Here is a 55,232-nt window from a genome sequence, read left to right on the forward strand (position 1 = left end):
TGGCGCGCTTTTTCTGATCGAATCCGCCGACTGCCCCCAAATCCAAAACCTGCGGTTTGATAACCACATCCGCCTGCCCCAACTCATTTTGCAGTGCGGAAACGCTCATTACGTTCAGCGTCTGATCGAGATAAGAGAAGAAACCTTGACCGACATTTTTACTCGGACGTGCGGAAATATCGACAGCGATGACAAAATTCGCCCCCTGCCGCCTGGCCGAACTGACAGGGACGGGCTGCGATAGGCCGCCGTCAACATATTTGTGCCTGCCGATGATGACTGGCTGGAACACATTGGGAATGGCTGCGGAAGCACGAACCGCCTGTCCGACATTCCCCTGATTGAAAGCGGCGGCCTTGCCGGTTTCAAAATCAGTAGCAACGGCGGCAAATTTGATGGGAAACTGCTGAATCTGCCTGCCGCCGACTTTTCGGTTGATGTAATTTTGCAGCTTTTCACCTTTGATAAAACCACTGGTGGACAAGGTTAAATCGACCAAATCGGTTTTACCTAAAATTTCGGCTTCCAATTCGAGGCGGTCGGGCGACATACCCGATGCAAAAAGGCTGCCGACTATCGAACCTGCCGATGTGCCGGTTACTACTTTTACAGGAATACCGTTTTCTTTCAAAACCTTAATAATTCCTATATGGGCAAATCCTTTAGATGCTCCGCCACCGAGTGCCAAACCGACCACTGCGGCGGTTTTGGCGGTTTGCACCGGTTTGTGGGCGGCATTGTTTCCCGCCGTACCGCAGGCGGCAAGCAACGCGGCGGCGGCGATTGCCAAAAGTGGTCTGATTTTTGAAAACATTACCATATTTTCCATTCCTTTATATATCGCATCCCGTCAAAGGGGGATTGCTTTTCTTAACAATCTCCTTTGACAGCCAAGCGAAAGGGGCTTTGTTAAGTCATCATCAAAATTAATATTTTCTTTTTTTCCTTTACGGAAATTGTATTTGAAAGCATACCGTCCAAGGCGGGAATTATCTCACAACACCGCCGTTATCCAAATATCCCGCCTTTTTTCCCTTTCTTTCCGTCAAAATACTTTCTTTTTATATTCATTAACTTGTTAAATTATTGGCTGCCGGGTGTCAGTTTTTCCGACAAAATCCGTCTAATGGGGTATCAACAGAACCAAAAACAGGAACACTTATGAAAATCGGAACAACTTGGCAGACGGCATCCGCTATGCTGGTTTTGCGTCTGTTTGCCGCATATGAATTTTTGGAATCGGGTTTGCAAAAATGGAACGGGGAGAATTGGTTTTCCGAAATCAACGATCAATTCCCATTCCCGTTCAACTTGCTGCCGGATGCGTTAAACTGGAATCTCGCTATGTATGCGGAGCTTTTGCTGCCCGTACTGTTGCTTTTGGGTTTGGCAACGCGCCTGTCGGCATTGGGGCTGATGGTCGTTACCGCCGTCGCTTGGGCTGCGGTTCACGCCGGTTCGGGTTACAATGTCTGCGACAACGGTTATAAAATGGCTTTAATTTATATCGTGGTATTAATCCCGTTGCTTTTGCAGGGTGCGGGCGGATGGTCGCTGGATACGCTGCTGAAAAAACGGTTTTGCCCCCGATGCCGTCTGAAACAAGATTGATTCAGTCGTGGAATCTGACTTTAAACATTCCAACCTTATCTCGTTAACTTGATATTCTGAAAAGGAAATAGAAATGAACAAAAACATTGCTGCCGCACTCGCCGGTGCTTTATCCCTGTCTTTGGCCGCCGGCGCCGTTGCCGCCGACAAACCGGCAAGCAACGCGACAGGCGTTCAAAAATCCGCCCAAGGCTCTTGCGGCGCGTCCAAATCTGCCGAAGGTTCGTGCGGCGCGGCTGCTTCTAAAGCAGGCGAAGGCAAATGCGGCGAGGGCAAATGCGGTGCGACCGTAAAAAAAGCCCACAAACACACCAAAGCATCTAAAGCCAAAGCCAAATCTGCCGAAGGCAAATGCGGCGAAGGCAAATGCGGTTCTAAATAATCCTACCCCTTCAAACCAAGCCGCGTTTTTCAGTAAAATGCGGCTTTTTTAACGGCAAACAAAGATTTTTTAAACAAGCACATTATTCTTTTGTGCCATCCGAACCGGGTAAAAATATGATTCAACACGCAGGCTTAGGCTACCGCCGCGACTTGGCGGAAGACTTTCTCTCGCTTTCCGAAAACAGCCCGATATGCTTTATCGAAGCCGCACCGGAAAACTGGCTGAAAATGGGCGGCAGGGCGCGCAAACAGTTTGACCGCGTAGCGGAACAGCTACCGCTGGCGTTGCACGGATTGTCTATGTCGCTGGGCGGGCAAGCCCCGCTGGATACCGATTTGATAGACGGCATCAGAGAAATGATGCGCCGTTACGATTGCACGTTTTTCTCCGACCATTTGAGCTACTGCCACGACGGCGGTCATCTTTACGATTTGTTGCCGCTGCCCTTTACCGAGGAAATGGTGCATCATACGGCGCGGCGTATTCGCGAAGTGCAAGACCGTTTGGGCTGCCGCATCGCCGTGGAAAACACGTCCTACTACCTGCATTCTCCGCTTGCCGAGATGAACGAGGTCGAGTTCCTCAACGCGGTTGCACGTGAGGCCGATTGCGGCATTCATCTGGACGTGAACAATATCTACGTCAACGCCGTCAATCACGGCCTGTTGTCGCCTGAAGCCTTTTTAGAAAATGTGGATGCAGAGCGCGTGTGCTATATCCATATTGCCGGACATGACGTGGAAACGCCCGAATTGTTAATTGATACCCACGGCGCGGCGGTTTTGCCGACTGTTTGGGATTTACTCGAGCTCGCCTACACCAAGCTTCCCACCATCCCTCCCACCCTGTTGGAACGCGATTTCAATTTCCCACCTTTTGCCGAACTCGAAGCCGAAGTCGCCAAAATTGCCGACTATCAAACGCGTGCAGGAAAGGAATACCGCCGTGCAGCCTGAAACCTCCGCCCAATACCAGCACCGTTTCGCCCAAGCTATACGCGGGGGCGAAGCCGCAGACGGCCTGCCGCAAGACCGCCTGAACGTCTATATCCGCCTGATACGCAACAATATCCACAGCTTTATCGACCGCTGCTATACCGAAACGCTGCAATACTTTGACAGCGAAGAATGGGGCCGTCTGAAAGAAGGTTTCGTCCGCGACGCGCGTGCCCAAACGCCCTATTTTCAAGAAATCCCCGGCGAGTTCCTACAATATTGCCAAAGCCTGCCGCTTTCAGGCGGCATTTTGGCACTGATGGATTTTGAATATACCCAATTGCTGGCAGAAGTTGCACAAATTCCGGATATTCCCGACATTCATTATTCAAATCACAGCAAATACACACCCTCCCCTGCGGCCTTTATCCGGCAATATCGATACGATGTTACCGATGATTTGCAGGAAGCGGAAACAGCCTTGTTAATATGGCGAAATGCCGAAGATGATGTGATGTACCAAACATTGGACGGCTTCGATATGATGCTGCTGGAGATAATGGTTTCCTCCGCGCTTTCGTTTGACACCCTCGCCCAAACCCTTGTCGAATTTATGTCTGAGGACGATAATTGGAAAAATATTTTGCTTGGGAAATGGTCAGGCTGGATTGAACAAAGGATTATCATCCCCTCCTTCGCAAACAGGAGTAATTAAATATGAATAATAAAAAATTGAAAGATAAAGAATTGGAAAAGCAAAAGCTAGAAGATTTTGAATGTTGGCTATGGGATATGCCCAATACCATAGATAGTTTTATGCATAGGATGCCGAGAGAGATTGCTGAAAATCTGGATTTTTCAATAAAATCACTTGATATTATTGAAAAATATTTATTAGATACTTATCAAAATAGTAAGCAAATTATGGATGATCCATCATATGTTTTGGATGGATATGCCGTTTATGTTGGGGAAACATTTATAAAGATTCTTAATGATCCAAGTTTACATTGGGAATTAATGCTTGATGAGGAAAATGTATATTATAATCTACCTGTTATAAAAGGAAGAAATTTAATAGACTGCCCATTAACAATGATTACTACATGCTTGCATAGGAGAAAAGGAGTATTTCTATCTTCATTATTAACAAAATTTATAAATTCCAACTAAATTTTTTAAATATGTTAAATATGGTTAAGAAAAAAAATTGAAGGATAAAGAATTTGGAAAAGCAAAAGCTGGGATATTTTGAATGTTAGGCTATGGGATAAACCCAATACCATAGATAGTATTCCCAATACCAGGGAGATTGCTGAAAATCTGGATTTCTAAACGGACTTATCTAGTATCCCCTGAAGATAAACAAATTTTACGAAAAGGATACTAATTATGATATTTGGATGTAAGAAATTTTTTGCTATTGAAGTAACCAAGCTACCAATAAAATCCTATTATTCCACAATACCATTGAGAATTTGGATAAATTCTATACCACTAGGAAGATTTAATGATGAGACCTATATTCCCGTAATCCGCCATATCCGAAAATATGGAAGACAATTCCCCGGGCCAAAACCATCTATCCGCATAAAATTACCTTGTTCCCGATACTATGCCGCTACCCGACCTGACCGATGCCGAATTAATGGAGTCGCGCAAACTGCTTCTGCATTTTGCGCGGCTCCAATTGCCCGACCATCCTGATTTGGCTGAAGATTTAGTACAGGAAACATTGCTGTCCGCATACAGCGCAGGCGACAGTTTTCAAGGCAGGGCGCTTGTCAACAGCTGGCTTTTTGCCATATTGAAAAACAAAATTATTGACGCATTACGTCAAATCGGGAGGCAGAGGAAAGTCTTTACCGCACTGGATGACGAGCTGCTGGATGAAGCATTTGAAAGTCATTTTTCCAAAAACGGGCATTGGACGCCGGAAGGGCAGCCGCAACATTGGAATACTCCGGAAAAATCATTAAATAACAACGAATTTCAAAAAATTCTGCAAAGCTGCCTATACAACCTTCCTGAAAACACCGCACGGGTATTCACCCTGAAGGAAATACTCGGTTTTTCATCTAACGAAATACAACAAATGTGCGGTATCAGCACGGCCAACTACCACACCATTATGCACCGCGCCCGAGAATCATTGCGCCAATGCCTGCAAATTAAATGGTTCAACCAAGAAAACCCGAAGTAACCGTTATGAAAAAATGCCGCGATATTACCCTGCTTCTTTCCAAACATCAGGAACGGGAAACCACCCCGGGCGAGAAGATTTCCATATACACACACCTGCTGTTCTGCCCGCATTGCCGGGAATATAAAAGACAGCTTCAAACCATCAAAATATCGCTGGCAAAAACAACCCGAACTTCAAAATAAATGCCGTCTGAAAGGGCTTCAGACGGCATAAGCTGACGGAAACAAATCAAACCAATTTACTGTTATCGGCAGTTCATCCATAATACACACTTCAAAAGCAGCATATTCCCCATACGGAATATATAAATACGTAAAACACAAAGGCTACATCAATTTGCTATATTTGCCTTATTTCACAGACGGCATTATCCCTCCCACCCAACCCGTTCTTTCTGAATGAGCGGATTCCAATGATTAAGGAAACCCTAATGCGCCCAATCTTCCTATCTTTCGTTTTACTCCCTATATTGCTAACCGCCTGCAGCACACCGGACAAGTCTGCCCGATGGGAAAATATCGGCACAATCTCAAACGGCAATATTCATACATATATCAACAAAGACAGCGTGAGAAAAAACGGAAATCTGATGATTTTCCAAGATAAAAAAGTTGTTACCAATCTAAAACAAGAACGTTTTGCCAACACCCCCGCATACAAGACTGCCATTGCCGAGTGGGAAATCCACTGCAACAACAAAACATACCGCTTAAGTTCGCTACAGTTGTTTGATACAAAAAACACAGAAATTTCCACACAAAGCTACACAGCCTCTTCCCTCCGCCCGATGAGCATCCTGTCTGGGACATTAACTGAAAAACAATATGAAACCGTATGTGGGAAAAAACTCTAATTACAACTTATGCACAAACTTATCCATAAGCCTTATTATAAAAATGCCGTCTGAAATACTGAAATATCAGCATTTCGGACGACATTTTGCCATTCCCTGAAAAGTTACCCCGAAGTTATCCACATTATTTTTTTAAAACCGGCTTCCATCCGAAATATAAACCTGCTATATAATTTCACTATCCAAACGTAAATTGTTCCATTGATACACAAAACTGCTTGCCCCTATAATTTTGATAAAGCATTTTTTGCATTCTCGGTTCCGTCCCGTAACCAATACAGCCTCTAAAAAATAATCGCTTGTTTTGACACCAATACACTCATACAAATACAGAAATTCAAGAAAATAACCTTGTGTATTTACCATCTCAAGCAATTCGGAAAGATCAAGAAATTTTCTGACCGTAAACAAACGTTTCCCTAAAAAAACGATGTCTTCAAAAATATCAACCAAATAATCGTCTTCGGCGTTTTCATTTTCATGGGTTAAAACAACACGGGAAAAATCTGTTTTCAGATGCTTGCCCGCTTGATTGTTTGGATTGTTGTCCAGAACGATAAAACCGTCCTCAAAATCAAAGCAGACGTTGCGTCCTTCTACCTTTATCTCTGTGCAATAACAATCATGTAGAGAAATACCATCCGAAAAATTTTTTCTTTGTGTATGCAAAAAAGTTTTCATTCAAGTACCCATATCTAACGCAAACGTTTACCTGTTTCCCCATCAATAATCTGACTCGGCGATTTCTGCCTGCCGATTCTCCCGCCGACAATCCACACATCGCGTCCGAACTGCCTTCTGACTTCCCTCTCCGTCCGACACGCGCGTTTACCTGCACGATTGCACGAAGTGGAAACCAAAGGCATACCCAATGCCTGACACAAACGCCTTGCACCTGTATGATCGGGCACTCTGACCGCAAGCTTGCTACGCCTCTTCCCGCGTAACTCAGGTAATACGCAGGATTTGGCGGATAATAGGAACGTTTTAGGGGCGGGCCATTCTTTTCTAAGCATATTCTGAAGATTTTCAGACGGCATTTGAAGTAAAGGCTGCAATTGTTCAAATTGATTCCCGATGACAATCATACCCTTGTGTTGCGGCCTTTTTTTCAAATGCGCCAACTTACCGAGTGCTTTGGCTAATGTCGGAAGACACCCCAAACCATAACAAGATTCGGTCGGATAAGCGACCAAACCACCTTTTTTCAAATAAACGCTTAACTTACGTTGCGCTGATGCTGCGATAATTCTCGGAAATAACATAATATAAAATGCCGTCTGAAGCGTATCAGTTATACTTGGCTTCAGACGGCATCATCCTCTTTCTAATTAACGGTTAATCGCTTTATCGGCAATGTCTTTACGGTATTGCATCCCGTCGAAGCTGATTTTTCCCAACACACCATATGCCTTGGCTTTCGCTTGCGCCACATCGTCGCCCAATCCTACAACACACAATACGCGGCCGCCGTTGGTCAATACGTCGCCTTTATCGTTTGCCATTGTGCCAGCATGGAAAACTTTGCCTACTTGGTTGGCAGCATCCAGACCGGAAATAACATCGCCTTTTTTGGGCGTTTCGGGGTAATTTTGTGCCGCCAGCACCACGCCTACGGCAGTTTGCGGGTTCCATTCTGCGGTTACACTATCGAGTTTGCCGTCTATTGCTGCTTCGACCAAATCCACCAAGTCGCTGTTCAGACGACTCATAATCGGCTGAGTTTCGGGATCGCCGAAACGGCAGTTAAACTCAATCGTATAGGGTGCGCCGCTTTGATCAATCATCAAACCTGCGTACAGGAAGCCGGTGAACTCGTGCCCTTCCGCTTTCATCCCCGCTACGGTCGGCAAAATAATTTCATTCATCGCACGCTTGTACACAGCAGGCGTTACCACGGGCGCGGGACTGTACGCGCCCATACCACCCGTATTCGGACCTTTGTCGCCGTCTAAAAGACGCTTGTGATCTTGACTGGTTGCCATAGGCAATACATGATTGCCATCAACCATAACGATAAAGCTCGCTTCTTCGCCTTGCAGGAAATCTTCAATTACAACACGCGCGCCCGCATTACCCATTTTGTTGCCCAGCAGCATATCGTCAATCGCAGCATGCGCTTCATCCAAAGTCATTGCCACAATCACGCCTTTACCTGCCGCCAAACCATCGGCTTTGATGACGATGGGCGCACCTTTCTGATTGACGTAATCGTGTGCAGCATCGGCGTTTTCAAAGGTTTGATATTGCGCGGTTGGAATGTTGTATTTCGCCATAAATGCTTTGGCAAAATCTTTAGAACTTTCCATCTGCGCCGCATATTGTGTCGGGCCAAATATTTTCAGTCCTTCGGTACGGAAATCATCCACAATACCCGCTGCCAAAGGTGCTTCAGGACCGACGACGGTAAAAGCAATATTTTCTTTACGGCAGAATTCAATCAAATCCTGATGCGCAGTCAAGGCGATGTTTTGCAACTTGGGTTCAATCGCCGTACCGGCATTACCGGGCGCAACAAATACTGTTTCCACTTTGGGCGACTGCGCCAATTTCCAAGCCAGCGCGTGTTCGCGACCGCCATTACCGATAACCAGCAGTTTCATGCCATCTCCTTGACAAATATGTACTTTTAACGAAAACTCGATACAAGGGGACTTTTGTCCCATTTGAAGAAATTTTAGTGGAATCAAACAAAAGACAGCTTCATTCCACTCTGCAACCTATTTGACTTATCCACAAAATTAAAAAAGGACAAGCAACCATGCAAAAACGTATTGATGAAATCCAAAACAAATACCGCGAATGGTGTCATCTACTACCGCAATTGGAAGAAGACATCCGGCGTTGGAAACATGCTGTCGCTTTGATTCGCGATATGGACAATTTTTATACCCACGAGTATCAGGCGTGCCATCAGGCTATTGAAGACGGGGCAGAACTGGATTTGAGTACGGAAGGCGAATACAGCATTATGAGTGAAGATGCGCTATGGAACGCGCTGGGCGAATTCCATCAATTGGCTTGGCTATATTTGCGCTCCAGCGTCGATGCCTTGGACAGATATACACAAGAAGATTAATCAGCGAAGAGGTCGTCTAAAAACCCTAAGATGTGGATTTTCAGACGACCTTTCATTCAAAAGGCTTTTCCGTATTTACTTTAATCTGCCGTGTATTCTTCCAAGCCGCAACACAGACCTCATAATTTGCTAACGACAAACTTACCGTCAATCGGCAATCCAACTGCAAATCCTGCTCCAATATATCCGCCTGATATTGTTTGGCAATGCGTATCACTTCATTCAAAAACGGATATTCACATTTCAGCCAAACGGTTTTTTCAATATTCTTTTCAATCACTTCCGCAACCGCCAACGCCTGAGCCGTCGCCTCTTTGTACGCATGTATCAGACCTGGAACGCCCAATAAAGTACCACCGAAATAGCGGACGACCACGACCAAAACATCGGTAATACCCACCGAATCAATCTGTCCCAAAATTGGTCGTCCAGCACTTCCTGATGGCTCTCCATCATCATTGGCACGAAATTGCATACCATCTACACCCAAACGATAGGCATAGCACCAATGCCGCGCCTTATGGTGTTCTTCCTTTAACGGATCGAGATATTTTTTCACATCAGCCAATGCTCGAATCGGATAGGCAAATGCAATAAAACAGCTGCCTTTATCTTTAAATTCAGCCTGCGTCGGGGAAGTAATGGTTTTATAAGTCGTAATCATGCTGAAATGTTTTCAGACGACCTCATTAATAACAAGGTCGTCTGAACGTTTCACGTGAAACATCAATTTTTTAATGCTTCTGTTAATTGCGGGACGATTTCAAATAAATCACCTACCAATCCGTAATCGGCTACATTGAAAATCGGCGCATCGGCATCTTTGTTGATTGCGACAATCACTTTGCTGTCTTGCATACCAGCAACATGTTGAATCGCACCTGAAATACCGATTGCAAAATAGAGCTGAGGTGCAACCACTTTACCGGTTTGTCCGACTTGTACATCATTCGGCGCATATTCGGCATCAACTGCTGCACGGGATGCACCAATTGCCGCACCTAAAACATCTGCCAGCGGTGTCAGCACTTCATTGAATTTTTCCGCACTACCCAACGCACGGCCACCGGAGACAATGACTTTTGCCTGAGTCAACTCAGGACGATCGGAATGGGAAAGCTGACGGTTCACAAAACGACTCAGGTTTTGGGCAGGGGTTGTTTCAACATTAATTACCTCAGTATTGCCACCTTGCGCCGCCACTGCGTCAAAAGCCGTTGCACGGAAGGTCAGCACCAATTTTTCTGCATCGGCTTGCACAGTTTCAAATGCATTACCTGCATAAATCGGGCGCACAAAAGTCGTGTTATCCACAATCTCGGTCAAGTCAGAAATTTGCGGTACGTCTAATAAGGCGGCTACGCGGGGCAGAAGGTTTTTACCAAATGTGGTTGCCGTTGCTGCAACATAGCGGTAATCCACCGCCAATTTGACAACCAGCGGAGCCAGTTCTTCAGCCAAACCTTCGGCATAATGGGCAGCATCCGCAACCAAAACTTTTTCCACACCCGCTACTTGTTTCGCGGATTCCACTACGGCCGATGCGCCGTTTCCGGCAACCAATAAATCGACTTTGCCCAGTTTGGCGGCAGCGGTAACGGCATGCAAAGTGGCAGGATTCAACTGTTTGTTGTCGTGTTCAGCAATAATCAATACGCTCATTTCAGTCTCCTCAAATCACTTTGGCTTCGTTTTTCAATTTTTCAACCAATTCGGCAACGCTTGCTACTTTTACGCCTGCCTGACGCGCTTTAGGTTCGGCAAATTTCACCGTTTTCAGACGAGGTGAAATATCCGCAACCAAATCAGCAGGAGCCAGTTTTTCCAAAGGTTTTTTCTTTGCCGTCATAATATTGGGGAGTTTGACAAAGCGCGGCTCGTTCAAACGCAAATCCGCACTGATAACAGCAGGCAGTTTCAATGCTAGGGTTTCTTCGCCGCCATCAATTTCGCGCACAATCTGCACTTCGTCGCCTTCAATTTGTACTTTGGACGCGAACGTACCTTGCGCCGCATTCAGCAAAGCAGCCAGCATTTGCGCCACTTGGTTGGCATCGTCATCAATCGCTTGTTTGCCCAAAAAGAAAATTTGTGGATTTTCTTTGTCCGCAACGGCTTTCAGCAGCTTGGCAATTGCCAGCGGCTCCAATTTCGCATCGGTTTCAACATGAATTGCACGGTCGGCACCCATCGCCAAAGCTGTACGCAACGTTTCTTCGCATTTCTTTTCGCCCAAAGAAACCGCTACGATCTCGCTTACTTTTCCGGCTTCTTTCAAACGGACGGCTTCTTCCACAGCGATTTCGTCAAATGGGTTCATCGACATTTTGACATTGCCGATATCCACATCCGAACCATCGGCTTTTACACGAACTTTGACGTTGTAGTCCACTACGCGCTTTACTGCGACCAGTGCTTTCATTGAATTCTCCTAAAAAGAACGCTGCTTTCACTATCAAGCGAAACCAAACCTTCTTCTCTATAAAATCAAATCCGTTTTCCTTAAAAACGAATTCATTCAGAAATCTTTCGGATAATACTTGCCGATTATACCATTTTAAAGCATTTACTCAGGCTGGTGGATATACATTCCTACACTCAACGAACTGTAAATACCATGCCGTTATATCAGTTTCAGACGACACTTTAGCCTTTGTCTGCTGCAACACAATCTATCAGCGTTTGATAAACCAAATCTGCGATCGGAATCTGCCCGATATTGCCCAAATTTTTTGCAACAGCCGAAACTTGAACGCCTGTTTTAATCGGATCGGTATCGGTATAAATACCGACCACAGGTTTTTCCAAAGCATTTGCCAAATGCAGCAAACCAGTATCCACACCAACAATTCCGACCGCGTGTTTCAGCAGATACGCCGCCTGCAATAAATTCATTTTGTTGCACACAATGGCAAATGGCAGTCCGTCTGCAATTTGTTCGGCACGCGTTTTTTCAGTTTCATTTCCCCATGGCAGGTAAACGTTGCATTGTTGTTCTTCATTCAGCTTTTGCAGCAACGCCCGCCAGTTTTCCATAGGCCATAATTTACTGTCCCGGCTGGTCGCGTGCAAAGCCGCATAATACGGCTGCTCCAAATTTTTCAGACGACCTGCTTCAGGAACGGTCAAACCGAATACCTGCGTTTCCGGTATTGCATATCCAAATACTTGAGCGAACAGCTCACGGTTGCACCAAACGGCATTTTTCCCTTTCGGTACAGCGTATGTTTTCGCATACGCCAACGCAGCCAACCCCTCGCGCGCGCTGTTTTTATCTAAACCACAAATAGGGGATTTTGCCATTTTGGCGAAACACGCGCTTTTAATCAGACCTTGACTGTCCAATACAAAATCAAATGCTTCCTGCCGCAAGGCCTGTTTCAGACGACCTATTTCCTGCCAAGTTTCTGCTTGAAAAAGATGTTTGCGCCATTGCCGCCATTTCATCACATGGATTTTTTTTACGAACGGATGCAGGCGCGCAATATCCGCAAACCCGGCTTCACACAGCCAATGAAGTTCCACATCAGGGCATTGCCGCGCCAAATCTTCGATTGCGGGCAAAGTGTGAATTAAATCGCCCATACTGGACAAGCGGACAAGCAAAATTTTCATATTTAGGAAGGGTGTTTCACGTGAAACAATTTTAACTTATTAATTATTAATATATTTTTTAATTTCTTCAGCGTTTTTTAAAATCATTGCACCGGCAGAACGCATTTCCTGCCATGCCGTTTCGATGGTGTCCGGCGCAATACCCCGACAAGCCGCTTTATTGATGATAACCTGCCAACGACCGCCTTTGAGTAACTGCAAAACCGTTGTTTTAACACAATAATCCGTAGCCAAGCCGCCGACAATGACCGTATCCGTATTTTGGCAACACAGCCATTCAATCAGCCCTGTGCTCAGTTTTTCCTCAATATCGTGAAAACACGCACCATAAGGATGCAATTCAGGATCAACGCCTTTCCAAACGCAATAATCGTATTCCTTGGCAGAAGGCAGTCCGTCCAACAATTCATAGCCGCGAGTACCGACCATCGCATGAGCCACCCAAGTCAAATCCGCATCGGGCAAACCTGTCGGCTTTAACATATCAACAGGGTTATCCACAAGCCATTTTGCTGCCGCATGATGCGCATCTTTCGTCATCACGCGCAAATCCGCCAAAGCGGCTTGGGCATTCAACTCTTCGACAATCAAATGCCCCTCGTTTACAGGCAGCTCTTTAGGACACAAAGGCGTAAACGTTTTTTGTGCATCAACATCAATAGAAACAATCATCTCATTACTTCTTCACTTAAGATCGTCATTCTCTATTTTACGAATAACAAAACTCTTACCTTCTTTATTTAAGGAGTACAATTCATCTAGGTGGATATGATATGTCATATCCACCTCCTCCATTTTAGCTATACCTAAGATGCTCCTTGCTAGAAGCTGTAATCCGATTTTATTACCCAAAATTTCAATCTCACCCCCTATAGGTGAGATCTGAAAGGAAAGATAACAACCTGACTTGGGTGTAATATATGGGATTCCCTCTTCGTTATAGCGAACCGTTATGCTTCTTTTTTTTTATCAACACTCCAATGCCTTTTTTAAGAGCGTCTTGGACACGAGGATTCTGTGCTACTTTATTTCAACACGATTAAAATGCCCTGTATTATAACAAATTACTGCCCGAAAGCGGTAAAACCGGCTGTGATAAGATAAGGTTTTTCCAAAAAACTTATCCACAATCTTATGACTTATACCCTTACCCCCATCGGCACCGCCCGCTCGCCCTACAAACAGAAATTCGGCATCGCCCGCCAGCCCGGTTTGGTCTCCGCCGCAGAAGCCTGCATCGAGCTGAATCCCGAATTTACCGCAGACAGCGTGCGCGGGCTGGAAGATTTCGATTATGTGTGGATAAGTTTTATCTTCCACGGCGTATTGAATGAAAGCTGGGCGCAAATGGTGCGCCCGCCACGGCTCGGCGGCAAACAAAAAATGGGCGTATTCGCCACGCGCAGCCCCCACCGTCCCAACCATCTCGGACTCTCGCTCCTGAAACTCGAACGCGTCGAAACCGACAAACCCGTCCGCCTCTATTGCAGCGGTGCAGACCTGCTGGACGGTACGCCGATTGTGGACATCAAACCCTACATCCCCTTTGTCGAATCCAAACCCGATGCCGCATCCGGTTTCGTCAGCGGCAAACCCGTAGAGTTGGAAGTCGTTTGGCAGGAAAACATCGGCGCGGAAAATTTATCTGCAAACACCAAAAACCTTATCAGCCAAAGCATTGCCCAAGACCCGCGCCCCGCCTATCAGGATATTCCCGAACGGATTTATGTGATGAATATTGCGGATTACGAAGTTAGGTTTCAAATCAAAGGAAGCCGCGCGACGGTTATTGGGATAAGTTTTGTGTGAAATTTTATTCACAATTCTATTAAAAAAGGTCGTCTGAAAAATTTTCAGACGACCTTTTTTAAATTATCAACTCTTTTTTGATTGCTACCGCAATCTCATAAGCTAAATTAACAGGTACAGCATTACCTATCATTTTGTACGCATCATTAATATTTTGATAGATAAATTTAAAATCATCAGGAAAGCCTTGAACCCTCGCTACTTCACGCACAGTCATCCTACGATAAAGAGCTTCTTTTCCAACTACAAAACGGTAGTCATTTAGTCCATGTTTCTCCATTTTTGGAGCTTGTGGATGAAGCTGGCATTGCCGCCCCGAAGCCTGAACTGTAAATGCTTGTTCATGCCATGCTTTCACACGGTTCCTGCTCATAAAAATTGGGGAAAAACTACCTATAAAATATTCGTTGTTATTAATAGCATTAGGATTAGCTTTATTTTGAAAAGCCGCAGGAACGGCTGTATCTTGTAAATCCCAAATAGTATCCTTCAATGTTATCTTATCTTCATCTTTAACTGTCGAACCTGTTGGAAATGAGAATTTGATTTTCAAATCTTTACGAAAACCAATATAGAAGACTCTCTTACGTTCTTGAGCCACACCATAATCTTTGGCATTTACCATAGTCAGGCTTACATCGTACCCACATTCATCAAACATTTTCAGTAAATTTTGTACCGCTTCATTATGGCGGTTTGCAAGCATACCGCTAACGTTCTCAGCTAAAAAGAACTTAGGCTGCTTACTTTTCAAAATACGGATATAGTCGAAAAACAATTGACCCCGCTCATCATCAATACCTCGCAAAGCCCCTGCTTCCGACCATGACTGACAAGGAGGACCTCCGATAATACCATCGATTTCATCAGGAAAATCTTCTTCCTTAATACTACGTATATCGCCTTCAATTAAATGTGTTTTAGGATGATTAGCCTTAAATGTTGACCAAATAGTTTTATCATATTCGTTTGCAACAGGCACTTCAAATCCTGCTTTTTCAAAACCTAAATCTAAACCACCACAACCGCTAAATAAACTAATTATCTTCATCTGTTCCTTTCATTGAAAAATATTACAATCTTGCGTGTTTTTATCATTTAAATCATCTGTATTTTGAACACCTAAGTTAATTAGGCATTGTTTTAATTGTTTCGCAACTTTATTCCCATTACATTGAAATGGTTTATCAAAAATCAATTCATGAGTCAGTTTTCCATTAACAACTTCCCATTTTACTTGAACTGCAAGTGGTCTATCTCCATCAAATTTATCTTCGAAACTTCGATAATTAAGTGCTTTACAGGCAAAATAAATATTAGGATTATTCCTAACATATTCATCTAATGAAACAATTTTATCCAGTATTTCTTCAGTAGACGAAAATTCGTCTCCTATCAGAATATAATTCGCAACACCAGAGTTTGGAATAATTACCCCATTTACACTCGCATTTTTCTTTTCTTCATCTAGATTATTACCTACGTAAATATCTAATAATTGTTCAGTAGTTAAATCTACTTTATCTGATAATTCCCCGTTTAATTTATTAACAAGTTCAAACTTCCAACCAAGCGTAATAGATCCATTGTCTGTCCTACCCTTGCTTTTTTTAAAAATTAGATTTTTATCTAAAAATTTCCTACGAATATTTGTTGTTGAACTTTGAATAATTTTTGCCCAATTATTTCCAAAAATCATTTCAGCTCGGTCTGCTTTAATTTTATTTTCTACAAAATCAGCATTACTTTTCTTGTATGAAATTTTAATTTCTCTTATTTCTTCAGATGATTCACTTTTTAATAAAATATAAATATCCGTTTTAGGTTCGCCGTTTCCGCAAGTAGGTTTACCTACGTTCTGTACACACCATGATTGACCGTTGAAACAAACTGCCTGACCAATTTCAAAATAAGATTGAATATCTCTTTCTGCCTGAATAAAACTAGCCATTAATTTCTCCATTTTATATTGATTGTTACTTATACTCTACAAATTTATATATCTTCAAAAAATTGATGAAATGTAATTCCTAAAGCATTAATGATTTTTTCCATATTTTTCATGGATACATTTCTTTTTCCTTGTTCAATGCCTGCAAGATAAGTCCTATCAATTTCAGCCTTCAAAGCAAATTTTTCTTGGCTTAGATTCTGAGCCTTACGCAATTCTCGAATTCTTGCTCCAATTTTTTCTAGTACCATTTCAACCTCCGAATTCAAAACAATTATCCTTTTTGTTACATATAAAGCAACGGACTATAAGTAACAAAATATTGCAATGATTACTTAGTCAATAAGAAAAAAGGTCGTCTGAAAACCTAAATCTAGGTTTTCAGACGACCTTTTTTCTTAACTTATCCACAGACTGGTTTACCCAATCCGAAATCCTTTAAATTTTGCCTGCGAAGTATTCCAAAGTGCGGACGAGTTGGCAGGTGTAGGACATTTCGTTGTCGTACCAGGCAACGGTTTTCACCAGTTGTTTGCCGCCCACGGTCATCACGCGGGTTTGGGTTGCATCAAAGAGCGAACCGTATTCGATGCCGACAACGTCGGAAGAAACAATTTGATCTTCGTTGTAGCCGTAAGATTCGCTGGCGGCGGCTTTCATCGCGGCGTTGATTTCTTCTTTGGTTACAGGGCGTTCGAGGACGGAAACCAATTCGGTCAGCGAGCCGGTGGCAACAGGGACGCGTTGGGCGGAGCCGTCGAGTTTGCCGTTCAATTCGGGGATAACCAGACCGATGGCTTTGGCGGCGCCGGTGCTGTTGGGCACGATGTTGAGCGCGGCGGCGCGGGCGCGGCGCAAATCGCCTTTGCGGTGCGGCGCGTCAAGGGTGTTTTGGTCGCCGGTGTAGGCGTGGATGGTGGTCATCAGGCCTTCGACTACGCCGAATTCCTTTTGCAGGACTGCCGCCATCGGGGCAAGGCAGTTGGTGGTGCAGGAAGCGGCGGAAATGACGGTTTCGCTGCCGTCCAAAATGTCTTGGTTTACGCCATATACGACGGTTTTCACATCATTGCCGCCGGGTGCGGAAATCACGACTTTGCGTGCGCCGGCACGGATGTGTGCTTCGGCTTTGGTTTTATTGGTAAAGAAGCCGGTACATTCGAGGACGACATCCACACCCAACTCGCCCCAAGGCAATTCTTCGGGATTCGGATTGGCGAAAACTTTGATTTCTTTACCATTTACTACGATGGCATCGTCTTTTAATTCGGCAGTACCTTGGAAACGGCCTTGTGTGCTGTCGTATTTGAAAAGGTGCAGCAGCATTTCGGCAGGGGTCAGGTCGTTAACGGCGACAACTTCGATGCCGTGGGCTTTTTCAATTTGACGCAATGCGAGGCGGCCGATACGGCCGAAACCGTTAATCGCTACTTTAATGCTCATGTTTATACTCCAAGCTATGAAACGAAATTTCAATGCCTGTATTGTATTCTGAAATAAAGTTACATTCCACTATTACACCCAACTACTTGACGCTTATTTGATATAGATGAATTTTGCTGTTTTTACAGATTTCCAAAACTTTTATTATCAATATTTGAATTTAAAATTCTAATGATGATTTTGATGATTGCCGACCTGCTTGTATATAAGTAGCAAATATCCAATATTTTCATTAACTTTTTGTCAAATAAATTTGAGTTTAAGGCTTGCCGTATAAGACAGATAAGCGTGGATGTTTTTTGATTTAATAATATTCTTGTGGATAACTTTGCTGTTTTCCTATTTGTCTCCACAACTTTATTGACAGGCTTACGGTCAGTCTCATTCCGTCGAAGACAAAACCTTTTGCTACAATACCGTTTTCCTAATGATAAGGCAGCCCCATGTCCAAACCCTCTGTTTCCCCGATGATGCAGCAGTATCTCGCCATCAAAGCGCAACATGCCGACAAACTGGTGTTTTACCGCATGGGCGATTTTTACGAGCTGTTTTTGGATGACGCAGTGGAAGCGGCAAAGCTGCTGGACATTACCCTGACCACGCGCGGGCAGATGGACGGCGTGCCGATTAAAATGGCGGGCGTGCCGTTTCACGCGGCGGAACAGTATCTGGAGCGGTTGGTGAAGATGGGCAAAAGCGTGGCGATTTGCGAACAGGTCGGCGAAGTCGGCGCGGGCAAAGGCCCGGTGGAACGCAAAGTCGTGCGCATCGTAACGCCCGGCACGCTGACCGATTCCGCATTGCTGGAAGACAAGGAAACCAACCGCATCGTTGCCGTGTCTCCCGACAAAAAATACATCGGTTTGGCGTGGGCATCGCTGCAAAGCGGCGAATTCAAAACCAAGCTGACAACTGTGGATAAATTGGACGACGAACTGGCGCGCCTGCAGGCGGCGGAAATCCTGCTGCCGGACAGTAAAAACGCGCTGCAACTTCAGACGGCATCGGGTGTTACACGCCTGAACGCGTGGCAGTTTGCCGCCGACGCAGGGGAAAAACTGCTGACGGAATATTTCGGCTGCCAGGATTTGCGCGGCTTCGGTTTGGACAGCAAAGAACACGCCGTTGCGATTGGCGCGGCGGGCGCGCTGTTGAACTATATCCGCCTGACGCAAAACCTGATGCCGCAACACTTGGACGGCCTGTCGCTCGAAACCGACAGCCAATATATCGGCATGGATGCCGCCACGCGCCGCAACCTCGAAATCACGCAAACCCTCTCCGGCAAAAAATCGCCGACCCTGTTTTCCATACTAGACGGCTGCGCCACCCATATGGGCAGCCGCCTGTTGGCATTGTGGCTGCACCACCCTTTACGCAACCGCGCCCACATCCGAGCGCGCCAAGAAGCCGTTGCCGCGCTGGAAAGCCAATACGAACCCCTCCAGTGCCGTCTGAAAAGCATTGCCGACATCGAACGCATCGCCGCCCGCATCGCCGTGGGCAACGCCCGCCCGCGCGACCTCGCCGCCCTGCGCGACAGCCTGTTTGCCCTGTCCGAAATCGACTTGTCCGCAAACGGCAGCAGCCTGTTGGAAACCCTCAAAGCCGTTTTCCCGGAAAACCTATCCACAGCCGAACAGCTCCGCCAAGCCATTTTGCCCGAACCTTCCGTCTGGCTGAAAGACGGCAATGTCATCAACCACGGTTTTCATCCCGAACTGGACGAATTGCGCCGCATTCAAAACCATGGCGACGAATTTTTGCTGGATTTGGAAGCCAAGGAACGCGAACGTACCGGTTTGTCCACACTCAAAGTCGAGTTCAACCGCGTTCACGGCTTTTACATTGAATTGTCCAAAACCCAAGCCGAACAAGCACCTGCCGACTACCAACGCCGGCAAACCCTCAAAAACGCCGAACGCTTCATCACGCCGGAACTGAAAGCCTTTGAAGACAAAGTGCTGACTGCCCAAGACCAAGCCCTCGCCTTAGAAAAACAACTCTTTGACGGCGTATTGAAAAACCTTCAGACGGCATTGCCGCAGCTTCAAAAAGCCGCCAAAGCCGCCGCCGCGTTGGACGTGTTGTCCACATTTTCAGCCTTGGCAAAAGAGCGGAACTTCGTCCGCCCCGAGTTTGCCGACTATCCGGTTATCCACATCGAAAACGGCCGCCATCCCGTTGTCGAACAGCAGGTACGCCACTTCACCGCCAACCACACCAACCTTGACCACAAACACCGCCTCATGCTGCTCACCGGCCCCAATATGGGCGGCAAATCCACCTACATGCGCCAAGTCGCGCTGATTGTTTTATTGGCACACACCGGCTGTTTCGTGCCTGCCGATGCCGCCACAATCGGGCCTGTCGATCAAATCTTCACCCGCATCGGCGCATCGGACGACCTCGCCTCCAACCGCTCCACCTTCATGGTCGAAATGAGCGAAACCGCCTACATCCTGCATCACGCCACCGAACAAAGCCTTGTTTTAATGGACGAAGTCGGACGTGGTACTTCCACTTTCGACGGTCTCGCCATCGCGCACGCCGTTGCCGAACACCTGCTGCAAAAAAACAAATCCTTCAGCCTGTTTGCCACCCACTATTTCGAGCTGACCTACCTGACCGAAGCCCACTCCGCCGCCGTCAATATGCACCTTTCCGCGCTCGAACAGGGACAGGACATCGTGTTCCTGCACCAAATCCAACCAGGGCCCGCCGGAAAAAGCTACGGCATCGCCGTCGCCAAACTCGCCGGCCTGCCTGTACGCGCATTGAAATCCGCCCAAAAGCATTTGAACGGACTGGAAAACCAAGCCGCCGCAAACCGGCCCCAACTGGATATTTTCAGTACCATGCCGTCTGAAAAAGGAGATGAACCGAATGTGGGCAGCTTTGTGGACAAAGCAGAGGAAAAACATTTTGAAGGTATATTGGCAGCAGCCCTGGAAAACCTCGATCCCGACAGCCTGACCCCGCGCGAAGCATTGTCAGAACTGTACCGTCTGAAAGATTTGTGCAAATCCGTATCTTAATTTCCGTTGGCGGAACAGCATCAAACCATATGGAAAAATCTGTGGATAAACTTTATAGTGGATTAACAAAAATCAGGACAAGGCGACGAAGCCGCAGACAGTACAAATAGTACGGAAGCGATTCACTTGGTGCTTCAGCACCTTAGAGAATCGTTCTCTTTGAGCTAAGGCAAGACAACGCCGTACCGGTTTTTGTTAATCCACTATATCTGACAGGAAGTTTCCAAACATAAAAATGCCGTCTGAACAGCTCAGACGGCATCTGTCCATTCGGCTTAAACCTTATCCACATCCAAACGCATAACCGTAACCCATTCCCCGTTATGGAAATGTCGCCCGACAACCGCCCAGCCGAATGATTCATAAAATATTTGCACATCAGGCGTATAAAGATACAAGAATTTTATCCCCAGCGAACGAGCCGCGCCTATGCAGTGGGCGACCAGCCTCCTGCCAATGCCTTTTCCGCGATATTCAGGTAAAACAAAGACATCGCCCAACCAATATTCATACTGTGGAAAACTTTCCATATCATGCCGCTTGACCGCAGCCGAACCCAACAGGATTCCGGAATCATCCACAGCCGCAAAAGCCAGCGGCAGTTCGTCATCCTTCAAACACCTGCCGTAATAGGCACGAATCTTATCCACAGAAAACCACGGTTCAAATCCGTGCCACTCCTCAAACAACGCCTGAACCAACCTGCCGATATGCCCGGCTTTCAGCCGTGTGATGGAAACAGTATTGTCCACAAAGAGAGAATTCATCGGTCAATTCCCCGACGCCTTTGTTCCCCCCGCACCGTAAACCGCATTCCAAGCATGGTCCAAACGCACTCCGATTTGCCTCAGCTCTTCAGCCTGCCGGGCTTTTTGCGCCATTGCAGCAGGAATTTCCGCTTCCAAACGGGTAATATCCGCCTGCGCCGTCTGCAACCGCCGGCGCGCATCTTCCAAATCCGACTGCATCCCGATGATTTTTCCGTCCAAATTGTTTTGTTTTTGCAGTAAGGCACGATAGCCGGATTGGATGCTGAGCAGATTGTCTTCCGCATCCCCCGCCCATACGCCTGTAGAAAAAACAAACATCAGAAAATACAATATTTTTTTCATGTTCAACTTCCGTTTAAATGCCGTCTGAAGCCGCATTCCGACATCAAACGGCATTGCCCGCACCTGTGGATAACTTAAGCGCGGATGCGTTTCAACACTTCCTCTTTGCCGATTAATGCCAACACGGCATCGACGCTCGGGGTTTTCGCCGTACCGCAGACGGCGAGGCGCAGGGGCATACCGAGTTTGCCCATTTTGATGCCTTCTTCGTCACAGAAGGGTTTGAACAAGTCGTGGATGGCTTCGGCGTTCCAGTCTTCCAGCCCTTCGAGGCGTTCGGCAAAGCGCAGCATACGGGCGACTGCTTCGTCGTCCCAGTGTTTCTGCACGTCTGCTTCGGCAGGCGTTTGTTTGACGTAGAAGTAGAGGCACTCGTCGGCAAGCGTGTTCAGGTCTTGGGCGCGGTCTTTGACCAATGCCAACACGTCTTCCAAAGCGGGCTTGCTTGTTTCATGGATATCGCGCAGGGCGAGGCGCGGTTTCACCATTTCGGCCAGTTTTTCGTTGGCGGTGATTTTGATATGTTCGCCGTTAATCCAGTAAAGCTTTTTCAAGTCCATACGGCTTGGAGACGGGGAAACGTCTTTCAAATCAAACCATTCGATGAATTGTTTCATCGTAAAGAATTCGTCGTCGCCGTGCGCCCAGCCCAAACGCGCCAGATAGTTGAGCATGGCTTCGGGCAGGATGCCCATCGCGCCGAAATCGGTAATGGCAACGGTATCGCCGCTGCGTTTGGAGATTTTTTTGCCTTGTTCGTTGAGAATCATCGGCAGGTGCCCGTATTCGGGCAGGTTTGCGCCGATGGCTTTTAAGATGTTGATTTGTTTTGGGGTGTTGTTCACATGGTCATCGCCGCGGATAACGTGGGTAACGCCCATGTCGTAGTCATCCACGACAACGCAGAAGTTGTAGGTCGGCGTGCCGTCGGCGCGGGCGATAATCAGGTCGTCGAGTGCTTCGTTGGGGATGGAGATTTCGCCTTTGACCAAGTCCGTCCATTTGGTCACGCCGTCCAAAGGCGTTTTGAAGCGGACGACGGGTTGCACGTCGGCAGGGATTTCGGGCAGGGTTTTGCCTTCTTCCGGACGCCAACGGCGGTCGTAAGTCGCCGTGCCTTCTTTTTCGGCTTTCTCGCGCATGGCTTCCAGCTCTTCTTTGCTGCAATAACAGTAGTAGGCATGGCCTTTTTCTAAAAGTTCGGCAATGACTTCTTTGTAGCGGTCGAAACGGCGGGTTTGGTAAACGACGTTGTCGGCATTGTCGTAGTCCAGGCCGACCCATTTCATGCCGTCGAGGATGATGTTGACGGATTCGGCAGTAGAGCGCGCCAAGTCGGTGTCTTCGATACGCAATAGGAACTCGCCTTTATGATGGCGGGCAAACGCCCACGAAAACAAGGCGGTGCGAACGCCGCCGATGTGCAGGTAGCCGGTGGGGCTGGGGGCGAAACGTGTTTTGACGGTCATGATGGCTCCAGAATCTTTGAAAGCGTTTATTTTACTGGTTTTACCGTGCTTGGGCATCAAAAATGCCGTCTGAACCCTGCCTGCGGATAAGTTTCAGACGGCATTTTCCTTGTTTTCAGTGCTTCGGTACGCGGAACAGTGTATCGCGCGCCGCCGACCGGATTCCTTCGGGATTGCGTCCGAAAAAAGGTTCAATGAAACAGCCAATTGAAAAAATCCCGCCCCCCATTTTTCCAAACGGTAGAGGGATAACGCATATCCCTCTTGCAGCATAAAGATTTTTTTCTTATTTCCCGCATCAAACCGCGTGGTCGGCGTGGCAGACATATAAACGCGGACACCCAAATCCTCCGCCATTTCCGCCGCCCGCGCCAAATGGTAGGGATCGCTGACAATCACCACGCTGGCAATACCGTTGGCACGCAAAACCGGACGAATGTTGTTCAGGTTTTCATAAGTGTTGCGCGAAGTGTTTTCAAACAGGATGTTGCGCGCCGGAACCCCCTGTTTGAGCGCGTACCGCCGCCCGACCTCGGCTTCGGTCATATAGCCTTTTTTGGTCCGGCCTCCCGTAAACACGATTTTACCAACCCTGTGGCCCTGATAAAGCGCAATGGCGTGGTTGATGCGTTCGCGAAAAACCGGGGAGGGGCGTTTGTCCCACGCGGCAGCCCCCAACACCAGCGCGGCATCCGCCCGGACATACGGCGGCAAAACCTGCCCGCCCGTCCGATAAACCGCCCAAACGGATGAGGCAAACACCAGCAAAAGTGGAAAAACACTCAAACAGAAACCGCCCAACAGGTAATAGCGCAAGCCGTTGCGGCTGCAAAACAGCCGTTTGTTCACAATACCGCTTCGATATTTTCCAGCGGTCTGCCGACAGCCGCCTTACCGTTCGCCAAAACAATCGGACGCTCCAACAGGGCGGGATGATCGGCGATGGCACGCAGCAGCGCGTCATTGTCCAAATCAGGGTTGTCCAAACCCAATTCCTTGTACAAATCATCTTTCACACGCATCATCCCACGCGCCGATGCCAAGCCCAATTTGTTGAAAATATCCTTCAATTCGGACAAGTCGGGCGGCGTATCCAAATATTTGACCACTTCGGCAGCAATGCCGCGTTCTTCCAATAGGGACAAGGCGGCACGCGATTTGCTGCAACGCGGATTGTGGAAAATTTTGATTTCAGACATGACATTTCCTTACTTCTCGACAATCCCCTTATTATCGGCTTACGCAGGGTTTTACTCAATACCCCGCCTCCAACCGTACCAAACGGTTTACAATACCCGAATCGACATACAAAGGACAAAACGATGAAACACTTGAATCTTGCCGCAATCGCCCTTGCCGCCACATTTGCCGCACATACCGCCTCGGCAGACGAGCTTGCCGGCTGGAAAGACAGCACCCCGCAAAACCTGCAATCGCTCAAAGCCCCCGTACGCATCGTCAACCTTTGGGCGACTTGGTGCGGCCCGTGCCGAAAAGAGATGCCCGCCATGTCCAAATGGTACAAGGCGCAGAAAAAAGGCAGCGTCGATATGGTCGGCATCGCGCTCGACACATCCGACAATATCGGCAAATTCCTCAAACAAACCCCTGTTTCCTACCCGATTTGGCGTTACACCGGGGCGAACAGCCGAAACTTTATGAAATCCTACGGAAACAATATTGGCGTACTGCCCTTTACCGTCGTCGAAGCACCGAAATGCGGATACAGGCAGACCATTACAGGGGAGGCAAACGAAAAAAGCCTGACCGAAGCCGTCAAACTCGCCCGTTCAAAATGCCGTTAAACGCCGGATGCCGTCTGAAGCCGCTTCAGACGGCATTTTTCCCGCCCGACCTTCGGTATCCGCCAAACTTATCCACTATCTAAAAACAGGCGGAATCTTTATAATCGGCACTGTCTTACCTATTGTTCAGACGGCATATCCCTGCGGACGCAACCGCCCGAAACGATATGCCGCCCTTCCTTACAGGACCTCCTATGATCCGTTTCGAACAAGTTTCCAAAACCTATCCCGGCGGTTTTGAAGCCCTGAAAAACGTCAGCTTCCAAATCAAAAAAGGCGAAATGATATTTATCGCGGGACACTCCGGTTCGGGCAAATCCACCGTCCTCAAGCTGATTTCTGGCATCACCAAGCCGAGCAGGGGAAAAGTCCTGTTTAACGGGCAGGACCTCGGCACATTGTCCGACAACCAAATCGGCTTTATGCGCCAACACATCGGCATCGTGTTCCAAGACCACAAAATCCTCTATGACCGCAACGTCCTGCAAAACGTCATCCTGCCCCTGCGGATTATCGGCTATCCGCCGCGCAAAGCCGAAGAACGCGCCCGCATCGCCATCGAAAAAGTCGGCTTGAAAGGTCGAGAATTGGACGACCCGGTAACCCTCTCCGGCGGCGAACAGCAGAGGCTGTGCATCGCCCGCGCCGTCGTCCACCAGCCCGGCCTGCTGATTGCCGACGAACCATCCGCCAACCTCGACCGCGCCTACGCGCTCGATATTATGGAATTGTTCAAAACCTTCCACGAAGCAGGAACAACCGTCATCGTCGCCGCACATGACGAAACCCTGATGGCGGACTACGGACACCGCATCCTGCGCCTCTCGAAAGGACGACTCGCATGAGCATCATCCACTATCTCTCGCTGCACGTCGAATCCGCGCGCACCGCACTCAAGCAGCTTCTGCGCCAACCCTTCGGCACACTGCTTACCCTCATGATGCTTGCCGTCGCCATGACCCTGCCGCTGTTTATGTATCTGGGCATCCAAAGCGGGCAAAGCGTGTTGGGCAAACTCAACGAGTCGCCGCAAATCACAATCTATATGGAAACCTCCGCCGCACAAAGCGACAGCGAGACCGTGCGCAGCCTGCTGACTCGCGACAAACGGCTCGACAACATCCGCTTTATCAGCAAAGAAGACGGTCTGGAAGAATTACAGTCCAATCTCGACCAAAATCTGATTTCCATGCTTGACGGCAACCCCCTGCCGGATGTCTTTATCGTTACCCCCGACCCGGCAACCACGCCCGACCAAATGCAGGCAATCTACCGGGACATTACCAAACTGCCTATGGTCGAATCCGCCAACATGGATACGGAATGGGTACAGACACTGTACCAAATCAACGAATTCATCCGTAAAATTTTATGGTTTCTTTCACTGACGCTGGGGATGGCGTTCGTCCTTGTCGCACACAACACCATCCGCCTGCAAATCCTCAGCCGCAAAGAAGAAATCGAAATCACCAAGCTGCTCGGTGCGCCCGCATCGTTTATCCGCCGCCCTTTCCTTTACCAAGCCATGTGGCAGAGCATCTTCTCCGCCGCCGTCAGCTTGGGACTGTGCGGCTGGTTGCTTTCCGCCGTGCGTCCGTTGGTCGATGCCATCTTCAAACCCTACGGTCTCAATATCGGCTGGCGTTTCTTCCATTTCAGCGAAGTTTCGCTGGTGTTCGGCTTCGTCATCGCGTTGGGCGTATTCGGCGCGTGGCTTGCCACCACCCAGCACCTGCTCGGCTTCAAGGCCAAAAAATAAAACACCGTCAAAAATGCCGTCTGAAGCCGTTTCAGACGGCATTTCGATTTGCCAGTATAATGGCGCATTTTCCCAATAAGGACTCCCCACTATGCTGACACCCGAACAAGTCAAAGCCCTGATTGCAGGCGTGGCAAAATGCGAACACATCGAAGTAGAAGGCGACGGACACCATTTTTTCGCCGTCATCGTTTCATCAGAATTTGAAGGCAAGGCACGCCTCGCGCGCCACCGCCTGATTAAAGACGGGCTTAAAGCCCAACTGGAAAGTAACGAACTGCACGCACTTTCCATTTCGGTAGCCGCCACACCGGCGGAATGGGCAGCCAAAGCACAATAAACGCCACACAAAAATGCCGTCTGAAACAGCACAACGTTTCAGACGGCATTTTTTATCTCAAACCGCTTACGCGCCGCGTTTTTCCAAAGCGGCTACGGCGGGCAACTCTTTGCCTTCCAAGAACTCCAAGAACGCGCCGCCTCCGGTAGAAATATAGCCGATTTGACCGGTAACGCCGAATTTGGCAATCGCCGCCAGCGTGTCGCCGCCGCCCGCAATCGAGAACGCTTTACTTTGGGCAATGGCTTCGGCAAGGGCTTTCGTGCCGCCTGCGAATTGGTCAAACTCGAACACGCCGACCGGGCCGTTCCACACCACCGTGCCTGCGGCTTTGAGCAACTCAGCAAGCGCGGCGGCGGATTTCGGACCGATGTCCAGAATCATGTCGTCTTCGGCAACGTCGGCAATGTCTTTCACGACCGCTTCGGCATCGGCGGCAAAGGCTTTGGCAACGACGACATCGGTCGGCAGCGGTACGGAGCCGCCTTTGGCCGCCATTTTCGCCATAATTTTTTTGGATTCTTCCACCAAATCGTGTTCCGCCAAAGATTTACCGATGGCTTTGCCTTCCGCCAACAGGAAGGTGTTGGCGATGCCGCCGCCGACGATGAGTTGGTCGACTTTGTCCGCCAGCGATTCGAGAATGGTCAGCTTGGTGGACACTTTGCTGCCGGCAACAATCGCCACCATCGGGCGCGCGGGCTGTTTCAGGGCTTTGCCCAAAGCGTCGAGTTCGCCCGCCATCAATACGCCGGCGCAGGCAACGGGCGCGGCTTGGGCAACGGCTTCGGTCGAAGCTTGGGCGCGGTGCGCGGTGCCGAACGCGTCGTTGACGAACACGTCGCACAAGGCGGCATAGGCTTTGCCCAGTTCCAAATCGTTTTTCTTCTCGCCCTTGTTGATGCGCACGTTTTGCAGCATAACGACATCGCCCGCGTTCAGGGCGGGTTTGTTTTCACGCCAGTCGTTCAATACTTTCACGTCTTTGCCCAACAGGCTGCCCAAGTGCGCGGCAACGGGCGCGACGTCGTCTTCGGGGTGGAACTCGCCTTCGGTCGGTCGGCCCAAGTGGGTCATCACGATAACGGACGCGCCGTTGTCCAAGCAGTATTTGACGGACGCGAGCGAGGCGCGGATACGGGTGTCGTCGCTGATTTTGCCGTCTTTGAACGGCACGTTCATATCGGCGCGGATGAGGACGGTTTTGCCCTGCACGTTTTGTTCGGTCAGTTTTAAAAATGCCATAATCAGTCCTTTTCAATCAGTGTTTGCGATACAGAAACAATTGATGCCGTCTGAAGCCTTCAGACGGCATCGCAACCCGATCAGCCGGATACGCGCTCGATTTTCGCGCCGACGCTGCCGAGTTTTTTTTCAATATTTTCATAACCGCGATCCAAGTGGTAAATCTGTTCGACCACGGTTTCGCCGCGCGCCGCCAAACCGGCGATAACGAGGCTTGCGGACGCGCGCAAATCCGTCGCCTTGACGACCGCGCCGGAAAGCTGTCCCACACCCTGCACAAATGCCGTATTGCCCTCGGTTGTAATGTTCGCCCCCATCCGGTTCAACTCGGGGACGTGCATAAAGCGGTTTTCAAAAATCGTTTCCACCACACGGCAGCTTCCCTCCGCCACGGCATTCAATGCCATAAACTGCGCCTGCATATCCGTGGGGAAGCCGGGGTGGACGACCGTGCGGATGTCCACCGCCTTCGGACGCTGCCGCATATCGATGGCGATCCAATCGTCGCCCGCTTCAATCACCGCACCTGCCTCGACCAGTTTGTCCAACACCACTTCCATCGTTTTCGGGGCGGCATTCCGCAAAACCACCCTGCCGCCGGTTATCGCCACCGCGCACAGGAACGTCCCCGCTTCAATCCGGTCGGGGACGACGCTGTGTTCGCAGCCGTGCAGCTCGCCCACACCTTCCACGATCATGGTCGATGTTCCGATGCCGCTGATTTTCGCGCCCATTTTGACCAGGCATTCCGCCAAATCGACCACTTCAGGCTCGATGGCGCAGTTTTCCAAAACCGTCGTACCCTCGGCCAGAGTAGCCGCCATCAGCAGATTTTCCGTACCGCCGACGGTAACGACATCCATCGCCACACGCGTGCCTTTGAGTTTGCCCTTGGCTTTGACGTAACCGTGTTCGATGACGATTTCCGCCCCCATTGCCTCCAAGCCTTTCAAATGCTGATCGACGGGGCGCGAACCGATGGCGCAGCCGCCCGGCAGGCTGACTTGCGCCTCGCCGAAACGCGCCAGCGTCGGGCCGAGTACCAAAATCGAAGCGCGCATCGTCCGGACCAACTCGTAAGGGGCGCAGGTATTGTTTACCGTACCGCCGTTGATTTCAAATTCGCTGATATTGTCGGTCAGGACGCGCGCGCCCATGCCCTGAAGCAGCTTTTGCGTGGTTTTCACATCTGCCAGCATAGGCACGTTTTTCAGGCGCAGCGTACCCGATGTCAGCAAACCCGCGCACATCAGCGGCAATGCCGCATTTTTCGCGCCCGAGACCGTTATTTCCCCGTTGAGCGGGCCGTTTGCGGAGATTTTCAGTTTGTCCACGTTTGTTCTTTCCTGGTGGGTACTTGTAATATTTCAATACTCGGGACAACGCATAAAGCATCACCCGATGAAGGTTGCAGAGGCGGAATTATAAGGGATTTTCGGGAAAAATACGGAAGCCGCACCAAAGAATTTGACGAAATGCCGCGCTTTCCGAACAAGGATTGTCGGAAGACAAAAAAAGCCGAGTTTTGAAAACTCAGCTTTTTTTTGTTTTATCTGGTGGGTCGTGAGCGATTCGAACGCTCGACCAACGGATTAAAAGTCCGCTGCTCTACCGACTGAGCTAACGACCCGATAAGCCCGAAATTCTATACATCAAGCCTGATGCTGTCAACCATTTTATCGGCGTTCAGACGGCATTTTATTTATCAGGCTGTTTTTTCGTATAAATTAACGAGGTCAGTATCGATGCACCCAACGCGCCGAACACAACCGACAGCGAAATGGAAATCGGGATGTGCACCCAATGCATCATCAGCATTTTCAGACCGATGAAACTCAAAACAAATGCTAATCCATATTTCAGGAATACAAAACGTTCCGCGATATCTGCCAGAAGGAAATACATCGCCCTCAAACCCAGAATCGCGAAAATATTGGAAGTCAGCACGATAAACGGATCGGTGGTAACGGCAAAGACGGCGGGAATGCTGTCCACGGCAAACACGACATCGCTCAATTCAATCATGACCAGCACCAAAAACAGCGGCGTGGCGATTTTTTTGCCGTTTTCGACGGTAAAAAATTTCTCGCCGTGAAACTCCGTGCCGACCGGAACGACTTTCTTGACGGCATTCAGCAGCCTGCTGTTTGCCAAATCCTCTTCCTCATCGCCTTCGGGCTTCATCATGTGTATGCCGGTATAGAGCAGGAACGCGCCGAACAGATACAGAATCCACTCGAACTGCCGAACCAGTGCCGCGCCGACGAAAATCATGACGGTGCGCAATACCAATGCGCCCAATACGCCGTACAGCAGCACGCGGTGCTGAAACTGCGGTGCGACTTTGAAGTAGCCGAATATCATCAGGAACACGAAAATATTGTCGACTGCCAACGATTTTTCCAAAATGTAGCCGGTAAAGAATTCCAATACTTTTTCTTTTGCGACTGCCGCGCCGTAGTCGGGATTGCCGGCGAGTTCGAAGTACAGCCAGCCCGCGAACAGGCAGGATACGGCAACCCACAAGCCGCTCCATGCCAAGGCTTCTTTGACACCGACTTTATGGCTGCCGTTTTTCTTCAGCGAAAACATATCCAAGGCAATCATGACCAGCACTGCCGCAAAAAAAACGCCGTAAAACAACGGCGACCCGATACCGGGATATTCTGTCATGGTTCAATCTCCTGATTTGAAATGTAGTTGTGTTACCAGCTGATATAAAACATCGCTTTTGCCAAAAAGACAATCAGCAGCATATGGGTAAAGACGACGGCGTGTATGTATTTCGACCAGCCGACCGTCAGTGTGGAACGCGCCATTTTGACGACGGCGATGGCGAAATGCGCCAACACGCTGAACGCCAACAGGATTTTCAGCGTCAGCATCGTGCCGAAGGAAGTGGCAAACGGTTCGCCCAATATAGGAAGGTAGCGGTTTGCCGCCATCACGATGCCACTGGCGAACAGCAGTCCGACCACAAACGGCATCACCCTGACGGCGCGGTAAGACATTGCCTTTTCCACTTCGCGCCGCGCCTCGCGCGACACCCGTCCCGTGTGCAGGACGGACAAAACCAGCACTTCAAAAAACACGCCGCCGACAAAGGCAATGGCGCAATACAGATGGACGATGTGCGCGACGGCATAAATACTCATACGATGCTCCAACCGGAAAACTCGGATACGGATTGTATCACTATCGCCCCCGATGTCCGCATACCGCTTCCCGTACCGCGTCGGCGATTCTCGCGCCCGCTCCGCGATGTTGTGCGATAAAGCCGTCCACGCGCGCCTGCATCCGCATTACGCCCCCCTCGTCCGATAAGGTTTTTTCAACGGCTTCCCGCCACGCGTCCGCCGACTCGACTTGAACCGCCGCACCCGATGCCAAGGCGTGCCGGCAGGCTTCGGAAAAATTGTAGGTCGAAAAGCCGAATATCGTCGGAACGCCGCAGGAAAGCGGTTCGATGATGTTCTGACAGCCCGAATCGACCAGACTGCCGCCGACAAAAGCGACATCGGCGCACAGGTAATACGCATACAGCTCGCCCATACTGTCGCCTATCCACACCTGCGTATCGGGCTCGACCGGCAAACCGTCGCTGCGGCATTGGACTTTAAACCCGAAGCGTTTTGCCGTTTCAAATGCCGTCTGAAAATGCTCGGGATGGCGCGGCACAACGACCAGCAGGGCATCGCCGCGATATTGTCGCCACGCCGCCAGCAGTTTTTCCGCCTCGTCTTCGCCCCGATAAACGCGCGTGCTGCCGCACACGGCAACCTGCCGGCCTCCGATTCGTTTTTCAAACTGCCCCGCCAGCGTTTTCATCTGTTCAGACGGCATCAGGTCGTATTTGGTATTGCCGCACACCTGCACGGATGCCGCGCCCAATTCCGCCAACCGCGCCGCATCCGCCTCCGTCTGCGCCAGACAGCCCGTCAGCGAAGCGGCTGCAGGACGGATTAGGCGGCGGACTTTCAGATAACCGTTCAGCGATTTTTCCGACAGCCGCGCATTCGCCAAAAACAGCGGCACCCCCGCGCGCCGGCATTCCTTCATCAGATTGGGCCAGATTTCGGTTTCCATCAAAATGCCGAACATCGGGCGGTGTTCGTGCAAAAACTGCCGCACCCACGTTTTTTTGTCATACGGAAGATAGCGGCATTGCGCATCGGGAAACAGAACTTGCGCGGTTTCCCGTCCCGTCGGGGTCATCTGCGTCATCAGCAGCGGCGCATCGGGAAAACGCTGCCGCAACTCGCGTATCAAAGGTTGGGCGGCACGCGTTTCCCCGACCGAAACGGCGTGTATCCAAACCGCGCCGGTAACGGGATTCGGATACGGCTTGCCGAAACGCTCGCCCCGATGCGCCCGATATGCCGGGGCACTTCCGGAGCGTTTGTCCAAATAACGCCGTATCCATATCGGCGCAAACAGCCACAATACATCATAAAGCCATTGGAACATCTTTCTATTTCCTGCAAAACAAATGCCGTCTGAACCGTTCAGACGGCATTTCGGCAACGGAATCAAATATCGTAGGTTGTCGAAGCGGTATCTCCGCCCTTGCCCGTCCAGTTGGTATGGAAAAACTCGCCGCGCGGTTTGTCGGTGCGCTCGTAAGTGTGCGCGCCGAAGTAGTCGCGCTGTGCCTGCAATAGGTTGGCAGGCAGACGTTCGGTCGTGTAGCCGTCCAAGAACGTGATGGCGGATGCCGTGCAGGGCATAGGGATGCCGCATTCGACCGCCTTGGCAACCACCTTGCGCCACGCTGGCAGGCAGTTTTCCAGAATATTTTTGAAATACGGATCCGTCCCCAAGAACACCAAATCGGGATTGTTTTCATACGCGTCGCGGATATTGCCCAAAAACGCGCTGCGGATGATGCAACCTTCGCGCCACAGCAGCGCAGTGTTGCCGTAGTCCAAATCCCAGCCGTAGCTTTCGCCCGCTTCGCGGATCAGCATAAAGCCTTGTGCGTAGGAAATGATTTTGGATGCAAGCAAGGCCTGTCTCAACGCCTCGACCCATTCTTGTTTGCCGCCTTCGACGGGCGTAACGGTTCGGGCGAACAGCTTGCCGGTCTGTACGCGCTGTTCTTTGAACGAAGAAACGCAACGGGCGAATACCGCTTCGGAAATCAGCGTCAGCGGAATGCCCAAATCCAAGGCATTGATGCCCGTCCACTTGCCCGTGCCTTTTTGCCCTGCCGTATCGAGGATTTTCTCGACCAGCGGTTCGCCGCCTTCGTCTTTATAGCCCAAAATTGCCGCAGTGATTTCAATCAGATAAGAATCCAGCTCGGTTTTGTTCCACTCGGCAAACACGCGGTGCATTTCGTCATAGGACAGCCCCAAACCGTCTTTCATAAACTGGTAAGCCTCGCAAATCAACTGCATATCGCCGTATTCGATGCCGTTGTGCACCATTTTGACAAAATGTCCCGCGCCGTCCTTGCCGACCCAGTCGCAACACGGTTCGCCCTGCGGCGTTTTGGCGGCAATCGCTTGGAAAATCGGTTTGACGGCTTCCCAAGCGCGCTTATCCCCGCCCGGCATGATGGACGGACCGCGCCGCGCGCCTTCCTCGCCGCCGGACACGCCCGCGCCGACAAACAAAATCCCTTTTTCAGCAAGGTAATGTGTCCGCCGTGTCGTGTCGGGGTAATTGGCATTGCCGCCGTCGATAATGATGTCGCCTTCTTCCAACAGCGGAAGCAGTTGTCCGATAAAGTCGTCAACCACCGAACCTGCACGAACCATCATCATGATTTTTCTTGGTTTTGCCAGCTTATCAACCAAGTCTTGCAGGGAGTACGCACCGATAATACCCGTCCCTTTTGCCGCGCCGTTTAAAAACTCGTCCACTTTATTGGTTGTCCGGTTGTAGGCAACCACCTTAAATCCGCAATCGTTCATATTCAGAATCAGGTTTTGCCCCATAACCGCCAACCCGATTACGCCAATATCGCCTTTCATTGCAGGAAGCTCCGTTATAGATTTAATTTATCGACCGCAACTCTACCCGATTTACACTTGTTTAACAATCCTTAACTTTTTAATTTTTTGAAAAGATGCCTTTACGCTTTGCTGTACCGTTTTGCTGAAGGGTTATAAATAAAATATAAAATTTAAATAATAAAACGATGATTATATTGATATGGGAAGTTTTCTGTGGGTAACTTTTTTTTATTTTTAAAATCATCGGGATTGCTGTTTTTAAAGGGTGTCGGTAAGGCGGTTTTCCTTTTGTGCATCCCTGTGGATTGTTTTTTATTGGGGATGGATTTTGTGGATAGTTTGCTTGTTGTGCAGATAACATCCCGCTTTTCTTTACCGAATGGCTGCCGGTGCCTTTAAGAACGGGAATGCTGTGGAGATTTAAGCAGGAAGTGTGTTTGGAACTTGTGGGGATAAGAAAGTGTCGGCTCGAATGTCTTTTTTTCTGCATATTGGCAGGGTGTGCATCCGAATTTGTGTATAAGTGGTGGAGAAAATGAGATTTGCTGGTAAATCTCGTAATATTTCAAAAAGATAACTTTGGGCGGGTTGTGTATAAGTAAAGTTTCGGATGGGGATACGTATATAAAAATGCCGTCTGAAGCGGGTATTTTATCGATTCAGACGGCATTTGTTTGGAAAAGGGAGCGTTATCCACATTTTTTAATGTTCAGCTCGTGAAATGCGTCGGGCAAATCATCGCTGTCGGCAAATTCCACCCATTCGTAAGCCGTTTCGTCTGCCAAAACTGAGCGCAAAAGGGCGTTGTTGATGGCGTGTCCTGATTTGTAGCCTTCAAACGCGCCGACAATCGGGTGTCCGACGATATACAAATCGCCGATGGCATCAAGGATTTTGTGGCGCACAAACTCGTCGGGATAGCGCAAACCTTCGGGATTCAGGACATCCGTGTCGTCAATCACGATGGCGTTGTTCAAATTGCCGCCTAAGCCGAGATTGTGGGCACGCATCATTTCAACTTCGTGCATAAATCCGAAAGTGCGCGCGCGTGCGATTTCGTCGATGTAGGATTTGCCAGCGAAATCGATTTCAAAAGTGGGCGAGCTGCGGTTGAAAACCGGATGGTCGAATTCGATGGTCAGGGTAACTTTAAATCCGTCATACGGTGTAAAGCGCACCCATTTTCCCGCTTCTTTGACTTCGACGGGTTTGAGGATTTTTAAAAAACGCTTTTGCGCCTTTTGGTCGACCACGCCTGCATCTTGCAAAAGGTAAATAAACGGCAGGCTGGAGCCGTCCATAATCGGGATTTCGGGCGCGTTCAGCTCAATCAGCGCATTGTCGATACCATAGGCAGACAGTGCGGACATGATGTGTTCGATGGTGCCGACGCGCACGCCTTTGTCGGTAACGATGGTGGAGGAAAGGCGGGTATCGTTGATTAAATAAGGGGTCAGCTTGATTTGTTCACCCATCTCGCCGTCCAAATCCGTGCGGCGGAATGAAATCCCGCTGTTTTCAGGTGCGGGATGCAGGGTCAGTGCGACCCGTTCGCCGGAATGCAGGCCGACTCCGGTAACACTGATGGATTTCGCCAAAGTTCTTTGCAGCATAAACCGCTTCCTTATCAATGGGGTAAGTTGGGGAATGATACGATAAAACCGGAAAAACAGGCTATGTTTTTCAATAGTATTTGCCAATACGGATGTTTTATTTAAAACAAAATGCCGTCTGAAACGATTTGTTTGTGTTTCAGACGGCATGGGTCAGGCAGCTTTATTCGTACACTTTTAACAGCTCGACTTCAAATATCAAAGTGGCGTGCGGGGGAATCACACCGCCGGCACCGTGTGCGCCGTAACCCATTTCCGAAGGGATGGTCAGCTTGCGTTTGCCGCCTTCCTTCATGCCGCCGAAGCCTTCGTCCCAACCTTTGATAACTTGTCCGACGCCGAGCGTGATGGTCAGCGGTTGGCGGCGGTCGAGACTGGAGTCGAATTTGGTGCCGTTTTCCAGCCAGCCGGTGTAGTGGACGGTGATTTCTTTACCCTTTACCGCCTCTTTTCCGAAGCCTTCCTGCAAATCCTCAATAATCAGGCTGCCCATATTTGTCCTTTCGTTGCTTGTTGGTCAAAACGGCAAGGGTAACATACCGTCCGTCGAAGTCAAATACCGCTCAAACGTCAGCCGCACCGGTGCAGTTGAAACGGCTGTGTTTGTTGGACTGTTTTATTTTTTTCGTAAAGGTTCCATGCTTTTTCATGGAAATATAGTGGATTAACAAAAATCAGGACAAGGCGACGAAGCCGCAGACAGTACAAATAGTACGGCAAGGCGAGGCAACGACGTACTGGTTTTTGTTAATCCACTATAGAAAACGACGGTGTTGATTAGGGGCTCGACCAGCGCGACCGCCCCCGATACGCCTATACTGCCCGTCAGTACATAGGTTACACTGAAGGCGGTGCTGAAATGCAGTGCGGCAAAAGTCAGGGTTTTCCGACAGGCTTCATCATAACCCTAATACTCCGGGAAAACTCAGTGGTGATCATGCTGGTCATTTGGCGGGAGATAGATTTGGCGGGGCTCCAAAGTTGGATAATCTGGTATCCCAGCTTAGCGGAGTTAATTTAAGCAATTATAAAATTCTAGAAAATGAATGGGCAAATGCATTAATGGAAAAGAAACGCGTAACGGTAAATGTTGATACACAATACAAGGGAAATAGTTTAAGGGCAGATCATTTTGTTATTCAATATGAAATTGATGGCATTAAAAAAGTTGAAAAGATTTACAACACAGGAAAGTAAAAATGAAATTTGAAGATAAGATATCAGAAATACAAAAACGTATGCTTAGCTTGGCACTTGAATTTTCAGGAGAGGGGGTTACCGCTGTCTATATATATGGTGCAAGGGAAAGAAACGTATTGTCTTTTGATGCTTTTTTTAAAGTGGATAATAAAATTATGAGAAAGGAGTCTTTTAATACAAAAGAGATTCAATGGCAGTTTCTTAATCTTGGAATGGAAGATTATTCGGAACTATGCTCTGTCTTTGCCGAGAATCATCAGGAAATTCCAACTCAGTTGAAACTCATATATGACAATGTAAATCAGAAAGCATCCGCTAATTATTCATATGAAAAATTTTTCTCGCATAGAGATGATTTAACACCGGGTAATATTTTTGAACAATGGTTTAAAGAAGAAAAGCAAAAAACAGAAAACCCGTATGGCTAATCATGATTCCATAATGCAGATTAAAGGCAGCCCGAAACCCCATTCAGGCTGTCGTTTGCATTTGGGCACGCTGGCTTTCAGCCTGCTGCTCGGTTTCGGTTCGGCTCTGATTGTGCCCGCAGCCGCAGCACGCAGGTGCAGGATGGCAGCAGCGCCGAAGCCGTCGGCAGCTCGCTGACAGCCGGCCGCCATCTCAGCATCCGTGCCACCAAAGGCAACATCGAAGCCAAAGGCGCACAAATCTCCGCCGAAGGCGATGCCCTTAAGCATCATCCTCTCCCGGATTGGACATTGACGGAGGAATGATAAAGATTATCATAAGGTTGCGCGGTTTAAATTTGCTATTTAATGTTAGTGTAAATAAATCATTTTCCAAATAAGGATAGAAGTTATGAATCATAAAAAGATCGTTGTTTTGGATGCGGATACTTTGCCCGGTCGGACTTTTCACTTCGATTTCCCGCACGAGCTTGCGGTTTACGGCACGACAGATGCCGCGGAAACGGCGGTACGCGTATGCGGTGCGCACATCGTCATCACCAATAAGGTTGTCATTTCTGCCGATATCATTGCGGATAATCCTCAGCTTGAGCTGATTGCCGTCAGTGCGACCGGCGTGAACAATATCGATATTGGGGCGGCGAAGGCGGCTGGTATTGCTGTATGCAATGTCCGCGCCTACGGAAACGAATCGGTTGCGGAACATGCCTTTATGCTGATGATTGCCTTGATGCGGAATTTGCCCGCCTATCAGCGTGATGTTGCGGCAGGATTATGGGAGAAGTCGCCGGTTTTCTGCCATTACGGCGCGCCGATTCGGGATTTGAACGGCAAAACGCTGGCGGTTTTCGGACGCGGCAATATAGGACGGACGCTTGCCCGATACGCGCAGGCGTTCGGTATGAGGGTAGTGTTTGCCGAACACAAACACGCGCCCGCTGTGCGTGAAGGCTATGTTTCCTTTGAAGATGCGGTACGGGCTGCTGATGTGTTGTCGCTGCACTGTCCGTTGAATGCCCAAACTGAAAATATGATAGGCGAAAACGAATTACAGCAGATGAAGCCCGGTGCGGTTTTGATCAATTGCGGGCGCGGCGGGATGGTGGATGAAAATGCGCTGGTTGCCGCACTCAAATACGGGCAGATTGGCGGGGCAGGTGTCGATGTTTTGACGGAGGAACCGCCGAGGAGCGGCAATCCTCTGTTGAAGACCCGCCTTCCCAATCTGATTGTTACGCCGCATACCGCGTGGGCAAGCCGTGAAGCGTTGGACAGGCTGTTCGATATATTGTTGGCGAACATTAACGCCTTTGTGAAAGGCGAGGCGCAAAATCGGGTGGTTTGATTTTATTGGGATTGCGAAAAAAATGCCGTCTGAACGCCCAAAGGGTTCAGACGGCATTTTTTTTGATATTTCTACTTAACCGACTTTGTCGCCCGGTTGCGCGCCTGCGTCGACATCAAGCAGTTTCAGTTTGCCGTCTGCCGTGGCGGCACTCAAAATCATGCCTTCGGATACGCCGAATTTTGCCATTTTGCGCGGGGCGAAGTTGGCGACGGCGATGACCATGCGGCCGTTCAATTCGGCAGGCTTTGGGTAAGACGCGGCGATTCCGGAGAAGATGATGCGTTTTTCAAAACCGAAATCGAGGTCGAATTTCAAAAGTTTGGTGCTGCCTTCGACGGCTTCGCAGTTCAATACTTTGGCAACGCGCATGTCGATTTTCATAAAGTCGTCGAAGCTTGCCTGTTCGGCAACTTTTTCGTATTGACTTTCTTCGGCGGCAGGCGCGGCTGCGGCGGCGATGCTTTGTTTGTTGGCTTCGATTAAATCGTCCACTTGTTTTTGCTCCACTCGTTGCATTAAATGTTCGTATTTGTTGATGGCGTGTTCGCCCAAGGTTTTGCGTGTATTTGCCCAAGTGATGGCTTCCAAATTCAGGAATTTGGCGGCGTTTTCGGCCACTTTCGGCAATACGGGGGCAAGGTAGGCGGTCAGCATGGTAAAGGCGTTGATGAGCTCGCTGCATACTTCGTGCAGGCGTTCGTCTTGGCCTTCTTGTTTCGCCAGTTCCCACGGCTTGTTGGCATCAACGTATTCGTTCACCGCATCCGCTAATGCCATGATGTCGCGCAGGGCGCGGGCGTATTCGCGGCTTTCGTAGCATTCGGCAATGGCTTCGCTTTGCGCAGTCAGTTTTGCCAGCAATGCGCTGCCTGAAACGTCTTTCAGACGGCCTTCAAAGCGTTTGGCGATGAAACCTGACGCGCGGGCGGCGATGTTGACGTATTTGCCGACGAGGTCGCTGTTGACGCGCGAAATAAAGTCTTGCAGGTTCAAATCGATGTCTTCGATTTTGCTGTTGAGTTTGGCGGCGATGTAGTAGCGCATCCACTCGGGGTTCAGGCCTTGTTCCAGATAGGATTTGGCGGTGATGAAGGTGCCGCGCGATTTGGACATTTTTTGCCCGTCCACGGTCAAAAAGCCGTGTGCGTACACGCCGGTCGGAGCGCGGTGGCCGGAGAAATGCAGCATGGCAGGCCAGAACAGGGCGTGGAAATAGAGGATGTCTTTGCCGATGAAGTGGTACATCTCGGTTTGGCTGTCGGCTTTGAAGTATTCGTCAAAATCGACGCCGATGCGGTCGCACAGGTTTTTAAACGACGCCATGTAGCCGACGGGCGCGTCCAGCCAGACGTAGAAGTATTTGCCCGGCGCGTCGGGAATTTCAAAACCGAAATACGGCGCGTCGCGGGAGATGTCCCAGTCGGACAGGGTGGTTTCTTCGCCTTCGCCCAGCCATTCTTTCATTTTGTTGAGGGCTTCGGCTTGCAGATGGGGCTTGCCGTCGTGCGGGTTGTTGCCAGAAGTCCATGATTTTAGGAAGTCGGCACATTCGCCCAGTTTGAAGAAGAAGTGTTCGGATTCGCGCAATTCGGGTTTCGCGCCGGAAACGGCGGAATACGGATTAATCAGTTCGGTCGGGGAATAGGTCGTGCCGCAGACTTCGCAGTTGTCGCCGTATTGGTCTTGAGCGTGGCATTTCGGGCATTCGCCTTTGACGAAGCGGTCGGGCAGGAACATTTGTTTTTCGGGGTCGAAAAGCTGCTCGATGACGCGGCTTTCGATTTTGCCGTTGGCTTTCAGCGCGCGGTAAATGTCTTGGGAAAACTGTTTGTTTTCAGGGGAATGGGTGCTGTAATAATTGTCGTAGCCGATGTTAAAACCGGTAAAGTCGGCAAGGTGTTCTTCGCGGACTTTAGCAATCATGTCTTCGGGCGCGATGCCTTGTTTTTGCGCGGCAAGCATTACAGGCGTGCCGTGGGTGTCGTCGGCGCAGCAGTAGTGGCATTCGTGGCCGCGCAGTTTTTGGAAGCGCACCCAAACGTCGGTTTGGATGTGTTCGACCATATGGCCGAGGTGGATGCTGCCGTTGGCATAGGGCAGGGCGGAGGTAACGAGGATTTTGCGTGTCATGGTTTATGCTTTTGGGGATAGATGGTAAAGGGGAATTATACCGTAAATCCGATGGATAAATGCCGTCTGAAGCCTGAAAAATCGGGCTTCAGACGGCATTTTTGCAAAACGGCGGGGTTATTCGACGGTTACGGATTTCGCCAGATTGCGCGGCTTGTCCACATCCGTGCCGCGTGCGAGGGCGGTGTGGTAGGCGAGGAGCTGCACGGGGACGGTATGCACGACGGGGGACAATTCGCCGACGTGGCGCGGCGCGCGGATAACGTGCACGCCTTCGGTGGCATTAAAATTGCTGTCGAGGTCGGCAAAGACGAAAAGTTCGCCGCCGCGTGCGCCGACTTCCTGCATATTGGCTTTGACTTTGTCCAATAGGCTGTCGTTGGGCGCGATGACGACGACGGGCATATTTTCGTCCACCAGGGCAAGCGGCCCGTGCTTCAGTTCTCCGGCAGGATAGGCTTCTGCGTGGATGTAGGTGATTTCCTTCAGCTTCAACGCACCTTCGAGGGCAATCGGGTAATGGATGCCGCGCCCCAAAAACAACGCGCTGGTTTTCTTGGCAAACTGTTGCGCCCAAGCGGCAATTTGCGGTTCGAGGTTCAAGGCGTGCTGCACGCTGCCGGGAAGCTGGCGGAGTTCTTCGGTGTAACGCGCCTCGTCTTCTTCGGAAACCAACCCGCGCACTTTCGCCAGCGTTACCGCCAAACCGAACAGAGCGACCAGTTGCGTGGTAAATGCTTTGGTCGAGGCGACGCCGATTTCCGCACCGGCACGGGTATAAAGCACGAGGCTGCTTTCGCGCGGCAGGGCGGATTCCATCACGTTGCAGATAGAAAGGCTGTGGCGGTGTCCCAAAGATTTGGCGTATTTCAAAGCCTCCATCGTGTCCAGCGTTTCGCCGGATTGGGAAATGGTAATGACCAGTTGGTCGGGGTCGGCAATCACGCTGCGGTATCGGTATTCGCTGGCGATTTCGACATCGGCCGGGATTTTGGCGATGGATTCCAACCAATATTTGGCGGTCAGCGCGGCGTAATAGGACGTGCCGCAGGCAAGGATTTTGACGCTGCGGATGCTTTCAAACACGCTTTTGGCGTTTTTGCCGAAGTTTTCGGGGATGAAGCCGCCGTCGAGGAAAACCTCCGCCGTGTCCGCAATCGCGCGGGGCTGCTCGTGGATTTCCTTTTGCATAAAGTGGCTGTACGGGCCCAGTTCCAAAGAAGCAAGGGAGAGTTCGGATACCTTGACTTTGCGTTCGGCGGACAGGCCGTTTTTATCGGTCAGCCTTTTGATGCCGTCTGAAGCCAGCAGCGCGATGTCGCCGTCTTCGAGGTACGCCACGCGGCGCGTAAAGGCGATGACGGCGGACACGTCCGAAGCGATAAAGGTTTCATCGTCGCCCAAAGCGACCAAAAGCGGGCAGCCCATACGCGCCACAACTAATTCATCAGGCTTGTCTTGGGCAATAACCGCGATGGCGTATGCGCCGTGGAAACGTTTGACCGCTTCCTGTACCGCTTCAAACAGCCTGCCGCCGTTTTGCGCGTATTCGTGATTGATGCTGTGGGCGATGACTTCGGTATCCGTTTGCGATTCAAAACGGTATCCCAAACCTTCCAAGCGTTTGCGTTCGCTTTCAAAGTTTTCGATGATGCCGTTGTGGACGACGGCAATCATCCCGCCGCTGATGTGCGGGTGGGCGTTCGGCTCGGTTACGCCGCCGTGTGTCGCCCAGCGCGTATGACCGATGCCGATGCTGCCCGCTATTCCTTTTTCGCGTGCCGCGTCCTCCATAAGCTGCACGCGTCCGACGCGGCGCACGCGTTTGATTTTGCCGTCGGTGTTGACGGCAATGCCTGATGAATCATAACCCCGGTATTCGAGGCGTTTGAGTCCGTCGGTCAGAAAATCGACGACGTTGTGATGGGCGCGGATGGCGCCGACGATACCGCACATAACTGTTCCTTAGTATCCGGTTGAAAAAAAAAAACAGGCGCGGACGGCTCCCGTGCCGCACCTTCCGCTTCGGATTATAAACCGCCTCCCGCACCGGAAAACAGCAAAATGCCGTCTGAAGGCTTGGGCTTGCTCAAAAAAAGGAGGGATTTCCCTGTCTGCCCGTGAAAGGCGTTCAGACGGCATTGCCTGCTACTAGTTTATAGTTTTTGCAAATCAATATTGACAAGCTGAAAAAAAAAAACAATATACTCGCCCGGTCTTAATGTTAACGGAGTATGGAAATGAAACAAATGCTTTTGGCCGTCGGCGTAGCGGCAGTGTTGGCGGGCTGCGGTAAGGATGCCAGCGGTTACGAGGGGTATTGGCGCGAAAAGTCGGACAAAAAAGAGGGTATGATTGCCGTCAAAAAAGAAAAAGGCAATTATTTCCTTAATAAAATCAACGTATTTACAGGCAAGGAAAAGTCTTTGCTTTTGTCTGAAAAAGACGGCGCGCTTTCGATAAACACGGGGATAGGGGAAATCCCGATCAAACTTTCCGACGACGGGAAAGAGCTGTATGTCGAACGCAGGCAGTATGTCAAAACCGATGCGGCGATGAAGGACAAAATCATCGCCCATCAGAAAAAGTGCGGACAAACGGCACAGGCATACCTCGACGCGCAAAATGCGTTGCCGTCAAACCAAACGTATCAGCAGCGTCAGGCGGCGATCGAGCAATTGAAACGGCGGTTTGAAGCCGAGTTCGATGAATTGGAAAAAGAAATCAAATGCAACGGCAGACCCCGGGCATTGTTGCTTTAGCGGAGGATAACCGGGAGGATGCCGCCGTCCGAATCGGACGTGCGGTTTCCGTACCGGTACGGGCGGGCAGGAATGTCCGCCTTTTTTTGTTCGGACGCGTTTGAATATCCGTTTGATTCCGATCGTTTGCAAGGGGGTATTTCCGTTCGGGCGGAAATCCATTCCGTCAAATAAAAAAAAGCATTTTGTCCAGTCGGCTTGTGCCGGAGGTATCGCAAAACTTCGCCTTAATGCGCCCGATTGGCCGTGATGGGCTTCAGACGGCATTGTTTGGCCGGTTTACGGGCGGTATTCGGGCTTCATGCCGTTGGGCAGGAGCTGCCAAACGTAACCTGGTTCTTTCATTTTACCTGCCGTTTCCCCTGCTTCGTTGCCGTAACCCCAGAAATAATCCACGCGCACCGCGCCTTTAATCGCGCTGCCGGTATCCTGCGCCATAATCAGGCGGTTGAGGGCTTTGCGGGTAATCGGATGGGTGGTGGCGACAAATAAGGGCGCGCCCAAGGTAATGTAGTGCCGGTCGACTGCACCGGCATATTCCCCCATCAACGGAGTGCCCAGTGCGCCGACAGGGCCGTCATTGCTGCTTCCGGCAAGCTCGCGGAAAAAGACATAGCTGGGGTTTTGCCCCAAAACTTCGGCGAGGCGTTGCGGATTTTGCCGCATATAGGCTTTGATGCCCTGCATCGAGGTCTGCCCGAGTTTGAGGTAGCCTTTGTCCGCCATATAGCGTCCGATGGAAACATAGGGATGTTCGTTTTTGTCGGCATAGCCGATGCGGATGTATTTGCCGGACGGGGTTTTCAGACGGCCCGAGCCTTGTATGTGCATAAAAAAGAGTTCGACGGGGTCTTCGGCGTAACCGAGTATGGGGGCTTTGCCGTCAAGCGCGCCGCCGTTGATTTGGTTGCGCGTGTGGTAAGGGAGAAAGCGGCTTCCTTCAAACCTGCCTTTGATTGCCGTTGTGCGCGCGGTGATGGGGAATTGGGAGAGGTCGGCGGTATGCGTGCCGCTGGTATTGTCGATTGTGCCGCTGTTTTTTCCCGTCTGCCTGATGCGGACAAAGGCTTTTCCGCCCCGCAAACCGGCAGGCAGGGGGACGGAGATAAAATCGTCGGGAATGCCGTAAATCGGGAAGCGGGCCTGTTCCGTCCGCCTGTCGTCGCCCTTCAGCACCGGCTCGTAATAGCCGGTAACCGTACCGGCAAGGCTTCCGTTGCCTGCAACCTGCCACGGCGTGAAATAGCGTTCAAAAAACTGTTTTGCCTGAAAGGAATGGACGGGGGTTTGAAAGGCTTGGGCACACACATCCTGCCAGCCTTGGCGGTTTTTCAAATTGGCGCAGCCGAGGCGGAAGGATTGCAGGCTTTTGGCGAAATCCTGCGCCGCCCAGTGGGGCAGGGACAGGTGCGGCACAACGGTATAGACGGCCCCGCCGCCGGAAACCGTCGTTCCGGCGGGGTCGGGGATGCCGGCCGGCCGGTCCGGGCCGTTGATGACGGATGTGTCGGGCTGAGGGAAGGTTTGGATGCTCCTGCTTTGGCAGGCAGCGAGGATGGCGGCGGCGATGCCGTACAGGGCGGCGCGGAACAGGTGTTTTTTCATAATGGACAATGTTGCCGACAGTAATAAAAAAGATGGTTTCGGGCGGCGTTGCGGCAGCCGGGGAGGGTGGGATTTTAACACAGGGCGCGACCGCAGCCTGTGGAACTTTCCGCCGCATGATGCTTTAGATAAAAATAGCTTGCATTTGTATTTACAGACAATAAAAATATTCCGATAATATATTATTCATCATCCTTGTTCGTTTGTATTTATGTTGGTCGCTTTTTTAATTATGCTGCGCGAGGGCATCGAAGCCGCCCTGATCGTCGGCATTGTTGCCAGCTTTTTGAAACAGTCGGGACACAGCGAGCTGATGCCGAAGGTTTGGCTGGGCGTGTTTTTGGCTGCGGCCATGTGTTTGGGTATCGGATACGGCATCCATTCGGCAACGGGCGAGATTCCCCAGAAGCAGCAGGAGTTCGTCGTCGGTATTATCGGTTTGGTGGCCGTGGCGATGCTGACCTACATGATTTTGTGGATGAAGAAGGCCGCACGTTCGATGAAACAGCATCTTCAGGATTCTGTTCAGACGGCCTTGAACCACGGCAGCGGCCAAGGCTGGGCCTTGGTCGGCATGGCGTTTTTGGCCGTGGCGCGCGAAGGTTTGGAAAGCGTGTTTTTCCTGCTTGCCGTGTTCCAGCAAAGCCCGACGTGGTCTATGCCGATAGGCGCGGTGTTGGGGCTGTTGGCGGCGGTTGTCATCGGTACGCTGATTTATCAGGGCGGTATGCGCCTGAACTTGGCGAAGTTTTTCCGTTGGACGGGCGCGTTTTTGATTGTGGTGGCGGCCGGTCTGCTTGCCGGTTCGTTTCGTGCGCTGCATGAGGCAGGCGTATGGAATGCGATGCAGGACATCGCTTTCGACACATCGAAATATTTGCATGAAGACAGCCCTTTAGGCGTGCTGCTCGGCGGTTTCTTCGGCTATACCGACCATCCGACCGAAGGCGAAGTCCTGATTTGGCTGCTGTATCTGGTTCCCGTCATGATTTGGTTTTTGCGCGGCAGTGCGCCGGCAAAAACGTTAACTAAATAAGAAGGAAGTAAAATGAGAAAATTCAATCTGACTGCTTTGTCTGTAATGCTGGCTTTGGGTTTGACCGCGTGTCAGCCGCCTGAAGCCGAAAAAGCCGCGCCTGCCGCTTCAGGCGCATCCGCTGCCGCCAATGCCGATGGTTCGGTCAATATCGGTGTGAACGATACTGCCTGCGAACCGATGGAGCTGACCGTGCCGAGCGGACAGGTCGTGTTTGATATTAAAAACAACAGCGGCCGCAAGCTGGAATGGGAAATCCTCAAAGGCGTGATGGTGGTGGACGAGCGCGAAAACATCGCCCCCGGACTTTCCGACAAAATGACCGTTACCCTGTTGCCGGGCGAATACGAAATGACATGCGGCCTTTTGACCAATCCGCGCGGCAAGCTGGTGGTTACCGACAGCGGCTTTAAAGACACCGCCAACGAAGCGGATTTGGAAAAACTGTCCCAACCGCTCGCCGACTATAAAGCCTACGTCCAAGGCGAAGTCAAAGAGCTGGTGGCGAAAACCAAAACCTTTACCGAAGCCGTCAAAGCAGGCGACATTGAAAAGGCGAAATCTCTGTTTGCCGCCACCCGCGTCCACTACGAACGCATCGAACCGATTGCCGAGCTTTTCAGTGAGCTTGACCCCGTCATCGATGCGCGTGAAGACGACTTCAAAGACGGCGCGAAAGATGCCGGATTTACCGGCTTCCACCGTATCGAACACGCCCTTTGGGTAGAAAAAGACGTATCCGGCGTGAAGGAAATTGCAGCGAAACTGATGACCGATGTCGAAGCACTGCAAAAAGAAATCGACGCATTGGCATTCCCTCCGGGTAAGGTGGTCGGCGGCGCGTCCGAACTGATTGAAGAAGTGGCGGGCAGTAAAATCAGCGGCGAAGAAGACCGTTACAGCCACACCGATTTGAGCGACTTCCAAGCCAATGTGGACGGATCTAAAAAAATCGTCGATTTGTTCCGTCCGCTGATTGAGGCCAAAAACAAAGCCCTGTTGGAAAAAACCGATACCAACTTCAAACAGGTCAACGAAATTCTGGCGAAATACCGGACTAAAGACGGTTTTGAAACCTACGACAAGCTGAGCGAAGCCGACCGCAAAGCGTTACAAGCCCCCGTCAACGCGCTTGCTGAAGACCTTGCCCAACTTCGCGGCATACTCGGCTTGAAATAAGCCTTAAGCGTTCAGACGGCATTTGGCGACAGATGCCGTCTGAAATTTTATCTGCAAAACCGGAAAGGTATTGAAAAAGGCGGAGGTTTCCGTTCCCCGCGTTCCGCTGTATCGGATACAGAGTTTAAACAAAGGATAAAACATGAGTACGAACAACCCGACACAACCGACCAGGCGCACACTCTTTAAAACTGCGATCGCAGCCGGAGCAGTCGGCGCAATCGGAGGTTATCTCGGCGGCAAAAAACAGGGCGAAACCGCCGAACGCACCGCTGAAAGCCAACACTCGCCCCAAGCTTATCCCTGCTACGGCGAACATCAGGCAGGCATCGTTACGCCGCAGCAGGCGTTTTCCATTATGTGCGCCTTCGACGTAACCGCGCAAAGTGCCAAGCAGCTGGAAAACCTGTTCCGCACGCTGACCGCCCGCATCGAGTTTCTCACCCAAGGCGGCGAATACCAAGACGGCGACGACAAACTTCCGCCAGCCGGCAGCGGCATTTTGGGCAAGGCCTTCAACCCCGACGGATTGACCGTTACCGTAGGTGTGGGCAGCAGCTTGTTTGACGGCCGATTCGGACTCAAAGACAAAAAACCGGTTCATTTGCAGGAAATGCGCGACTTCTCCAACGATAAGCTGCAAAAAAGCTGGTGCGACGGCGATTTGAGCCTGCAAATCTGCGCCTTCACCCCTGAAACCTGCCAAGCCGCCCTGCGCGATATCATCAAACACACCGCCCAAACCGCCGTTATCCGCTGGAGTATCGACGGGTGGCAGCCCAAATCCGAACCCGGCGCGATGGCGGCGCGCAATCTGTTGGGCTTCCGCGACGGCACAGGCAATCCCAAAGTTTCCGATCCTAAAACCGCCGACGAGGTTTTGTGGACGGGTGTGGCCGCCAACAGCCTCGACGAACCGGAGTGGGCGAAAAACGGCAGCTATCAGGCAGTCCGTCTTATCCGCCACTTTGTCGAGTTTTGGGACAGGACGCCGCTTCAAGAGCAAACCGATATTTTCGGGCGGCGCAAATACAGCGGCGCGCCGATGGACGGCAAAAAAGAAGCCGACCAACCGGATTTTGCCAAAGACCCCGAGGGGAATACCACGCCCAAAGACAGCCATATGCGCCTGGCGAATCCGCGCGATCCCGAATTTCTCAAAAAACACCGCCTCTTCCGCCGCGCCTACAGCTATTCGCGCGGACTCGCCTCAAGCGGACAGCTTGATGTCGGGCTGGTGTTCGTCTGCTATCAGGCAAACCTTGCCGACGGATTCATCTTCGTGCAAAACCTCCTCAACGGCGAACCGCTGGAAGAATACATCAGCCCCTTCGGCGGCGGCTATTTCTTCGTCTTGCCAGGCGTGGAAAAAGGCGGCTTCTTGGGACAAGGGCTGCTGGGCGTATAAACTTGCCTGACGGACAAATGCCGTCTGAATCCGACAAGGGGTTCAGACGGCATTTTGCTGTTTGGGCGGTCAGGCTTTTTTGACGAATTCGGATTTTGAATCAGCGGTGTAGGCATTGGTTTGTTACCTGGGCAGATTTTTTCAAAAGTGTACACTTTTGAGGTACTTTCCTTGACGGAAAGTACCTCAAGTTATAAACATACTGGAGAACAATATGAGTAAAAAAATTCCCGTATTTGTGGATATTTATTTAAACAGGTTTTCGGAAGGTTCAAACTATTGCTATGGGAATATACGCGCTGCCGACGATAGGGATGAGGAAATCGTTCGGCAATGTGTTCAAAGGATGCAAGAAGGGGGGAGCGATTTATTGTGGGAAAACCGGCTGATACGCCCCATCCCCAATGGGTCTCGCGATGCAGGGGAGGGAATGGCCCTTTTTCCTGACGAACCGCCTGTTGAGACTGACCGGAGGTGTGTGTTGGATACGGAGAAAATGTCGTTTGAGTTTGGAGGATGTGATGAATAGTTTGTCTGTTATCGGAAAAATAAAAGCCTTTATTGTTTTCTTGCTGTTGGTTTCTTCATCTGCGTATGCATCTGAATTTTCAGACAAATTTGATCTTGTGTATATAGATGGGAAAGTGGCGTGGCTTGTAGGTAAAGATATTGACTATATGGATGGGTATAGAGTGGGGGTAATGTCAATATGGGCGATGGATGATGTTAAGGAACTTGGGCTTAAGAAAGGGTGGGTTCTATTTTCTCGGATCAGGGTTAACTGCAACAGCCAAAGTGTAGGGCATGAATATATGGAAAAATTTGATATGAATGCTGCTAAAACTGTCCAAAGATACTACCCAACCCTAAAGATGGAACCGGTTGATTCGGAGGGAGCTTTGGGTAAAGTGGCTGCTTCAGTTTGCAATCAAAAAGGATAGAACCGGAATAGTTTAAAAAACAATCGATATTATCCGCACTGTGAAAACGCCGTCCGAACCTTGCCAAATGGGTTCGGACGGCGTTTCTTATTTTGGACGGTCAGGCTTTTTTGACGAATTCGGATTTTAAATTCATCGCGCTGCCGTCGATTTTGCAGCCGATGTTGTGATCGCCTTCCTGCAGGCGTATGCCTTTGACTTTCGTACCTTGTTTGATCACCATCGAGCTGCCTTTTACCTTGAGGTCTTTGATGAGGATGACGGTATCACCGTTTTGCAGCGCTGCGCCGTTGGCATCGAGCACTTCCACCGCAGGGGCGGCGGATTCGGTTTCATTCCATTCGTGGGCGCATTCGGGGCAGATGTATTGTCCGCCGTCTTCATAGGTGTATTCGGAGGCGCATTGCGGGCATGGGGGTAATGACATGGTTTGCCGTCCTTATCGGATGTTTGTTTCGGTATGCCGTCTGAAACCTGAAACCGGTTTCAGACGGCATTGTCGGGTTTTACCTGTGTTTCAAAACGGTGTCGGAACAGGGATGGGGTTGAATAAAACCATCTCGCCAAATAATCGGACGATGCCTGTCCGGCATTTCATAGGGCGACGCTTTATGTGTCGTCCTGTGTGTTGAAACGTATGGGCAAATCGGCGCAATCTTAAAACACGATCTTTGTTCGGGAACAGTAGTATTTCATTATTGTTACTTAATTACTGCTCTTTGTGTTTCTGCTATCTTTTGCCTACGACGTATTTCAGATAAACGTATTAGTCCTTTATCATTCATACATTGTTCTACTAATATTGAACCACCATTCCACATATATTTGTCAGAACATTCTTTCCACGCAGCATCTGCTTTGGCTTGACTAACATGGCTACCTCTTGCCCAGTCATCATGAGGAATGCCGCCACTCATTCCATATTCAAGCCCATAGCATCCAGATAGTATGCAGCTAGTAAACAATGTAATAGTGATTACTTTCATTTTTTTACTCCTTGTTCTTTATATTTATCAGAAATATTTGGAATACCTGTTACTTCGCTAAATTGCTTGTTTTTTCGGGACGCTTCCAGCCTTCGATGACGGTTTGGCGGGCGCGGGCGAGGGCGAGTTTGCCGCCTTCGACGTTGCGGGTAATCGCGCTGCCTGCACCTGTGGTTACTTTGTTGCCCAGTGTTACAGGGGCAACCAGTACGCAGTTTGAACCGATGCGGACTTCGTCGCCGATGACGGTTTTGTGTTTGTGCACGCCGTCGTAGTTGGCAATAATCGTACCTGCGCCGAAGTTGGTTTTGCTGCCGACTTCGGCGTCGCCGATGTAGGTGAGGTGGTTGGCTTTGGTGCCTTTGCCGATGGCGGCGTTTTTGATTTCGACGAAGTTGCCGACGTGTACGTCGTCTGAAAGGCGGGCTTGCGGACGCAGGCGGGCGTACGGGCCGATTCGGTTGTTTTCGCCGACTTCGCAGTCTTCAAGGTGGGAGAAGGGGGCGATTTTGCTGTTTGCGCCGATTTTGGTGTTTTTGATGACGCAGTTTGCGCCGATTTCGACGTTGTCGCCGATTTCGACTTCGCCTTCAAAGATACAGTTCACATCAATTACGACATCCTGTCCGTGTTTCAGACGGCCTCGTAAATCGAAACGTGCCGGGTCGCGTAGGGTAACGCCTGCTTTGAGCAATTCTTGTGCCTGTTCGGTTTGAAAGATGCGTTCGAGTTCGGCGAGCTGGAGTTTGTTGTTCACGCCGGCGGCGAGGTAGGAGGCGCGTACTTGGACGGGATGAACTTTAATACCGTCGGCAACGGCTTTGGCGATGAGGTCGGTCAGGTAGTATTCGCCTTGGGCGTTGTTGCTGGAAAGGCTGTTCAACCAAGCTTCGAGTTTGGCGTTGGGCAGAACCAAAATGCCGGTATTGATTTCTTTCACGGCTTTTTGGGCGGCACTTGCGTCTTTTTCTTCGACAATGGCGGTTACGCTGCCTTGGCTGTCGCGGATGATACGCCCCAAGCCTGTCGGGTCGTTGGGAACGTCGGTCAACAGCCCGACTTCGTTGCCTGCGGCTTCGAGCAGGGTTTTGAGGGTTTCAACGTCAATCAGGGGAACGTCGCCGTACAGCACCAGCGTGCGGCCTTCGGCGGCAAGGTGGGGCAGGGCGGTTTTGACGGCGTGGCCGGTGCCGAGCTGTTCGGTTTGTTCGACCCAGACGACATCGCGTTTGACGGTGTTTAAAACTTGGTCTTTTCCGTGTCCGACGACGACGCAGATGTTTTGCGGATTCAGCGCGGCGGCTGTGCCGATTACGCGCCCGAGCATTGTTTCGCCGCCGATTTCGTGTAAAACCTTGGGCTTTTGCGAATACATGCGCGTGCCTTTACCTGCGGCGAGGATAACGATGTTTAAAGTGTTGTGCGGCATAGCGTTTTCCTGTGCAATGCCGTCTGAAAGGGTTTCAGACGGCATAGGGTGGGTTTATCGGTTTTGAAACTTTGGCTTTTGCCAGTGTTGGCGATGCTCTTCGTCGGCGTTGTTGCCGGTTTGGTCGGGTAGTACGGCGCGGCGTTCGGGGCGGTATTGGTTGTAGTTCATATTTTTTGAGTAGCTGCCGTCTTGGTAATAAACGGGTGTACCGGCGGGATATTTTTGACGGACGGCGGTCTTGCCGTTGCCGTCTTGATAAGTTTCCCACGCGCAGCCCGACAAAAGGGCGGCGGCGGCCGTTAGGAGGAGGAAGGTTTTACGCATAGCATTCTTTCGTATTTTCGGGGTTTGTGCGGGTATTGTAATGATTTTGGCGGCGTTCTGACAAAGTTTCTGCATACTGTGCCAGTTGCGTCATATCGCTTACGGAGGCGTCGATAAAGGGCAGCGCGTGGGATTTTGCGCCGAACCAGACGGTTTTCATACCCAGCGCCTTTGCCTGATGCAGGTTGTCCGCGCTGTCGTCCACCATAATGCAGCATTCGGGCGGTACGTCCAGCAGGCGGCAGACGTTGAGGTAGGCTTGCGGATTGGGTTTGTAGAGCAGGCCGAAATCATCCGTGCCGAACAGTGCGTCGAAACAGTTTTCCAAACCGAGTGCGCCGACAACGTCACGGACGTAAAACGACGGGCCGTTGGAAAAAACCGCCTTGCGCCCGTTCAGACGGCATAGGGTGTGTTCCGTATCCGCCATGCCGTGCAGCTTGGTCAGGATTGCATCGATCGGATGGCTTTCGCGTAAAAATTCCGCAATGTCGATTTCGGGATGGTGGATTTGCAGTCCGGCGAGCGTTGCGCCGTAGCGGTGCCAATAGTCTTGACGCAGGTCGGACGCGGCAGATTCGGAGAGTTTGAGGCGGCGTGCCATATAGCGTGTCATAGCGCGGTTGATGAGTGTGAAGATGCCTGCGTCGGCATCGTGCAGCGTGTTGTCGAGGTCGAACAGCCACACGGTCGGGTTTTCTTGCATGTTGAACCGTGAAAATTTGTTAGAATGTTATTTTACAGCGAATAGAGGAGGACTCGGAATGAAACGGAAAATTTGGCTGCTGCCGCTGCTGGCGGTTTCGGCATACCTGCAGGCGCAGACGGAAGTCAGGCTGGCGGTGCATAAGTCGTTCAGCCTGCCCAAAGGGTTGATTGCGCGCTTCGAGCGGGCAAACGATGCGAAAGTGTCGATTATTCAGGCGGGCGGCGCGAACGAAATGCTCAACAAACTGATTTTGAGCCGCGCCAACCCGATTGCCGACGCGGTGTACGGCTTGGACAACGCCAATATCGGCAAGGCGCGGGAAATGGGCATTTTGGCGGCGGCGCAACCCGGATCCGCCCCCGTCGCGGTCGGGCTGCCTTCGGCTTTGGCGGTCGATTACGGCTATGTGTCCATCAATTACGACAAAAAATGGTTTGAAGGCAAAAAGCTGCCCCTGCCGCAAACCCTTCAGGATTTGACCCGCCCCGAATATAAAAACCTATTGGTCGTGCCGTCTCCCGCCACGTCTTCCCCGGGGCTGGGCTTCCTGATGGCGAACATCAGCGGGATGGGCGAAGAAGGCGCGTTCAAATGGTGGGCACAGATGCGGCAGAACGGCGTGAAGGTCGCCAAAGGTTGGAGCGAGGCGTATTACACCGACTTTTCGCACAACGGCGGCGCGTATCCGCTGGTGGTCGGCTATGCCGCCAGCCCGGCGGCGGAAGTGTATTTTTCCAAAGGCAAATACGGCGAGCCGCCGACGGGCAACCTGTTTTTAAAAGGCGGCGTATTCCGTCAGGTCGAAGGCGCGGCGGTCTTGAAGGGCGCGAAACAGCCGAAGCTGGCGGCAAAACTGGTGCAATGGCTGCAAAGTCGGGAAGTGCAGCAGGCGGTTCCGTCCGAAATGTGGGTTTACCCCGCCGTCAAAAACACGCGACTGCCCGACGTGTTCCGTTTTGCACAAGCACCGACGCACACCACCGCACCCGCGCAGCGCGATATTGATGCGAACCAGCGCGGATGGGTTTCCCGTTGGATCAGGACGGTTTTGAAATAAAACAAACATACCGCCCCGCAGGGCTTCAGACGGCATTTTTACACCGGTGCCGATTCCGCAGCACGGGGCGGATGTTCGATCGAGAGGAAAAACAATGGACTTCAAACAATTTGATTTTTTACACCTGATGAGTGTTTCCGGCTGGGAGCATCTGGCTGAAAAGGCGTGGGCGTTCGGGCTGAACCTTGCCGCCGCGCTGCTTATTTTCCTGATTGGGAAATGGGCGGCGAAACGCATTGTCGCCGTGATGAGGGCGGCGATGACGCGCGCCAAGGTCGATGCCACGCTGATTAGTTTTTTGTGTAATGTTGCCAATATCGGCTTATTGATTTTGGTGATTATTGCCGCATTGGGCAGATTGGGCGTTTCCACAACATCCGTAACCGCCTTAATCGGCGGCGCGGGTTTGGCGGTGGCGTTGTCCCTGAAAGACCAACTGTCTAATTTTGCCGCCGGCGC

62 protein-coding genes, 1 tRNA gene and 2 pseudogenes (2 of these 65 cut by a window edge) are annotated in these 55,232 nt (G+C 50.3%); 27 read left to right on the plus strand and 38 right to left on the minus strand.

Translation table 11 applies throughout. From position 1 onward, the window contains the following. Positions 1–820: the 5' portion of a patatin-like phospholipase family protein gene (locus tag Q9J79_RS04685; RefSeq protein ID WP_196428255.1), read on the minus strand. Its footprint begins 74 nt before the window's first position; only the first 820 of its 894 coding nucleotides appear in the window; it begins with the start codon at positions 818–820; its stop codon lies off the left edge, out of view. Between the two features lie 341 nt (positions 821–1,161). Here Q9J79_RS04685 and Q9J79_RS04690 point away from each other — a divergent pair, with 341 nt between their 5' ends. The 8 genes from Q9J79_RS04690 to Q9J79_RS04725 all read left to right on the plus strand — a co-directional run bounded on the left by Q9J79_RS04690 (position 1,162) and on the right by Q9J79_RS04725 (position 5,990). Next, positions 1,162–1,611, plus strand: a complete 450-nt coding sequence (locus Q9J79_RS04690) for an HvfX family Cu-binding RiPP maturation protein (RefSeq protein ID WP_003710760.1) — start codon at positions 1,162–1,164, stop codon at positions 1,609–1,611. Positions 1,612–1,684: 73 nt separating this feature from the next. Beyond that, positions 1,685–1,993 (plus strand): HvfA family oxazolone/thioamide-modified RiPP metallophore, encoded by a 309-nt coding sequence (locus Q9J79_RS04695; RefSeq protein ID WP_003688122.1) that lies wholly within the window; start codon positions 1,685–1,687, stop codon positions 1,991–1,993. Between the two features lie 116 nt (positions 1,994–2,109). Then, positions 2,110–2,952 carry an HvfB family MNIO-type RiPP peptide maturase gene (locus Q9J79_RS04700; protein ID WP_301911140.1) on the plus strand — a complete coding sequence of 281 codons (843 nt, stop codon included), beginning with the start codon at positions 2,110–2,112 and terminating at the stop codon, positions 2,950–2,952. Further along, positions 2,942–3,646, plus strand: coding sequence for an HvfC family RiPP maturation protein (locus Q9J79_RS04705; RefSeq protein WP_301911141.1), 705 nt, complete (start codon positions 2,942–2,944; stop codon positions 3,644–3,646). Before Q9J79_RS04700 ends, Q9J79_RS04705 begins: the two co-directional genes overlap by 11 nt. A 2-nt stretch (positions 3,647–3,648) precedes the next feature. Next, complete coding sequence (locus Q9J79_RS04710; RefSeq protein ID WP_096109292.1) at positions 3,649–4,104, plus strand: hypothetical protein; 456 nt, start codon at positions 3,649–3,651, stop codon at positions 4,102–4,104. A 442-nt stretch (positions 4,105–4,546) separates the two neighbouring features. Continuing rightward, positions 4,547–5,134, plus strand: a complete 588-nt coding sequence (locus tag Q9J79_RS04715) for a sigma-70 family RNA polymerase sigma factor (RefSeq protein WP_301911142.1) — start codon at positions 4,547–4,549, stop codon at positions 5,132–5,134. 5 nt (positions 5,135–5,139) lie between these two features. Beyond that, the gene (locus Q9J79_RS04720; protein WP_301911143.1) at positions 5,140–5,319 is read left to right on the plus strand and encodes a zf-HC2 domain-containing protein; all 180 of its coding nucleotides are present in this window, start codon (positions 5,140–5,142) and stop codon (positions 5,317–5,319) included. A gap of 230 nt (positions 5,320–5,549) precedes the next feature. Further along, positions 5,550–5,990: a surface-adhesin E family protein gene (locus Q9J79_RS04725; protein WP_019271991.1), complete on the plus strand. Its 441-nt coding sequence runs from the start codon at positions 5,550–5,552 to the stop codon at positions 5,988–5,990. A gap of 165 nt (positions 5,991–6,155) precedes the next feature. Here Q9J79_RS04725 and Q9J79_RS04730 read toward each other — a convergent pair whose 3' ends face one another. From Q9J79_RS04730 to purD, 3 genes are read right to left on the minus strand one after another with little or no spacing between them, the layout of a single operon-like run. Then, the gene (locus tag Q9J79_RS04730; RefSeq protein ID WP_301911144.1) at positions 6,156–6,671 is read right to left on the minus strand and encodes a hypothetical protein; all 516 of its coding nucleotides are present in this window, start codon (positions 6,669–6,671) and stop codon (positions 6,156–6,158) included. A gap of 14 nt (positions 6,672–6,685) precedes the next feature. Continuing rightward, the gene (locus tag Q9J79_RS04735) at positions 6,686–7,288 is read right to left on the minus strand and encodes an L-threonylcarbamoyladenylate synthase (protein ID WP_301911200.1); all 603 of its coding nucleotides are present in this window, start codon (positions 7,286–7,288) and stop codon (positions 6,686–6,688) included. A gap of 33 nt (positions 7,289–7,321) precedes the next feature. Then, entirely contained in the window at positions 7,322–8,593 is a 1,272-nt protein-coding gene (gene purD, locus Q9J79_RS04740) for a phosphoribosylamine--glycine ligase (RefSeq protein WP_301911145.1), read from the minus strand. 158 nt (positions 8,594–8,751) lie between these two features. On the opposite strand from purD, the gene Q9J79_RS04745 reads away from it, so the two are divergent. Beyond that, complete coding sequence (locus Q9J79_RS04745; protein WP_301911146.1) at positions 8,752–9,069, plus strand: DUF4298 domain-containing protein; 318 nt, start codon at positions 8,752–8,754, stop codon at positions 9,067–9,069. A gap of 52 nt (positions 9,070–9,121) precedes the next feature. Here Q9J79_RS04745 and Q9J79_RS04750 read toward each other — a convergent pair whose 3' ends face one another. The 6 genes from Q9J79_RS04750 to Q9J79_RS10440 all read right to left on the minus strand — a co-directional run bounded on the left by Q9J79_RS04750 (position 9,122) and on the right by Q9J79_RS10440 (position 13,536). Further along, entirely contained in the window at positions 9,122–9,733 is a 612-nt protein-coding gene (locus Q9J79_RS04750) for an IMPACT family protein (protein ID WP_301911147.1), read from the minus strand. A 62-nt stretch (positions 9,734–9,795) separates the two neighbouring features. Then, on the minus strand, positions 9,796–10,731 hold the full coding sequence (locus Q9J79_RS04755; protein WP_301911148.1) for an electron transfer flavoprotein subunit alpha/FixB family protein: 936 nt from the start codon (positions 10,729–10,731) through the stop codon (positions 9,796–9,798). Between the two features lie 10 nt (positions 10,732–10,741). Continuing rightward, positions 10,742–11,491, minus strand: coding sequence for an electron transfer flavoprotein subunit beta/FixA family protein (locus Q9J79_RS04760; protein WP_301911149.1), 750 nt, complete (start codon positions 11,489–11,491; stop codon positions 10,742–10,744). A gap of 224 nt (positions 11,492–11,715) precedes the next feature. Then, positions 11,716–12,684 carry a lipopolysaccharide heptosyltransferase I gene (gene waaC / locus Q9J79_RS04765; protein ID WP_301911150.1) on the minus strand — a complete coding sequence of 323 codons (969 nt, stop codon included), beginning with the start codon at positions 12,682–12,684 and terminating at the stop codon, positions 11,716–11,718. A gap of 39 nt (positions 12,685–12,723) precedes the next feature. Beyond that, entirely contained in the window at positions 12,724–13,356 is a 633-nt protein-coding gene (locus Q9J79_RS04770; protein WP_301911151.1) for a nicotinamidase, read from the minus strand. 12 nt (positions 13,357–13,368) lie between these two features. Next, a complete protein-coding gene (locus Q9J79_RS10440) occupies positions 13,369–13,536 on the minus strand; it encodes an Imm32 family immunity protein (protein WP_432758151.1) in 168 nt (55 codons plus the stop codon). Positions 13,537–13,818: 282 nt separating this feature from the next. Here Q9J79_RS10440 and tsaA point away from each other — a divergent pair, with 282 nt between their 5' ends. Next, complete coding sequence (gene tsaA / locus Q9J79_RS04775) at positions 13,819–14,493, plus strand: tRNA (N6-threonylcarbamoyladenosine(37)-N6)-methyltransferase TrmO (RefSeq protein WP_301911152.1); 675 nt, start codon at positions 13,819–13,821, stop codon at positions 14,491–14,493. Positions 14,494–14,551: 58 nt separating this feature from the next. Here the strand turns inward: tsaA and Q9J79_RS04780 are convergent, their stop codons facing one another. From Q9J79_RS04780 to gap, 4 genes are all read right to left on the minus strand, one after another. Next, positions 14,552–15,544, minus strand: coding sequence for a DNA cytosine methyltransferase (locus tag Q9J79_RS04780; RefSeq protein ID WP_301911153.1), 993 nt, complete (start codon positions 15,542–15,544; stop codon positions 14,552–14,554). A gap of 9 nt (positions 15,545–15,553) precedes the next feature. Next, complete coding sequence (locus Q9J79_RS04785; protein ID WP_196428241.1) at positions 15,554–16,444, minus strand: hypothetical protein; 891 nt, start codon at positions 16,442–16,444, stop codon at positions 15,554–15,556. Positions 16,445–16,488: 44 nt separating this feature from the next. Then, positions 16,489–16,695, minus strand: coding sequence for a helix-turn-helix domain-containing protein (locus Q9J79_RS04790; RefSeq protein ID WP_025458134.1), 207 nt, complete (start codon positions 16,693–16,695; stop codon positions 16,489–16,491). 187 nt (positions 16,696–16,882) lie between these two features. Continuing rightward, on the minus strand, positions 16,883–17,887 hold the full coding sequence (gene gap / locus Q9J79_RS04795; protein WP_002236266.1) for a type I glyceraldehyde-3-phosphate dehydrogenase: 1,005 nt from the start codon (positions 17,885–17,887) through the stop codon (positions 16,883–16,885). Between the two features lie 443 nt (positions 17,888–18,330). Here gap and mutS point away from each other — a divergent pair, with 443 nt between their 5' ends. Beyond that, positions 18,331–20,925 carry a DNA mismatch repair protein MutS gene (gene mutS, locus Q9J79_RS04800; RefSeq protein ID WP_301911154.1) on the plus strand — a complete coding sequence of 865 codons (2,595 nt, stop codon included), beginning with the start codon at positions 18,331–18,333 and terminating at the stop codon, positions 20,923–20,925. Between the two features lie 275 nt (positions 20,926–21,200). Here the strand turns inward: mutS and Q9J79_RS04805 are convergent, their stop codons facing one another. From Q9J79_RS04805 to arsC, 5 genes and pseudogenes are all read right to left on the minus strand, one after another. Further along, positions 21,201–21,692 (minus strand): GNAT family N-acetyltransferase, encoded by a 492-nt coding sequence (locus Q9J79_RS04805; RefSeq protein ID WP_301911155.1) that lies wholly within the window; start codon positions 21,690–21,692, stop codon positions 21,201–21,203. A 3-nt stretch (positions 21,693–21,695) separates the two neighbouring features. Then, positions 21,696–22,091 carry a coiled-coil domain-containing protein gene (locus Q9J79_RS04810; protein WP_301669484.1) on the minus strand — a complete coding sequence of 132 codons (396 nt, stop codon included), beginning with the start codon at positions 22,089–22,091 and terminating at the stop codon, positions 21,696–21,698. Positions 22,092–22,111: 20 nt separating this feature from the next. Continuing rightward, entirely contained in the window at positions 22,112–23,506 is a 1,395-nt protein-coding gene (gltX, locus tag Q9J79_RS04815) for a glutamate--tRNA ligase (RefSeq protein WP_301911156.1), read from the minus strand. A gap of 219 nt (positions 23,507–23,725) precedes the next feature. After that, positions 23,726–24,355, minus strand: a pseudogene (locus Q9J79_RS04820) (YdcF family protein); the annotation flags it as partial. Beyond that, positions 24,352–24,705: an arsenate reductase (glutaredoxin) gene (gene arsC, locus Q9J79_RS04825; protein ID WP_002242104.1), complete on the minus strand. Its 354-nt coding sequence runs from the start codon at positions 24,703–24,705 to the stop codon at positions 24,352–24,354. The pseudogene Q9J79_RS04820 and the gene arsC, both read right to left, overlap by 4 nt. Before the next feature lie 123 nt (positions 24,706–24,828). On the opposite strand from arsC, the gene Q9J79_RS04830 reads away from it, so the two are divergent. The 4 genes from Q9J79_RS04830 (at position 24,829) to Q9J79_RS04845 (ending at position 27,410) form a co-directional block, all read left to right on the plus strand. Continuing rightward, on the plus strand, positions 24,829–25,311 hold the full coding sequence (locus Q9J79_RS04830) for a TlpA disulfide reductase family protein (RefSeq protein ID WP_301911157.1): 483 nt from the start codon (positions 24,829–24,831) through the stop codon (positions 25,309–25,311). Positions 25,312–25,505: 194 nt separating this feature from the next. Continuing rightward, positions 25,506–26,156: a cell division ATP-binding protein FtsE gene (ftsE, locus tag Q9J79_RS04835; protein ID WP_118793083.1), complete on the plus strand. Its 651-nt coding sequence runs from the start codon at positions 25,506–25,508 to the stop codon at positions 26,154–26,156. After that, positions 26,153–27,070 carry a permease-like cell division protein FtsX gene (gene ftsX, locus Q9J79_RS04840; protein WP_301911158.1) on the plus strand — a complete coding sequence of 306 codons (918 nt, stop codon included), beginning with the start codon at positions 26,153–26,155 and terminating at the stop codon, positions 27,068–27,070. The genes ftsE and ftsX overlap by 4 nt, the downstream gene beginning before the upstream one ends. 91 nt (positions 27,071–27,161) lie before the next feature. After that, positions 27,162–27,410 carry a BolA family protein gene (locus Q9J79_RS04845; RefSeq protein ID WP_002247180.1) on the plus strand — a complete coding sequence of 83 codons (249 nt, stop codon included), beginning with the start codon at positions 27,162–27,164 and terminating at the stop codon, positions 27,408–27,410. 66 nt (positions 27,411–27,476) lie between these two features. Here Q9J79_RS04845 and Q9J79_RS04850 read toward each other — a convergent pair whose 3' ends face one another. The 11 genes and pseudogenes from Q9J79_RS04850 to Q9J79_RS10445 all read right to left on the minus strand — a co-directional run bounded on the left by Q9J79_RS04850 (position 27,477) and on the right by Q9J79_RS10445 (position 37,108). Beyond that, positions 27,477–28,655, minus strand: coding sequence for a phosphoglycerate kinase (locus tag Q9J79_RS04850; protein ID WP_301911159.1), 1,179 nt, complete (start codon positions 28,653–28,655; stop codon positions 27,477–27,479). 80 nt (positions 28,656–28,735) lie between these two features. Continuing rightward, positions 28,736–29,989: a UDP-N-acetylglucosamine 1-carboxyvinyltransferase gene (murA, locus tag Q9J79_RS04855; protein ID WP_301911160.1), complete on the minus strand. Its 1,254-nt coding sequence runs from the start codon at positions 29,987–29,989 to the stop codon at positions 28,736–28,738. Between the two features lie 220 nt (positions 29,990–30,209). After that, positions 30,210–30,285, minus strand: a tRNA-Lys gene (locus tag Q9J79_RS04860). 68 nt (positions 30,286–30,353) lie between these two features. Next, positions 30,354–31,328 carry a TerC family protein gene (locus tag Q9J79_RS04865; RefSeq protein WP_301911161.1) on the minus strand — a complete coding sequence of 325 codons (975 nt, stop codon included), beginning with the start codon at positions 31,326–31,328 and terminating at the stop codon, positions 30,354–30,356. A 32-nt stretch (positions 31,329–31,360) separates the two neighbouring features. Beyond that, the gene (locus Q9J79_RS04870) at positions 31,361–31,810 is read right to left on the minus strand and encodes a CopD family copper resistance protein (RefSeq protein ID WP_025458123.1); all 450 of its coding nucleotides are present in this window, start codon (positions 31,808–31,810) and stop codon (positions 31,361–31,363) included. A 40-nt stretch (positions 31,811–31,850) separates the two neighbouring features. Next, positions 31,851–33,122 (minus strand): lipid IV(A) 3-deoxy-D-manno-octulosonic acid transferase, encoded by a 1,272-nt coding sequence (waaA, locus tag Q9J79_RS04875; RefSeq protein WP_301911162.1) that lies wholly within the window; start codon positions 33,120–33,122, stop codon positions 31,851–31,853. Positions 33,123–33,184: 62 nt separating this feature from the next. Further along, positions 33,185–34,633 carry a decarboxylating NADP(+)-dependent phosphogluconate dehydrogenase gene (gene gnd / locus Q9J79_RS04880; protein WP_301911163.1) on the minus strand — a complete coding sequence of 483 codons (1,449 nt, stop codon included), beginning with the start codon at positions 34,631–34,633 and terminating at the stop codon, positions 33,185–33,187. A gap of 79 nt (positions 34,634–34,712) precedes the next feature. Next, positions 34,713–34,976, minus strand: coding sequence for a hypothetical protein (locus Q9J79_RS04885; protein WP_301911164.1), 264 nt, complete (start codon positions 34,974–34,976; stop codon positions 34,713–34,715). Between the two features lie 328 nt (positions 34,977–35,304). Further along, a complete protein-coding gene (gene lpxC, locus Q9J79_RS04890; RefSeq protein WP_301911165.1) occupies positions 35,305–36,228 on the minus strand; it encodes a UDP-3-O-acyl-N-acetylglucosamine deacetylase in 924 nt (307 codons plus the stop codon). Between the two features lie 163 nt (positions 36,229–36,391). Then, positions 36,392–36,721, minus strand: a complete 330-nt coding sequence (locus Q9J79_RS04895; RefSeq protein ID WP_002240914.1) for an FKBP-type peptidyl-prolyl cis-trans isomerase — start codon at positions 36,719–36,721, stop codon at positions 36,392–36,394. A 77-nt stretch (positions 36,722–36,798) separates the two neighbouring features. Next, positions 36,799–37,108 (minus strand): annotated as a pseudogene (locus tag Q9J79_RS10445) (DUF2061 domain-containing protein). Between Q9J79_RS10445 and Q9J79_RS04910 the strand changes: the two are divergent. The 4 genes from Q9J79_RS04910 (at position 37,093) to Q9J79_RS04925 (ending at position 39,201) form a co-directional block, all read left to right on the plus strand. Continuing rightward, entirely contained in the window at positions 37,093–37,425 is a 333-nt protein-coding gene (locus Q9J79_RS04910) for a DNA/RNA non-specific endonuclease (RefSeq protein ID WP_301911166.1), read from the plus strand. The pseudogene Q9J79_RS10445 and the gene Q9J79_RS04910 overlap by 16 nt on opposite strands. A 2-nt stretch (positions 37,426–37,427) precedes the next feature. Next, the gene (locus tag Q9J79_RS04915; protein ID WP_002233344.1) at positions 37,428–37,856 is read left to right on the plus strand and encodes a hypothetical protein; all 429 of its coding nucleotides are present in this window, start codon (positions 37,428–37,430) and stop codon (positions 37,854–37,856) included. Positions 37,857–37,904: 48 nt separating this feature from the next. After that, the gene (locus Q9J79_RS04920; protein ID WP_301911201.1) at positions 37,905–38,162 is read left to right on the plus strand and encodes a hemagglutinin repeat-containing protein; all 258 of its coding nucleotides are present in this window, start codon (positions 37,905–37,907) and stop codon (positions 38,160–38,162) included. Between the two features lie 85 nt (positions 38,163–38,247). Further along, positions 38,248–39,201 carry a D-2-hydroxyacid dehydrogenase gene (locus Q9J79_RS04925; RefSeq protein WP_301911167.1) on the plus strand — a complete coding sequence of 318 codons (954 nt, stop codon included), beginning with the start codon at positions 38,248–38,250 and terminating at the stop codon, positions 39,199–39,201. Positions 39,202–39,276: 75 nt separating this feature from the next. On the opposite strand, the gene metG is transcribed toward Q9J79_RS04925, so the two are convergent. Together metG and glmS are read right to left on the minus strand one after the other, a co-directional pair. Continuing rightward, entirely contained in the window at positions 39,277–41,334 is a 2,058-nt protein-coding gene (gene metG, locus Q9J79_RS04930; protein WP_301911168.1) for a methionine--tRNA ligase, read from the minus strand. A 117-nt stretch (positions 41,335–41,451) separates the two neighbouring features. Further along, on the minus strand, positions 41,452–43,290 hold the full coding sequence (glmS, locus tag Q9J79_RS04935) for a glutamine--fructose-6-phosphate transaminase (isomerizing) (protein ID WP_301911169.1): 1,839 nt from the start codon (positions 43,288–43,290) through the stop codon (positions 41,452–41,454). 284 nt (positions 43,291–43,574) lie between these two features. Between glmS and Q9J79_RS04940 the strand changes: the two genes are divergently transcribed. Beyond that, complete coding sequence (locus tag Q9J79_RS04940; protein ID WP_301911170.1) at positions 43,575–44,096, plus strand: hypothetical protein; 522 nt, start codon at positions 43,575–43,577, stop codon at positions 44,094–44,096. A gap of 279 nt (positions 44,097–44,375) precedes the next feature. On the opposite strand, the gene mltA is transcribed toward Q9J79_RS04940, so the two are convergent. Further along, complete coding sequence (gene mltA / locus Q9J79_RS04945) at positions 44,376–45,701, minus strand: murein transglycosylase A (protein ID WP_301911171.1); 1,326 nt, start codon at positions 45,699–45,701, stop codon at positions 44,376–44,378. Positions 45,702–45,912: 211 nt separating this feature from the next. On the opposite strand from mltA, the gene efeU reads away from it, so the two are divergent. The 5 genes from efeU (at position 45,913) to Q9J79_RS04970 (ending at position 50,265) form a co-directional block, all read left to right on the plus strand. After that, on the plus strand, positions 45,913–46,737 hold the full coding sequence (gene efeU / locus Q9J79_RS04950) for an iron uptake transporter permease EfeU (RefSeq protein WP_301911172.1): 825 nt from the start codon (positions 45,913–45,915) through the stop codon (positions 46,735–46,737). A 12-nt stretch (positions 46,738–46,749) separates the two neighbouring features. Further along, on the plus strand, positions 46,750–47,916 hold the full coding sequence (gene efeO, locus Q9J79_RS04955) for an iron uptake system protein EfeO (protein ID WP_301911173.1): 1,167 nt from the start codon (positions 46,750–46,752) through the stop codon (positions 47,914–47,916). Positions 47,917–48,058: 142 nt separating this feature from the next. Further along, on the plus strand, positions 48,059–49,324 hold the full coding sequence (efeB, locus tag Q9J79_RS04960; protein ID WP_301911174.1) for an iron uptake transporter deferrochelatase/peroxidase subunit: 1,266 nt from the start codon (positions 48,059–48,061) through the stop codon (positions 49,322–49,324). 214 nt (positions 49,325–49,538) lie between these two features. Next, positions 49,539–49,853, plus strand: coding sequence for a hypothetical protein (locus Q9J79_RS04965; protein WP_301911175.1), 315 nt, complete (start codon positions 49,539–49,541; stop codon positions 49,851–49,853). Next, on the plus strand, positions 49,846–50,265 hold the full coding sequence (locus tag Q9J79_RS04970) for a hypothetical protein (RefSeq protein ID WP_301911176.1): 420 nt from the start codon (positions 49,846–49,848) through the stop codon (positions 50,263–50,265). Before Q9J79_RS04965 ends, Q9J79_RS04970 begins: the two co-directional genes overlap by 8 nt. A gap of 100 nt (positions 50,266–50,365) precedes the next feature. Here Q9J79_RS04970 and Q9J79_RS04975 read toward each other — a convergent pair whose 3' ends face one another. The 5 genes from Q9J79_RS04975 to Q9J79_RS04995 form a co-directional block, all read right to left on the minus strand. Then, positions 50,366–50,692 carry a zinc ribbon domain-containing protein YjdM gene (locus Q9J79_RS04975; protein ID WP_301911177.1) on the minus strand — a complete coding sequence of 109 codons (327 nt, stop codon included), beginning with the start codon at positions 50,690–50,692 and terminating at the stop codon, positions 50,366–50,368. 274 nt (positions 50,693–50,966) lie between these two features. Beyond that, positions 50,967–51,251, minus strand: a complete 285-nt coding sequence (locus tag Q9J79_RS04980) for a hypothetical protein (RefSeq protein ID WP_301672869.1) — start codon at positions 51,249–51,251, stop codon at positions 50,967–50,969. A gap of 49 nt (positions 51,252–51,300) precedes the next feature. After that, complete coding sequence (gene glmU / locus Q9J79_RS04985; protein ID WP_301911202.1) at positions 51,301–52,680, minus strand: bifunctional UDP-N-acetylglucosamine diphosphorylase/glucosamine-1-phosphate N-acetyltransferase GlmU; 1,380 nt, start codon at positions 52,678–52,680, stop codon at positions 51,301–51,303. Positions 52,681–52,734: 54 nt separating this feature from the next. Continuing rightward, on the minus strand, positions 52,735–53,007 hold the full coding sequence (locus Q9J79_RS04990; protein WP_301911178.1) for a spore cortex protein: 273 nt from the start codon (positions 53,005–53,007) through the stop codon (positions 52,735–52,737). Continuing rightward, the gene (locus Q9J79_RS04995) at positions 53,000–53,713 is read right to left on the minus strand and encodes a pyrimidine 5'-nucleotidase (protein WP_301911179.1); all 714 of its coding nucleotides are present in this window, start codon (positions 53,711–53,713) and stop codon (positions 53,000–53,002) included. The genes Q9J79_RS04990 and Q9J79_RS04995 overlap by 8 nt, the downstream gene beginning before the upstream one ends. Positions 53,714–53,771: 58 nt before the next feature. Here Q9J79_RS04995 and Q9J79_RS05000 point away from each other — a divergent pair, with 58 nt between their 5' ends. Continuing rightward, complete coding sequence (locus Q9J79_RS05000) at positions 53,772–54,773, plus strand: thiamine ABC transporter substrate-binding protein (protein WP_301911180.1); 1,002 nt, start codon at positions 53,772–53,774, stop codon at positions 54,771–54,773. 94 nt (positions 54,774–54,867) lie between these two features. After that, positions 54,868–55,232 carry the beginning of a mechanosensitive ion channel family protein gene (locus Q9J79_RS05005; RefSeq protein WP_301911181.1) on the plus strand. 484 nt of this gene lie beyond the right edge of the window, so only the first 365 of its 849 coding nucleotides appear in the window; its start codon is at positions 54,868–54,870; the stop codon falls past the right edge of the window.

Source organism: Neisseria viridiae, from assembly GCF_962747995.1.
Classification (GTDB): domain Bacteria; phylum Pseudomonadota; class Gammaproteobacteria; order Burkholderiales; family Neisseriaceae; genus Neisseria; species Neisseria viridiae.

Excerpts from the sequence above, each read along its gene's own strand:
- tsaA (WP_301911152.1), top strand. The coding sequence starts at position 13,819 with ATGACTTATACCCTTACCCCCATCGGCACCGCCCGCTCGCCCTACAAA.
- gap (WP_002236266.1), bottom strand. The coding sequence starts at position 17,887 with ATGAGCATTAAAGTAGCGATTAACGGTTTCGGCCGTATCGGCCGCCTC.
- waaC (WP_301911150.1), bottom strand. The coding sequence starts at position 12,684 with ATGAAAATTTTGCTTGTCCGCTTGTCCAGTATGGGCGATTTAATTCAC.
- Q9J79_RS05000 (WP_301911180.1), top strand. The coding sequence starts at position 53,772 with ATGAAACGGAAAATTTGGCTGCTGCCGCTGCTGGCGGTTTCGGCATAC.
- lpxC (WP_301911165.1), bottom strand. The coding sequence starts at position 36,228 with ATGCTGCAAAGAACTTTGGCGAAATCCATCAGTGTTACCGGAGTCGGC.
- Q9J79_RS04780 (WP_301911153.1), bottom strand. The coding sequence starts at position 15,544 with ATGAAGATAATTAGTTTATTTAGCGGTTGTGGTGGTTTAGATTTAGGT.
- metG (WP_301911168.1), bottom strand. The coding sequence starts at position 41,334 with ATGACACGCAAAATCCTCGTTACCTCCGCCCTGCCCTATGCCAACGGC.
- purD (WP_301911145.1), bottom strand. The coding sequence starts at position 8,593 with ATGAAACTGCTGGTTATCGGTAATGGCGGTCGCGAACACGCGCTGGCT.
- waaA (WP_301911162.1), bottom strand. The coding sequence starts at position 33,122 with ATGTTCCAATGGCTTTATGATGTATTGTGGCTGTTTGCGCCGATATGG.
- Q9J79_RS04720 (WP_301911143.1), top strand. The coding sequence starts at position 5,140 with ATGAAAAAATGCCGCGATATTACCCTGCTTCTTTCCAAACATCAGGAA.
- Q9J79_RS04925 (WP_301911167.1), top strand. The coding sequence starts at position 38,248 with ATGAATCATAAAAAGATCGTTGTTTTGGATGCGGATACTTTGCCCGGT.
- ftsE (WP_118793083.1), top strand. The coding sequence starts at position 25,506 with ATGATCCGTTTCGAACAAGTTTCCAAAACCTATCCCGGCGGTTTTGAA.
- gnd (WP_301911163.1), bottom strand. The coding sequence starts at position 34,633 with ATGAAAGGCGATATTGGCGTAATCGGGTTGGCGGTTATGGGGCAAAAC.
- Q9J79_RS04830 (WP_301911157.1), top strand. The coding sequence starts at position 24,829 with ATGAAACACTTGAATCTTGCCGCAATCGCCCTTGCCGCCACATTTGCC.
- Q9J79_RS04695 (WP_003688122.1), top strand. The coding sequence starts at position 1,685 with ATGAACAAAAACATTGCTGCCGCACTCGCCGGTGCTTTATCCCTGTCT.
- Q9J79_RS04975 (WP_301911177.1), bottom strand. The coding sequence starts at position 50,692 with ATGTCATTACCCCCATGCCCGCAATGCGCCTCCGAATACACCTATGAA.
- Q9J79_RS04790 (WP_025458134.1), bottom strand. The coding sequence starts at position 16,695 with ATGGTACTAGAAAAAATTGGAGCAAGAATTCGAGAATTGCGTAAGGCT.
- gltX (WP_301911156.1), bottom strand. The coding sequence starts at position 23,506 with ATGACCGTCAAAACACGTTTCGCCCCCAGCCCCACCGGCTACCTGCAC.
- Q9J79_RS04895 (WP_002240914.1), bottom strand. The coding sequence starts at position 36,721 with ATGGGCAGCCTGATTATTGAGGATTTGCAGGAAGGCTTCGGAAAAGAG.
- Q9J79_RS04845 (WP_002247180.1), top strand. The coding sequence starts at position 27,162 with ATGCTGACACCCGAACAAGTCAAAGCCCTGATTGCAGGCGTGGCAAAA.
- ftsX (WP_301911158.1), top strand. The coding sequence starts at position 26,153 with ATGAGCATCATCCACTATCTCTCGCTGCACGTCGAATCCGCGCGCACC.
- Q9J79_RS04965 (WP_301911175.1), top strand. The coding sequence starts at position 49,539 with ATGAGTAAAAAAATTCCCGTATTTGTGGATATTTATTTAAACAGGTTT.
- mutS (WP_301911154.1), top strand. The coding sequence starts at position 18,331 with ATGTCCAAACCCTCTGTTTCCCCGATGATGCAGCAGTATCTCGCCATC.
- Q9J79_RS04785 (WP_196428241.1), bottom strand. The coding sequence starts at position 16,444 with ATGGCTAGTTTTATTCAGGCAGAAAGAGATATTCAATCTTATTTTGAA.
- Q9J79_RS04770 (WP_301911151.1), bottom strand. The coding sequence starts at position 13,356 with ATGATTGTTTCTATTGATGTTGATGCACAAAAAACGTTTACGCCTTTG.
- Q9J79_RS04755 (WP_301911148.1), bottom strand. The coding sequence starts at position 10,731 with ATGAGCGTATTGATTATTGCTGAACACGACAACAAACAGTTGAATCCT.
- Q9J79_RS04810 (WP_301669484.1), bottom strand. The coding sequence starts at position 22,091 with ATGCCGTTTGATGTCGGAATGCGGCTTCAGACGGCATTTAAACGGAAG.
- Q9J79_RS04805 (WP_301911155.1), bottom strand. The coding sequence starts at position 21,692 with ATGAATTCTCTCTTTGTGGACAATACTGTTTCCATCACACGGCTGAAA.
- Q9J79_RS04970 (WP_301911176.1), top strand. The coding sequence starts at position 49,846 with ATGAATAGTTTGTCTGTTATCGGAAAAATAAAAGCCTTTATTGTTTTC.
- Q9J79_RS04990 (WP_301911178.1), bottom strand. The coding sequence starts at position 53,007 with ATGCGTAAAACCTTCCTCCTCCTAACGGCCGCCGCCGCCCTTTTGTCG.
- glmU (WP_301911202.1), bottom strand. The coding sequence starts at position 52,680 with ATGCCGCACAACACTTTAAACATCGTTATCCTCGCCGCAGGTAAAGGC.
- mltA (WP_301911171.1), bottom strand. The coding sequence starts at position 45,701 with ATGAAAAAACACCTGTTCCGCGCCGCCCTGTACGGCATCGCCGCCGCC.
- Q9J79_RS04750 (WP_301911147.1), bottom strand. The coding sequence starts at position 9,733 with ATGATTACGACTTATAAAACCATTACTTCCCCGACGCAGGCTGAATTT.
- Q9J79_RS04885 (WP_301911164.1), bottom strand. The coding sequence starts at position 34,976 with ATGTTATCTGCACAACAAGCAAACTATCCACAAAATCCATCCCCAATA.
- Q9J79_RS04980 (WP_301672869.1), bottom strand. The coding sequence starts at position 51,251 with ATGAAAGTAATCACTATTACATTGTTTACTAGCTGCATACTATCTGGA.
- Q9J79_RS04995 (WP_301911179.1), bottom strand. The coding sequence starts at position 53,713 with ATGCAAGAAAACCCGACCGTGTGGCTGTTCGACCTCGACAACACGCTG.
- glmS (WP_301911169.1), bottom strand. The coding sequence starts at position 43,290 with ATGTGCGGTATCGTCGGCGCCATCCGCGCCCATCACAACGTCGTCGAT.
- Q9J79_RS04940 (WP_301911170.1), top strand. The coding sequence starts at position 43,575 with ATGAAACAAATGCTTTTGGCCGTCGGCGTAGCGGCAGTGTTGGCGGGC.
- Q9J79_RS04870 (WP_025458123.1), bottom strand. The coding sequence starts at position 31,810 with ATGAGTATTTATGCCGTCGCGCACATCGTCCATCTGTATTGCGCCATT.
- Q9J79_RS04730 (WP_301911144.1), bottom strand. The coding sequence starts at position 6,671 with ATGAAAACTTTTTTGCATACACAAAGAAAAAATTTTTCGGATGGTATT.
- Q9J79_RS04745 (WP_301911146.1), top strand. The coding sequence starts at position 8,752 with ATGCAAAAACGTATTGATGAAATCCAAAACAAATACCGCGAATGGTGT.
- Q9J79_RS04850 (WP_301911159.1), bottom strand. The coding sequence starts at position 28,655 with ATGGCATTTTTAAAACTGACCGAACAAAACGTGCAGGGCAAAACCGTC.
- Q9J79_RS04725 (WP_019271991.1), top strand. The coding sequence starts at position 5,550 with ATGATTAAGGAAACCCTAATGCGCCCAATCTTCCTATCTTTCGTTTTA.
- Q9J79_RS04915 (WP_002233344.1), top strand. The coding sequence starts at position 37,428 with ATGAAATTTGAAGATAAGATATCAGAAATACAAAAACGTATGCTTAGC.
- arsC (WP_002242104.1), bottom strand. The coding sequence starts at position 24,705 with ATGTCTGAAATCAAAATTTTCCACAATCCGCGTTGCAGCAAATCGCGT.
- Q9J79_RS04710 (WP_096109292.1), top strand. The coding sequence starts at position 3,649 with ATGAATAATAAAAAATTGAAAGATAAAGAATTGGAAAAGCAAAAGCTA.
- Q9J79_RS04715 (WP_301911142.1), top strand. The coding sequence starts at position 4,547 with ATGCCGCTACCCGACCTGACCGATGCCGAATTAATGGAGTCGCGCAAA.
- Q9J79_RS04700 (WP_301911140.1), top strand. The coding sequence starts at position 2,110 with ATGATTCAACACGCAGGCTTAGGCTACCGCCGCGACTTGGCGGAAGAC.
- Q9J79_RS04690 (WP_003710760.1), top strand. The coding sequence starts at position 1,162 with ATGAAAATCGGAACAACTTGGCAGACGGCATCCGCTATGCTGGTTTTG.
- efeO (WP_301911173.1), top strand. The coding sequence starts at position 46,750 with ATGAGAAAATTCAATCTGACTGCTTTGTCTGTAATGCTGGCTTTGGGT.
- Q9J79_RS04760 (WP_301911149.1), bottom strand. The coding sequence starts at position 11,491 with ATGAAAGCACTGGTCGCAGTAAAGCGCGTAGTGGACTACAACGTCAAA.
- efeU (WP_301911172.1), top strand. The coding sequence starts at position 45,913 with ATGTTGGTCGCTTTTTTAATTATGCTGCGCGAGGGCATCGAAGCCGCC.
- efeB (WP_301911174.1), top strand. The coding sequence starts at position 48,059 with ATGAGTACGAACAACCCGACACAACCGACCAGGCGCACACTCTTTAAA.
- Q9J79_RS04865 (WP_301911161.1), bottom strand. The coding sequence starts at position 31,328 with ATGACAGAATATCCCGGTATCGGGTCGCCGTTGTTTTACGGCGTTTTT.